Origin of the sequence: Alkalihalobacillus deserti (assembly GCF_020734105.1) — a bacterium.
Classification (GTDB): Bacteria; Bacillota; Bacilli; order Bacillales; family Bacillaceae_D; genus Halalkalibacter; species Halalkalibacter deserti.
In genome coordinates this window covers 346,029-403,699 of the sequence record NZ_JAJAFR010000004.1, presented here as the reverse complement: position 1 = coordinate 403,699, position 57,671 = coordinate 346,029, and the positions used below count along the sequence as shown (strand labels likewise).

The 57,671-nt window shown below is 36.9% G+C and carries 58 protein-coding genes (2 of these 58 cut by a window edge); 28 read left to right on the top strand and 30 right to left on the bottom strand.

What is annotated here, in order from left to right; all coding sequences use genetic code 11:
- From LDX58_RS10835 to LDX58_RS10815, 5 genes are all read left to right on the top strand, one after another.
- Positions 1-313, top strand: the 3' portion of a protein-coding gene (locus LDX58_RS10835; RefSeq protein WP_227936850.1) for a CYTH domain-containing protein. 278 nt of this gene lie to the left of the window's left edge; only the last 313 of its 591 coding nucleotides appear in the window; its start codon lies off the left edge, out of view; the stop codon is at positions 311-313.
- Positions 314-391: 78 nt separating this feature from the next.
- Positions 392-1,063 carry a lytic transglycosylase domain-containing protein gene (locus LDX58_RS10830; protein ID WP_265416632.1) on the top strand — a complete coding sequence of 224 codons (672 nt, stop codon included), beginning with the start codon at positions 392-394 and terminating at the stop codon, positions 1,061-1,063.
- Between the two features lie 137 nt (positions 1,064-1,200).
- A complete protein-coding gene (locus LDX58_RS10825; protein ID WP_265416631.1) occupies positions 1,201-1,584 on the top strand; it encodes a globin domain-containing protein in 384 nt (127 codons plus the stop codon).
- A gap of 16 nt (positions 1,585-1,600) precedes the next feature.
- Positions 1,601-2,518, top strand: coding sequence for a ClpXP adapter SpxH family protein (locus LDX58_RS10820; RefSeq protein ID WP_227936849.1), 918 nt, complete (start codon positions 1,601-1,603; stop codon positions 2,516-2,518).
- A gap of 89 nt (positions 2,519-2,607) precedes the next feature.
- Complete coding sequence (locus LDX58_RS10815) at positions 2,608-2,784, top strand: hypothetical protein (RefSeq protein ID WP_227936848.1); 177 nt, start codon at positions 2,608-2,610, stop codon at positions 2,782-2,784.
- A 141-nt stretch (positions 2,785-2,925) separates the two neighbouring features.
- Here LDX58_RS10815 and pepF read toward each other — a convergent pair whose 3' ends face one another.
- From pepF to mecA, 4 genes are all read right to left on the bottom strand, one after another.
- The gene (gene pepF, locus LDX58_RS10810; protein WP_227936847.1) at positions 2,926-4,734 is read right to left on the bottom strand and encodes an oligoendopeptidase F; all 1,809 of its coding nucleotides are present in this window, start codon (positions 4,732-4,734) and stop codon (positions 2,926-2,928) included.
- 101 nt (positions 4,735-4,835) lie between these two features.
- On the bottom strand, positions 4,836-6,011 hold the full coding sequence (locus LDX58_RS10805; protein ID WP_227936846.1) for a competence protein CoiA: 1,176 nt from the start codon (positions 6,009-6,011) through the stop codon (positions 4,836-4,838).
- 129 nt (positions 6,012-6,140) lie between these two features.
- Positions 6,141-7,652: a cardiolipin synthase gene (gene cls / locus LDX58_RS10800; RefSeq protein WP_227936845.1), complete on the bottom strand. Its 1,512-nt coding sequence runs from the start codon at positions 7,650-7,652 to the stop codon at positions 6,141-6,143.
- A 141-nt stretch (positions 7,653-7,793) separates the two neighbouring features.
- Entirely contained in the window at positions 7,794-8,441 is a 648-nt protein-coding gene (gene mecA / locus LDX58_RS10795; protein ID WP_227936844.1) for an adaptor protein MecA, read from the bottom strand.
- Between the two features lie 436 nt (positions 8,442-8,877).
- Here mecA and LDX58_RS10790 point away from each other — a divergent pair, with 436 nt between their 5' ends.
- Positions 8,878-9,543: a TerC family protein gene (locus tag LDX58_RS10790; RefSeq protein ID WP_227936843.1), complete on the top strand. Its 666-nt coding sequence runs from the start codon at positions 8,878-8,880 to the stop codon at positions 9,541-9,543.
- Positions 9,544-9,764: 221 nt separating this feature from the next.
- On the opposite strand, the gene spxA is transcribed toward LDX58_RS10790, so the two are convergent.
- The gene (gene spxA, locus LDX58_RS10785) at positions 9,765-10,160 is read right to left on the bottom strand and encodes a transcriptional regulator SpxA (RefSeq protein WP_035664923.1); all 396 of its coding nucleotides are present in this window, start codon (positions 10,158-10,160) and stop codon (positions 9,765-9,767) included.
- 353 nt (positions 10,161-10,513) lie between these two features.
- Between spxA and LDX58_RS10780 the strand changes: the two genes are divergently transcribed.
- The gene (locus LDX58_RS10780; RefSeq protein WP_227936842.1) at positions 10,514-11,722 is read left to right on the top strand and encodes an efflux RND transporter periplasmic adaptor subunit; all 1,209 of its coding nucleotides are present in this window, start codon (positions 10,514-10,516) and stop codon (positions 11,720-11,722) included.
- 6 nt (positions 11,723-11,728) lie between these two features.
- Entirely contained in the window at positions 11,729-14,791 is a 3,063-nt protein-coding gene (locus tag LDX58_RS10775) for an efflux RND transporter permease subunit (protein ID WP_227936841.1), read from the top strand.
- Between the two features lie 60 nt (positions 14,792-14,851).
- Here LDX58_RS10775 and LDX58_RS25925 read toward each other — a convergent pair whose 3' ends face one another.
- The 5 genes from LDX58_RS25925 to trhA all read right to left on the bottom strand — a co-directional run bounded on the left by LDX58_RS25925 (position 14,852) and on the right by trhA (position 18,072).
- Complete coding sequence (locus LDX58_RS25925; RefSeq protein WP_265416630.1) at positions 14,852-14,986, bottom strand: hypothetical protein; 135 nt, start codon at positions 14,984-14,986, stop codon at positions 14,852-14,854.
- A gap of 36 nt (positions 14,987-15,022) precedes the next feature.
- On the bottom strand, positions 15,023-15,586 hold the full coding sequence (locus LDX58_RS10770) for a GNAT family N-acetyltransferase (RefSeq protein ID WP_227936840.1): 564 nt from the start codon (positions 15,584-15,586) through the stop codon (positions 15,023-15,025).
- Positions 15,587-15,823: 237 nt separating this feature from the next.
- A complete protein-coding gene (locus tag LDX58_RS10765) occupies positions 15,824-17,020 on the bottom strand; it encodes a putative glycoside hydrolase (RefSeq protein WP_227936839.1) in 1,197 nt (398 codons plus the stop codon).
- 49 nt (positions 17,021-17,069) lie between these two features.
- Positions 17,070-17,300: a MerR family transcriptional regulator gene (locus LDX58_RS10760; RefSeq protein WP_227936838.1), complete on the bottom strand. Its 231-nt coding sequence runs from the start codon at positions 17,298-17,300 to the stop codon at positions 17,070-17,072.
- Between the two features lie 124 nt (positions 17,301-17,424).
- Complete coding sequence (gene trhA, locus LDX58_RS10755; RefSeq protein WP_227936837.1) at positions 17,425-18,072, bottom strand: PAQR family membrane homeostasis protein TrhA; 648 nt, start codon at positions 18,070-18,072, stop codon at positions 17,425-17,427.
- A gap of 170 nt (positions 18,073-18,242) precedes the next feature.
- Here trhA and LDX58_RS10750 point away from each other — a divergent pair, with 170 nt between their 5' ends.
- Together LDX58_RS10750 and LDX58_RS10745 are read left to right on the top strand one after the other, a co-directional pair.
- Positions 18,243-18,779 (top strand): HD domain-containing protein, encoded by a 537-nt coding sequence (locus LDX58_RS10750; RefSeq protein ID WP_227936836.1) that lies wholly within the window; start codon positions 18,243-18,245, stop codon positions 18,777-18,779.
- Positions 18,780-19,108: 329 nt separating this feature from the next.
- Complete coding sequence (locus LDX58_RS10745; protein ID WP_227936835.1) at positions 19,109-20,092, top strand: sodium:calcium antiporter; 984 nt, start codon at positions 19,109-19,111, stop codon at positions 20,090-20,092.
- A 239-nt stretch (positions 20,093-20,331) separates the two neighbouring features.
- Here the strand turns inward: LDX58_RS10745 and LDX58_RS10740 are convergent, their stop codons facing one another.
- On the bottom strand, positions 20,332-20,895 hold the full coding sequence (locus tag LDX58_RS10740) for a TlpA disulfide reductase family protein (protein ID WP_227936834.1): 564 nt from the start codon (positions 20,893-20,895) through the stop codon (positions 20,332-20,334).
- Positions 20,896-21,184: 289 nt separating this feature from the next.
- On the opposite strand from LDX58_RS10740, the gene LDX58_RS10735 reads away from it, so the two are divergent.
- The gene (locus LDX58_RS10735) at positions 21,185-21,358 is read left to right on the top strand and encodes a hypothetical protein (RefSeq protein ID WP_227936833.1); all 174 of its coding nucleotides are present in this window, start codon (positions 21,185-21,187) and stop codon (positions 21,356-21,358) included.
- A gap of 420 nt (positions 21,359-21,778) precedes the next feature.
- Here LDX58_RS10735 and LDX58_RS10730 read toward each other — a convergent pair whose 3' ends face one another.
- Positions 21,779-22,657 carry a diacylglycerol/lipid kinase family protein gene (locus LDX58_RS10730; RefSeq protein WP_227936832.1) on the bottom strand — a complete coding sequence of 293 codons (879 nt, stop codon included), beginning with the start codon at positions 22,655-22,657 and terminating at the stop codon, positions 21,779-21,781.
- A gap of 164 nt (positions 22,658-22,821) precedes the next feature.
- Between LDX58_RS10730 and LDX58_RS10725 the strand changes: the two genes are divergently transcribed.
- Together LDX58_RS10725 and LDX58_RS10720 are read left to right on the top strand one after the other, a co-directional pair.
- Positions 22,822-24,060, top strand: a complete 1,239-nt coding sequence (locus LDX58_RS10725) for a zinc-dependent alcohol dehydrogenase (RefSeq protein ID WP_227936831.1) — start codon at positions 22,822-22,824, stop codon at positions 24,058-24,060.
- 2 nt (positions 24,061-24,062) lie between these two features.
- The gene (locus tag LDX58_RS10720) at positions 24,063-25,154 is read left to right on the top strand and encodes a class II aldolase/adducin family protein (protein WP_227936830.1); all 1,092 of its coding nucleotides are present in this window, start codon (positions 24,063-24,065) and stop codon (positions 25,152-25,154) included.
- Positions 25,155-25,464: 310 nt separating this feature from the next.
- On the opposite strand, the gene LDX58_RS10715 is transcribed toward LDX58_RS10720, so the two are convergent.
- Complete coding sequence (locus LDX58_RS10715; RefSeq protein ID WP_227936829.1) at positions 25,465-26,583, bottom strand: MGDG synthase family glycosyltransferase; 1,119 nt, start codon at positions 26,581-26,583, stop codon at positions 25,465-25,467.
- Between the two features lie 184 nt (positions 26,584-26,767).
- On the opposite strand from LDX58_RS10715, the gene trpS reads away from it, so the two are divergent.
- Entirely contained in the window at positions 26,768-27,760 is a 993-nt protein-coding gene (gene trpS / locus LDX58_RS10710; RefSeq protein ID WP_227936828.1) for a tryptophan--tRNA ligase, read from the top strand.
- 408 nt (positions 27,761-28,168) lie between these two features.
- On the opposite strand, the gene LDX58_RS10705 is transcribed toward trpS, so the two are convergent.
- From LDX58_RS10705 to LDX58_RS10695, 3 genes are all read right to left on the bottom strand, one after another.
- A complete protein-coding gene (locus tag LDX58_RS10705) occupies positions 28,169-28,912 on the bottom strand; it encodes a YjbA family protein (RefSeq protein ID WP_227936827.1) in 744 nt (247 codons plus the stop codon).
- A 97-nt stretch (positions 28,913-29,009) separates the two neighbouring features.
- Positions 29,010-29,228 (bottom strand): YuzI family membrane protein, encoded by a 219-nt coding sequence (locus LDX58_RS10700; protein ID WP_227936826.1) that lies wholly within the window; start codon positions 29,226-29,228, stop codon positions 29,010-29,012.
- A gap of 40 nt (positions 29,229-29,268) precedes the next feature.
- Positions 29,269-30,099, bottom strand: coding sequence for a DUF2268 domain-containing putative Zn-dependent protease (locus LDX58_RS10695; protein WP_227936825.1), 831 nt, complete (start codon positions 30,097-30,099; stop codon positions 29,269-29,271).
- A gap of 257 nt (positions 30,100-30,356) precedes the next feature.
- Between LDX58_RS10695 and LDX58_RS10690 the strand changes: the two genes are divergently transcribed.
- The 7 genes from LDX58_RS10690 to LDX58_RS10660 are packed head-to-tail and all read left to right on the top strand — an operon-like array spanning position 30,357 to position 32,761.
- Positions 30,357-30,578, top strand: a complete 222-nt coding sequence (locus LDX58_RS10690; RefSeq protein WP_227936824.1) for a spore germination protein — start codon at positions 30,357-30,359, stop codon at positions 30,576-30,578.
- 13 nt (positions 30,579-30,591) lie between these two features.
- Positions 30,592-30,807: a spore germination protein GerPB gene (locus tag LDX58_RS10685; RefSeq protein WP_227936823.1), complete on the top strand. Its 216-nt coding sequence runs from the start codon at positions 30,592-30,594 to the stop codon at positions 30,805-30,807.
- 35 nt (positions 30,808-30,842) lie between these two features.
- Positions 30,843-31,469: a spore germination protein GerPC gene (gene gerPC / locus LDX58_RS10680; RefSeq protein ID WP_227936822.1), complete on the top strand. Its 627-nt coding sequence runs from the start codon at positions 30,843-30,845 to the stop codon at positions 31,467-31,469.
- 1 nt (position 31,470) lies between these two features.
- Complete coding sequence (locus tag LDX58_RS10675; RefSeq protein WP_227936821.1) at positions 31,471-31,647, top strand: spore germination protein GerPD; 177 nt, start codon at positions 31,471-31,473, stop codon at positions 31,645-31,647.
- A 14-nt stretch (positions 31,648-31,661) separates the two neighbouring features.
- Positions 31,662-32,036, top strand: coding sequence for a spore germination protein GerPE (locus LDX58_RS10670; RefSeq protein ID WP_227936820.1), 375 nt, complete (start codon positions 31,662-31,664; stop codon positions 32,034-32,036).
- Between the two features lie 56 nt (positions 32,037-32,092).
- A complete protein-coding gene (locus tag LDX58_RS10665; protein WP_227936819.1) occupies positions 32,093-32,311 on the top strand; it encodes a spore germination protein in 219 nt (72 codons plus the stop codon).
- A 24-nt stretch (positions 32,312-32,335) separates the two neighbouring features.
- Positions 32,336-32,761, top strand: a complete 426-nt coding sequence (locus LDX58_RS10660) for an Hsp20/alpha crystallin family protein (protein ID WP_227936818.1) — start codon at positions 32,336-32,338, stop codon at positions 32,759-32,761.
- A gap of 8 nt (positions 32,762-32,769) precedes the next feature.
- Here the strand turns inward: LDX58_RS10660 and LDX58_RS10655 are convergent, their stop codons facing one another.
- Positions 32,770-34,953 (bottom strand): DNA topoisomerase III, encoded by a 2,184-nt coding sequence (locus tag LDX58_RS10655; protein ID WP_227936817.1) that lies wholly within the window; start codon positions 34,951-34,953, stop codon positions 32,770-32,772.
- 161 nt (positions 34,954-35,114) lie between these two features.
- On the opposite strand from LDX58_RS10655, the gene coaA reads away from it, so the two are divergent.
- On the top strand, positions 35,115-36,068 hold the full coding sequence (gene coaA / locus LDX58_RS10650) for a type I pantothenate kinase (RefSeq protein WP_227936816.1): 954 nt from the start codon (positions 35,115-35,117) through the stop codon (positions 36,066-36,068).
- Between the two features lie 601 nt (positions 36,069-36,669).
- Positions 36,670-37,257: a cell wall hydrolase gene (locus LDX58_RS10645; protein WP_227936815.1), complete on the top strand. Its 588-nt coding sequence runs from the start codon at positions 36,670-36,672 to the stop codon at positions 37,255-37,257.
- Positions 37,258-37,289: 32 nt separating this feature from the next.
- Here the strand turns inward: LDX58_RS10645 and LDX58_RS10640 are convergent, their stop codons facing one another.
- Positions 37,290-37,784, bottom strand: coding sequence for a GNAT family N-acetyltransferase (locus tag LDX58_RS10640; RefSeq protein ID WP_227936814.1), 495 nt, complete (start codon positions 37,782-37,784; stop codon positions 37,290-37,292).
- Between the two features lie 119 nt (positions 37,785-37,903).
- Between LDX58_RS10640 and LDX58_RS10635 the strand changes: the two genes are divergently transcribed.
- Positions 37,904-38,554, top strand: a complete 651-nt coding sequence (locus LDX58_RS10635; protein ID WP_227936813.1) for a hypothetical protein — start codon at positions 37,904-37,906, stop codon at positions 38,552-38,554.
- Between the two features lie 131 nt (positions 38,555-38,685).
- Complete coding sequence (locus LDX58_RS10630; RefSeq protein ID WP_227936812.1) at positions 38,686-41,190, top strand: CBS domain-containing protein; 2,505 nt, start codon at positions 38,686-38,688, stop codon at positions 41,188-41,190.
- A 39-nt stretch (positions 41,191-41,229) separates the two neighbouring features.
- Here LDX58_RS10630 and LDX58_RS10625 read toward each other — a convergent pair whose 3' ends face one another.
- Positions 41,230-42,510 (bottom strand): acetyl-CoA hydrolase/transferase family protein, encoded by a 1,281-nt coding sequence (locus LDX58_RS10625; RefSeq protein WP_227936811.1) that lies wholly within the window; start codon positions 42,508-42,510, stop codon positions 41,230-41,232.
- A gap of 205 nt (positions 42,511-42,715) precedes the next feature.
- Here LDX58_RS10625 and LDX58_RS10620 point away from each other — a divergent pair, with 205 nt between their 5' ends.
- Entirely contained in the window at positions 42,716-43,726 is a 1,011-nt protein-coding gene (locus LDX58_RS10620) for an LCP family protein (RefSeq protein WP_227936810.1), read from the top strand.
- A 56-nt stretch (positions 43,727-43,782) separates the two neighbouring features.
- Here LDX58_RS10620 and fabF read toward each other — a convergent pair whose 3' ends face one another.
- Together fabF and LDX58_RS10610 are read right to left on the bottom strand one after the other, a co-directional pair.
- The gene (gene fabF, locus LDX58_RS10615) at positions 43,783-45,024 is read right to left on the bottom strand and encodes a beta-ketoacyl-ACP synthase II (RefSeq protein ID WP_227936809.1); all 1,242 of its coding nucleotides are present in this window, start codon (positions 45,022-45,024) and stop codon (positions 43,783-43,785) included.
- A gap of 54 nt (positions 45,025-45,078) precedes the next feature.
- On the bottom strand, positions 45,079-46,017 hold the full coding sequence (locus LDX58_RS10610) for a beta-ketoacyl-ACP synthase III (RefSeq protein ID WP_227936808.1): 939 nt from the start codon (positions 46,015-46,017) through the stop codon (positions 45,079-45,081).
- Positions 46,018-46,202: 185 nt separating this feature from the next.
- Here LDX58_RS10610 and LDX58_RS10605 point away from each other — a divergent pair, with 185 nt between their 5' ends.
- On the top strand, positions 46,203-46,535 hold the full coding sequence (locus LDX58_RS10605) for a hypothetical protein (protein WP_227936807.1): 333 nt from the start codon (positions 46,203-46,205) through the stop codon (positions 46,533-46,535).
- A 142-nt stretch (positions 46,536-46,677) separates the two neighbouring features.
- On the opposite strand, the gene LDX58_RS10600 is transcribed toward LDX58_RS10605, so the two are convergent.
- The 3 genes from LDX58_RS10600 to LDX58_RS10590 all read right to left on the bottom strand — a co-directional run bounded on the left by LDX58_RS10600 (position 46,678) and on the right by LDX58_RS10590 (position 48,399).
- Entirely contained in the window at positions 46,678-46,998 is a 321-nt protein-coding gene (locus tag LDX58_RS10600; protein WP_227936806.1) for a hypothetical protein, read from the bottom strand.
- A 180-nt stretch (positions 46,999-47,178) separates the two neighbouring features.
- Positions 47,179-47,352, bottom strand: a complete 174-nt coding sequence (locus tag LDX58_RS10595; protein WP_227936883.1) for a ComZ family protein — start codon at positions 47,350-47,352, stop codon at positions 47,179-47,181.
- Between the two features lie 84 nt (positions 47,353-47,436).
- The gene (locus LDX58_RS10590) at positions 47,437-48,399 is read right to left on the bottom strand and encodes a BMP family ABC transporter substrate-binding protein (protein ID WP_227936805.1); all 963 of its coding nucleotides are present in this window, start codon (positions 48,397-48,399) and stop codon (positions 47,437-47,439) included.
- Between the two features lie 249 nt (positions 48,400-48,648).
- Here LDX58_RS10590 and LDX58_RS10585 point away from each other — a divergent pair, with 249 nt between their 5' ends.
- Positions 48,649-50,241 carry a peptide chain release factor 3 gene (locus LDX58_RS10585; protein ID WP_227936804.1) on the top strand — a complete coding sequence of 531 codons (1,593 nt, stop codon included), beginning with the start codon at positions 48,649-48,651 and terminating at the stop codon, positions 50,239-50,241.
- A 388-nt stretch (positions 50,242-50,629) separates the two neighbouring features.
- On the opposite strand, the gene LDX58_RS10580 is transcribed toward LDX58_RS10585, so the two are convergent.
- The 6 genes from LDX58_RS10580 to LDX58_RS10555 form a co-directional block, all read right to left on the bottom strand.
- Positions 50,630-51,526: an NAD-dependent epimerase/dehydratase family protein gene (locus LDX58_RS10580; RefSeq protein WP_227936803.1), complete on the bottom strand. Its 897-nt coding sequence runs from the start codon at positions 51,524-51,526 to the stop codon at positions 50,630-50,632.
- A 246-nt stretch (positions 51,527-51,772) separates the two neighbouring features.
- Entirely contained in the window at positions 51,773-52,516 is a 744-nt protein-coding gene (locus LDX58_RS10575) for an alpha/beta hydrolase (RefSeq protein WP_227936802.1), read from the bottom strand.
- Between the two features lie 234 nt (positions 52,517-52,750).
- Entirely contained in the window at positions 52,751-52,942 is a 192-nt protein-coding gene (locus tag LDX58_RS10570; RefSeq protein ID WP_227936801.1) for a YjzC family protein, read from the bottom strand.
- 62 nt (positions 52,943-53,004) lie between these two features.
- Positions 53,005-53,967: an ornithine carbamoyltransferase gene (gene argF, locus LDX58_RS10565; protein WP_372459150.1), complete on the bottom strand. Its 963-nt coding sequence runs from the start codon at positions 53,965-53,967 to the stop codon at positions 53,005-53,007.
- A 5-nt stretch (positions 53,968-53,972) separates the two neighbouring features.
- On the bottom strand, positions 53,973-57,125 hold the full coding sequence (carB, locus tag LDX58_RS10560; protein WP_227936799.1) for a carbamoyl-phosphate synthase (glutamine-hydrolyzing) large subunit: 3,153 nt from the start codon (positions 57,123-57,125) through the stop codon (positions 53,973-53,975).
- Positions 57,118-57,671: the 3' portion of a carbamoyl phosphate synthase small subunit gene (locus tag LDX58_RS10555; RefSeq protein ID WP_227936798.1), read on the bottom strand. The gene runs 526 nt beyond the window's last position; only the last 554 of its 1,080 coding nucleotides appear in the window; its start codon lies beyond the right edge, outside the window; it ends in the stop codon at positions 57,118-57,120. Before LDX58_RS10555 ends, carB begins: the two co-directional genes overlap by 8 nt.

The window sequence follows — 57,671 nt, the reverse complement described above, 5'->3', positions numbered from 1 at the left end:
AGGGAAACTCCCGGATGGACAAGTGATGAATCAACTCATTCAACTTGAAATACCCGTTGACCAACTTAAGTTTCAAGGCACCTTAACAACAAGTCGAATTGAATTTGAATATGAGGGTGGCATTCTTTGTTTTGATAAAAGCAGTTATTTTGACCAAGTTGACTATGAGATTGAATATGAAGGTAAATCAGAGGAACATGCTAATTCTACACTTTCGATGATACTCTCCAACTATCAACTTAGCCCACTTGCTACTGAAAACAAAGTCAGGCGTTTTTTTAATTTGAAGAATCAAAAACAAAGTGAGAAATAAAGAAATCATCAACAACCAATTGTCCAGTTAACAATCATTTGCTATGATAGACTTAGATATAATAATCGAGGTGTAATTATGGATCTATCCTTCCTTCAACAGATAAATCGCTTTCAATCCTTTCAGGGCTTATCTTCATCTAAGTCACAACAACCGACTATGGTTGAGTCAATATTTTCTCAATTCCTTGAAGAACAATTGAGCCGCTTTCAAAAAACAACAGCCCCATCAAGAAACATGGACTTATTCCTTGATCCAACTTTAAAAAGTCGATTAGATCAAGTGATCGCTTCATCTATTAATCAAATCGATACTCTAAAAACAGTTAAGCAAGCGGATTCTACTTGGACTGATACTTTATCCGATCGTGAAACTCGCTTCCAGCCATTTATTGAATCTGCTGCTAAAAAATACAATATAGATGCGAAGCTTATTCACGCAGTAATTAAGCATGAATCAAACTTCAATCCTAATGCTAAAAGCCATGCGGGTGCAATTGGGCTCATGCAGCTCATGCCTGCTACTGCTAGAGGTCTAAACGTTCAAAACATTTATCATCCTGGACAAAACATAGACGGGGGAGCAAAATATCTCAGACAAATGCTTGATCGTTATAACGGTGATGTTCGCCTAGCGTTAGCTGCTTATAATGCAGGTCCTGGGAATGTTGACCGTCACGGCGGAATTCCTCCCTTTAAAGAAACACAAGCCTATGTTCCAAAAGTTTATAGTTCTTATATGAATGCGTAAATCAAGAAACTGCCTCCTCTATCATAGAAGAAGGCAGTTTCTTTTTTTATGTTGGTAATCCTCAATCAGGAAATTTGCTGAACAGACTTCATATTGCTACAATATGATAAAGAGTTCCAACACAGAGGAGAATGACTATGACAAATATAAATCAAACACCTTATGAGGCTTTAGGTGGAGAAGCAGTCCTCTCTTTATTAGTCGATACATTCTACGAGAAGGTATCAGTACACGCTGATCTTGCTCATCTATTTCCAGATGATTTAACCGAAACGGCCCGAAAGCAAAAACAATTTTTAACTCAATTTCTTGGTGGTCCTACTATATATAGTGATGAACATGGACACCCGATGCTCAGAGCACGTCACATGCCATTTGTCATTACACCTGTTCAAGCAGAAGCATGGCTTGGCTGTATGAAAAAGGCAATGGATGAGATCAATATTCAAGGACCAATTCGTGATTATATGATTGAACGTCTAACTATGACCGCGCATCACATGGTAAATCAATCATCGTAGAAAGGAGAAACGACCATTGAACCAGAAAGATACTCCTTCAACTTGCGACAATCAACTTGGCGTTTGTGGTCTAGATCCAGAGCAACCATTTAATAAACGTCATAAACCCATTGAATTATACACATTTATTGATCCACTTTGTGCTGACTGTTGGGCATTTGAACCAATGCTAAAAAAACTACAAGTAGAATATGGCAGTTATTTTCGCATTCGTACCCTTGTTGCTGGACGTTTACAAGCTTGGAATGTATGTAAGAATACAACAAAAGGCTTAACGGCTAAAAAGCAGGTGATCGCTTCAGTTTGGGAAGAAAGTGCTACGAAAACAGGGATGTCTTGTGATGGGGACGTATTGCTAGAACATGAGTGGCACTCTCCTTATTTAGCTTCAGTAGCAATTAAAGCAGCGGAATTGCAAGGTCCCCAACTCGGTGCACGATTTTTGCGAAAAATGAGGGAAGCATTGTTTTTAAATAAACAAAACATCACGGAGCAGAATGTCATAATCGATTGTGCAGAAAAGGCTGGTTTAGATGTAACAGAATTTAAAAACGATCTTTCTTCTAAAACAGCCTCTAAAGCCCTTCAACATGATATTAAGACAACGAACGAAATGGGTGTCGACATCGTACCAACCTTTGTCTTTTTTAATGCCAATGTTGAAGACGATGGAATCAAAGTAACAGGGCATTATCCTTATCACGTTTATGTTCAAATTATTGAAGACATGCTTGGCTTTAAACCTACGCCTGCCAAACCATCTACTTTAGAAGAATTTTTAATACGTTTTGAATTAGTTGCAACCATTGAAGTATCAGTCGTCTTTAACATTTCAGAGGAAGAAGCTGAAAAACGTTTAAAAGCTTTGATGCTCCAACAAAAAGTAGAATCAGTACCTGTTAAGTACGGAATTTTTTGGCGCTATTTAAAATAATTCAGGTAGTCCCTACTTGAGCCTTCTAACATGAAACAAGTCATCATAGATTATATTATCTAGATGACTTGTGTTAGGAGGCTTTTTTAATGATTCGATTTATCATCATCATTGGAATACTTTTAACAATAATTAGTTATTATTTCTACATTTTATCGTTAATGAGCCTTTTTCCACTTTGGATATCGATCCCCTTTTTAATCGGCTCTATCGCTTTTACTCTCTCTCCTCTTGCTGCTCAAAAGCGATTTAAAGGCTTTCGTTAAGAAAAGACAACTCCACCGTTTTTCTTAGAATTCTCCTATAAGCCGTGCAACTCGAACTAACTTCTCACACCGCTTTGATCTTAATTCTTAAACTCTACTTATCCTTTGAAAAAGGTGACCAGTCAGGTCACCTTTTTCACATTAACTGGTTTCTTCTAGTAATCGTTCCATTTCAATCAACGTTTTTTCGAATATAGCTAATGCTTGTTCAATTGGCGCAGACGATGTCATATCAACACCAGCACGCTTCAATACCTCTATTGGATAATCGGAACTTCCCGATTTCAAGAAATCTAAATAACGAGTAACTGCACTTTCTCCTTCTTCAAGTACCTGTTTAGACAAAGCTGCTGCCGCACTATAACCAGTAGCATATTGGAATACATAGAAATTATAATAGAAATGAGGGATTCTTGCCCATTCCAAACCAATCTCCTCGTCAATGACTAAATCTTCTCCGAAATACTTCACATTTAAATCATAATAGGTCTTTGTCAATAACTCTGGCGTCAACGCCTCACCACTCGCTGCCTTTTCATGAATCTGTTGTTCGAACTCTGCAAACATCGTTTGGCGAAAGACCGTCCCTCTAAAACCTTCTAAGAAATGATTAAGCAAATAAAGCTTTTCCTTAGAATTATTCGTATTCTTAACCATATAATCATTTAATAGCGCTTCATTCAAAGTCGAGGCTACTTCCGCTACAAAAATGGTATAATCCCCATAAAGATACGGTTGGTGTTTACGCGTATAATAGCTATGTAGGCTATGACCAAACTCATGGGCAAGAGTAAATAGATTATTCACATTGTCTTGCCAATTCATTAAAATATAAGGCATGGTCCCATAAGAACCAGATGAATAAGCGCCACTTCGTTTACCAACATTTTCTTCAACATCTACCCAGCGTTTTTCAAATCCTTCTTTTAATGTAGAAACATATTCTTTACCTAGAGGGGCAACTCCCTTTGTTACAAGCTCTTTTCCCTTCTCATATGCAATCTCCATTTTTACATCTTTAACCAATGGCGTGTAAAGATCATACATATGCAATTCCTCTACACCCAATACCTTTTTACGCAATCGAACGTAACGATGAAGCAGTTCTAAGCGGTTATTCACGGTTTCAACCAACTGGTCATAAACAACTTCTGGAATATGATTGTTACTTAAAGCGGCTTCTCTAGCCGATTTGTATTTACGCACCTTCGCATAAAATAAATCCCTTTTAACCTGACCACTTAGCGTAGAAGCAAATGTATTTTTATACTTATCATACGTGCTGTAAACTGCTTTGAATGCTTCTTCACGAACTCTTCGATCACCACTTTCTAGCAATCGTATAAAACGACCATGTGTGATCTCAACCTCTTCTCCATCCTCATCTTTAACAGTTGGAAATTTTAAATCAGCATTATTTAACATTCCAAATGTATTACTAGGACTACTCATTACTTCACTCGCTTGAGCCAAAATCGATTCTTCCTTTTCAGATAACACATGAGCTCTTTGCTCATTTAATTCTGCAAACATTTGTTTATAAACCTTCAAGCCCTCATATTCACTCATAAAACGCTCAATTTTAGATTCATCTATGGAGAGCAATTCTGGAATAATGAAAGAAGCCACTTGCCCTGCTTGAGAAGCAAGACTCGCCGCTCGGTCATGTAATCCTTGATAATAAGAATTGGTCGTATCTTGATCATAACGCATATGAGCATACGTATACACTCTTCCTAGCTTTTCTGCTATCTCATTTTGTTTTTCAAGCGCAACAAAGAGTGTTACAGCTGACTCCGCTAGTGTTCCTTTACAGGCTTCTAAATAAGGGAGAATGATCTGGACTTCTTTGAATTCCTTTTCCCATTCTTCATTGCTAGTAAAAATAGCCTCAAGATCCCATGTTTTTTCAACAGGCACCTCTTCACGTTTTTGTAATGTTTTTGACAATACACTTGCACCTCCAAATTAAATCAAGGGTAACCCTTCTACCTATATATTCGTTTTTTAACCACTTATTCCTTTATTGTACCCTCCTCTATTGCTTGAATTCATGACCGAAGCTTTATTGATTGGTCTAGTTGCATAGCTTCTTCTACATTTGTTGGAATCATCGGATTTCTTATTCTCTTAAACATCCCTTGGTTTGACTCTACTTTTTCTAAATATCCAATCCGAGTAAGAAAATGAAGAAAGCCATCTATTGCTTTCGTCCAAGGTTCAGACGTTTGTCTAAGCATAAGCCATCTTTTTTCAATATATGGAAACAGACATTGAGTTACAATCTGTCTAGAGAAAGGTCGATTTAGTGGTTGATGTTGTAAACATTCAAAAAGAAGGAGAAGTTGCCAATAGTAAGGAGATGATGAAATGAGGTAATGGTAAGCGGTCGGCCAACCCGTTTCAATTGGGAAAAGACTTGGTGGTACACCATTCTTGTAGAGAATCTCTCTAATAGTTCTTTCCATTTTTGCAGGATAGGGAGAAGAGTTTTTATAGCGCCAATTCTTTCTAACAATAATCCATTTTTCAAACATCTTACTTTTAGTGTGTATGTTGGGTTGTACAATAGAGTTAATAGATGTTTTAAGAAGGGGGGTCTCATGATAAAAAGCCAAAAACTTAGTAGAAGAATATGGAGTAATTTGATGTAGTTGTGCAAAGCGGTTTTGTTCTGGACAAAAATAGGTAAGATGAAAAAAGTGGTTCTTACTCGTTTGAGTACATAACCATTCGTAGGATTTAAGGGTAAAGGTATGTGGTCCATAGCGTTTTAACCTGTTCCCACCGAGAATCCAAATAGGGATAATACCAATTTGATTATAGCCTTGAGTACGTTTTTCTAAGAGAGTCGTTTCAATAGGGGAGCATTGATATTCTAGTGCGTAGAGAGTGTGATTGAAGCGAAATAAGAGGTCCGGACGTTGCCTTATTATTGGTAGATAGCATTCTAATGCGACTTCAACTTGTTGTGATTTCAACCACTGATAGAGAAGTTTTTTACCCTTTAAGTGATAGAGACTTTCATTTTCACTAGATTCGACACACGCTACATGAGGCTGATGAGCAAAATGCCAAAGTCTCGCTGTACCAAGTTTTAGTTGAACAGTCGCTCTACAAGCTGGACAATAAAATTGTCTTTTTTTACGAAGCTCCTTCAATTCATCCAGTCGCCAATCATCCACTAAAGAGATTACTGTACCATCTTTAAATTTTGCAATAAACACAAATCCACCTCCATTTAAGCTATTCTCCTATTATATTTCGCCTTCCAATACCAGAATTCCTTCTCAATTTATGAAAACATTTTAAGAGAACGATAAAGCCACTACCGTTGCAGAGAATGGGGTAGTGACCTACAACAATGGCGACAATAACCTTGATGTTGATTCAATAATGCGATGAAAAATAGATCGATTTTTAAATAACTGATAACTTAGTTGATTGGAATGTTCTAGATCATAAACATAGTCACTAACCAGAGTCATCACGCTTTTCGTACGATAAAGGAATGCATTCACCTCAAAGTTCAAATGAAAACTACGCATGTCCATATTAGATGTTCCAATTGATGCGATTTCATGATCGACAATTATTAGTTTACTATGCATGAAGCCACGATTGTACTCATATACCTTAACTCCTGCTTCTAATAATTCAGGAAAATAAGAGCGTGACGCGTGAAAAACGATGTGCTTATCTGGGCGATTAGGAACAAGTAAACGCACATCAATTCCACTTAATGCAGCAATCTTTAAGGCACTTAATATATCATCATCGGGTATAAAGTATGGACTAGCTATCCAAATCGATTTCTTTGCTGATGTAATCATGGAAAAGAAAAGTTTTTTATTTATTTCCCAGCGGGTATCCGGCCCACTTGCAATCATCTGCACACCACCATCAGCATGAACTGATTTAAGTGTAGGTGTGAGGTAGGTTGGGTTTAAAATTGTTTCACCTGTTTGATAGAACCAATCTCGTAAGAAAATCAATTGCAAGGTGCTAACTCCTTCTCCTCTAACAAATAAATGAGTATCTCGCCAATTACCATAATAAGAATGTCTGCCTAAATATTCGTCACCAATGTTTAAACCACCAACGAATCCTATAACACCATCAATGACAATAATTTTCCGGTGATTTCTATAGTTGAATTTATGATTAAGAAAAGGAAGTTTCACCTGTGCGAATGCTACCATTTCAACATCTGCCTGTTTTAATTCTTGAATATATGATTTGGACAATCTCCAACTACCAACTGCATCGTATAGAAAACGGACTTCAATTCCAGCCTTGGCCTTCTCAATCAAAATGTCTTTAACCTCTTGACCAAGCTCATCATCACGAACAATATAATACTCAAGGTGAATATGGTGTTCCGCTAACTTCAAAGCCTGTAAGATATGAGCAAAGGTTTCTTTTCCATCAGTAAGCACTTTCGTTTCCGTTGAAAAAGAAACTGGATTATTGCCAAGGCGATGGGCTAATCGAAAAAGTAATTGTTGATGTCCACCCATTTTTTTCATTTGATCTTCGTTTAATTGTCTATGTCCTGCTATTTTTTGAAAGGCTCGTTCATCGTGAATCGCTTTTTTCGAAAAAGAACGGTTTTTCCTATAGTTTTGACCAAACAGTAAATAAAAGAAGAATCCAAGTAACGGAAAAGCAGCTAAGACTAATAACCAAGTTAACGTCTTGGTTGGATGACGATTCTCAAAGAAGATCACAACAGCAATAAACAAAACCGATAATGAGAAGGCCACACTCAGTGCTCCTACAACCCAACCTTCTAGGTACCCCCTTGTCATATAAAGAAATGCCAAAAGAAAGGCCAAAAACACCATAATATTCAACTGATTTCTCATTATACTCTCCCGCTCAATTAATATTTTCTATTTACTTCGCTACCTAAAAAAAGGGGGTGATCCTTAAAAAAGATCCCCCCCTCCCATAATTTAAAATAAACAAACGAGATCGACCATGTTCATCGCCCATTAGATTCTCTTTTATTTTGAAAATGACTCTCGAATAACCGGTAAGGCATTTTCTTTCACAATCTCTTTACCATATTCCTTCATACGATATATCGAAATATCTGATTCATAACCATATTCAAGCATTTGACTTAACATATCATCCTGCTCGTCTTCGTTATAACGCTCATCGTTAAAGAGTACATGCAAGTAATAGGTCCCCTCAAAATGATACAATTCGTTATATAAATCAGCAATAATGAAATTGTGGCTCAGTGAGATAACATCTTCAAAGTCTTTAAATCCAATAACAATTTCAAGATGGTCATTCGTAGGATCTAATTCGTCTTCCTCGTTTCCAGCCATCAGGTCAACAAGGTTTGACTCTCCTGAATCTTTGTCCGACACCGGTATTTCTAGTTTTACACTCCCATCTGAAACTTGACCCCTTGTAACAACAATCTCTAGCCCTTTATCTAACGCATGAATTTGAATCCATAAAGGTCCATCTAACTCAAATTCATCATCTTTATCATTTGCTTCGTTCATCATTTCGAAGAAGAGCTCTTCTCCACGCTCACGATTGTACCAAATTTCATCCCGATCAAAGCCTCTATCCTCAATATCTGTATACGTAATATAAAACTTAATGGTCGTATCATTGACGCGTTCAATATCCATTTTCGCTCTCCCTCCTAATCAGTAATGGTCGGTTCAACTAAATTGTGATGAGGTATATAGCTAACCCCCTTCAAGTCCTTAGTAAGGATAACGTTGCACACAGCTAACTCCTTAAATACTATTTCGTTATTTGTGTTTAATTACCTTCCTAACTTATAAGAATCTTGTGGGCAACTTCATTTCCTCATCAGCATAAGATGCTTACTCTTATTTTATGATAAATTCACCGAAATTGGAAATCTAAAAACTGGATTATATCATATTTTTTAAAAAACATTGTTTCTCGTCATATTTTCATTACCGAAACCATATTGTTTGTAATAGGGTCAGACAAGCTCCATACAAGTAATTAGCGAGTGTTACTGATAAATGTATGAGGTGTTAATGATCATTATGAAAGAAATAATGTTGATGAGCCAAAGGATGATGCTAAATTATGGAAACTGATTTTTTTATCTCTCTTTTAACTATTATTGGTATTGATATAATCTTAGGAGGTGACAACGCCATCGTTGTTGCGCTCGCCTGTAGAAATTTGCCAAAAGAAATTCGTAATCGTGCAATTGTCCTTGGCATTGGATTAGCTTTGATAACAAGAATGTCTTTAACAGTCGTTGCCGTACAACTATTAGAAATTCCTTTCCTCCTAGCTATAAGTGGATCTCTTTTAGTCTATATTGCCTACAGTCTATTATCTGATCAAACTAATAATCGTGATATCGAAGGAGGAACAAATCTTTGGAGTGCCATCAAGTCTATTCTAATCGCAGACTTGGTCATGGGTTTTGATAATGTCATTGCTGTAGCAGGAGCGGCCCATGGTGATCATTTATTAGTAATGATCGGTCTACTCGTTTCAGTTCCTATCATCATTTGGGGTAGTAAATTAATTTTAACCGTATTTGACCGTTTTCCTATTATTGTTTACTTAGGAGCCGGCATCCTTGCCTATACAGCTAGTCGCATGATAACTCATGAGGAAATGCTATCTCCTTTATTTAGTCAGCATCCTCTCTTCACGTTTGCCTTTAAGATTGTGATTATAATAGGCGTCATTCTTACTGGCGCTCTTCGTATGAAGTATACAAAGGTCATTAAATGATTATTAAGATTAGAAAAACCGCCCTTTTAAACCCTGGTTGCCTATTCACGATGGCAATGGCTTCTCTCGCTGCGCGCCCTTTATGAGAAGAACGCTTATAAAGGCCTTAAAAGATTGCAGCGGTTCCGCTCATTGCATAGAGTTATTTCCAAAAGGAAAAACCCCCTTTTGGAAATAACTCTACAAAAAACCCTTCTACTTTAGATGTAGAAGGGTTTTTATTAATTAACTAAGCGTTGAGCTTCCTGTAATTGGAACGTTCGTACTTTCCTTGGTAGGAAACGACGAATTTCTGCATCGTTATATCCAACTTGCAAACGTTTTTCATCAAAAATAATGGGACGGCGTAGCAAACCAGGGTTCTCGCTTATAATCTTAAATAAAGTTTGTAATGGTAATGCCTCTAACTCTACGTCTAATTCTTGAAAAACTTTAGAACGAGTTGAAATAATTTCATCCGTTCCATCCTCAGTCATTCTAACTACCTCTTTTACTTCTTCAATAGTTAGTGGAGATGCGAAGATATTTCGTTCTTCAAAGGGAATATTATGTTCTTCTAGCCACGCTTTCGCTTTTCGGCAAGATGTACAGCTAGGTGATGTTAACAAAGTAACCATATAACGGACCTCTCCTTTCAAGTTTGAGATCTTAATGTCATTCACACATTTTATTATACTCCGTTGTTTAAGTTTTGTATATACAAAACACCACTATACTTATACATACATTAAACAAAGAAAATTAAGTTATACAATAATAATGTAATACCCTTTACATGACATTATAAACCTATTATACAAAAAAAACATTTCTAAACAAATATGTTTATTTAGTCATTTTAAACTATTCTCTTTTTAGACTCATACTTGTCACATGATTGTCACATTTTATAAAGAGTGAGTTTTTTTTCAATATATTATCAAGCAAGTTTGTGTTATTTAAATTACCTATTACTAGGAGCTGAGCTTATTTGAAAAAATGGTTATTCACTATGTTCATTCTTTTTTCTATTACAGCTTGTGTCACTGACGATATCACAAGTGATCAAGTTGAACGCCAACGTCTCCTTGTTGAAGTAGAAAAAATAAGTCAAAATTCGATTAATCAAGTCCTTGAACTATCAGGGCATTTATTGCCACGAAATCAAGTACCCCTAATAACGACTTTGCCACTTGAAGTCAAGGAGGTTCATGTTAAGGTGGGGCAGGCAATAAAATTTGGTGAATTACTGCTCACACTTGATGATACCGAAGCTCTTAGACAATTAAACCAAGCTCAAAATATAGTAGCTCAACTAAAGCAAAGTCTAGCTCATGCAAGGGAGATAAATCGTTCGATCGAAAAAAATCACAGTAACTTACAAGAATTACAACAGGAATTACAAAACTCCATTAACCGTTCACGTGCACTCATTGATGACTTGAACCGAGAAGAGCTTGAAGATTCTCTTGTTGACCTATTACAAACATCGCTCGAGGTCTCCCTGAATCAAGCGGAATTAGTACAAGCAACTAGTTCAGTAAGTTTTACTCCGATTAATACGATGGAACTTGAAGTACAAATCCAAAATGCCGAACTTGCCGTTCAACAAGCAGAAGAAATGGTTCGCTCTTCAAAAGTTACAGCACCTATATCTGGAGTTATTTCACAGTTAGATGTAACAGTCGGTCAAACTGCCTTACCTAGCCAACCTTTAGCAATCATTTCTAATTTGGCGGAAATAGACGCAACGTTTTCGGTTAATAGCTTTCAAGTGACCAAACTTTCTCCTGGTTTACGAGTAACCCTTTCAATTCCAGGAATAAATGACATTCAAACAGGGACCATTTCTAGCATCTCCCCTGTCACTAATCCACAGTCAAATACATTCTCAGTCCTAGTCCCATTGAACAATGAATCCCTAAATATGAAAGGCGGAATGAGAACAAATGCTGTTATTGATTTAAAAACGATTAATGAAACGTTAGTTGTTCCTGCCAATGCCCTATTATACGAAAATGGTGAACCCTATGTTTTTGTCGTAACAAATAATACGGTAAGAAGACAAGCATTAGAGCTTGGTACAAGAGAAGGAGATTTGATTGAAGTGGTTTCTGGTGTTGAAAAGGATGACCAAGTTGTCACCACTGGTAAGGAACGATTAACAGATGGTGCTGAAATTACGATTCGAAATGAGTGAACATCAATGAATTTAGCAAAATTCTCCGTATTACGGCCAGTAGCGATGTCAATGGTTATCGTCCTTTTACTTATTTTAGGAACAGTTTCATTAAAAAATCTTCCTGTTGATTTGTTTCCCGAACTAAATTTTCCTGTCGTAGCAGTTACTGCTTCTTATGATGGGGCTGGTCCAGAAGAAATTGAGCAGCTGATTACCCGTCCAATTGAAGAAATGATGGCAAGCATCCCAAACGTTGAATCTGTTTCATCTACATCTAGAACTGGCGGAGCTTTAATCCTTGTTTCCTTTGATTGGGGAACAAATCTAGATTTCGCTACACTGACCATGCGGGAGCGAATTGACCAAATTCGTGAAACATTACCAGCTGGAGTTTCTGTACCTCAAGTGATGCGTTTTGACCCAAGTATGCTTCCCATTACTCAGCTAGCTGTAACAGAGCCAAGGTCAAATATCGCAGAAACAAAAAAATTAATTGAAAATGAGATTCAACCAAGACTTGATTCAATTGATGGAGTGGCGGCTGTTCAGATTGAAGGAGGAACAACTCAAGAAATTCGCCTTAATGTTGACCCCGAGAAACTTGCTAATTATGGACTGAGTTTAACGGACTTACAACAAGTTATTGGAAGTGAAAATCTTAATATACCGAGTGGGCAAATCCAAGATGCTAATCAAAGTTTACCCATTCGAGTTACCGGAGAATTCAGTTCCGTCTATGATCTTGAAATTTTACCCGTGACCACTCAAGAAGGTTTAATCCCACTTGGAGAAATGGTTACAATTGTTGAATCAACAGCTCCTATTTCACAGCAAAGCTATTTAAATGGAAAACCTACTGTCGGCTTATCGGTACTGAAAGCTTCAGGAACTAATACAGTAACCGTTGCAAGAAATATCAAAAAGGAAATACAAGAGTTAAAAACCCTTCTACCGGAAGGAGTAGAAATTCAAGCGATTTTCGATCAAAGTCGTTTTATTGAACAATCGATACGTGCTGTCACCTGGAACATTGTTATTGGTGGTGTTTTAGCAGCTTTTATCTTATATATCTTTCTAAGGAATATTAGAAGTACCCTTATTATCGGGCTCTCTATTCCTATTTCGATTATTACTACGTTTCTTTTCCTTTATTTCTATGGAGAAACATTAAATATTTTAACGCTTGGTGGCCTTGCCTTAGGTGTTGGAATGATGGTCGATAATGCGATCGTAATTCTTGAGAATATATATCGTAAAAGGCAATTAAGAGAAGGAAAAAAAGAAGCATCTATAAATGGGACAAATGAAATTGGCGGAGCGATCGTTGCTTCAACTTTAACAACGGTTGTTGTCTTTCTCCCCATTGTGTTTGTAGAAGGATTAGCAGCTCAATTATTTAAACCGCTCGCCATTACAGTTGCCTTTTCATTGCTCGCTTCTTTAATTACAGCGCTTATTATTGTGCCTTTGCTATCATCAACTTTCATGAACATCAATGATGATGCATCCGCTTTTCAACGAGGCTTTGATCGAACTAGGGCTCTATATGAACGGATATTGAAAACCGCATTAGCGAAGCCCAAAACGATTCTTTATTCAACATTCACACTTCTAGTAGCTGCCCTCTGTTGCATCCCTTTTCTAGGAACAGAATTTCTCCCAGCCCAAGATCAGAGCTTTATTAGTGTAGATGTTAGGATGCCAGTAGGTACTTCTTTAGAAGCTACCTATGAAACAGCAAAAGAGATTGATGAACAACTTGAACCTCTCCCTGAGATTGATCTATCCTTTGTCACGGTAGGAGGAACTGATAATTTCACGATTGGAGCAGGATCTCAAGAGAATAGAGCTTCTTACAGTATATTACTTAAGGATGTAACTGAGAGAAATCGAACTGACCTTGTCATCGCCGAAGATATTCGCAAACGGCTTCAAGTCATTCCAAACGCAGATATCTCTGTCTCAGCTAGTGATACTGGCTTTTCTGATAGTCCCGTATCCATTACCGTTAAAGGTCCAGAGCTACAAACATTAAGGAGAGTTACAGATGATATTATAACAAGTATCTCTGGGATAGACGGCGTGCGAGAACCTTCTTCCAACTACACCGAAGGAAATCCTGAAGTAACCGTTGTTGTAAATCGACAGACAGCTGCAACATATGGAGTCAGCAGTGTTCAAATTGCCAACACAATAGGAAATGCAACACGGGGAGTGGTTGCTACTCGACTAGCTCGAAATGGAGAAGAGATTGATGTTCGATTACAAGTCGAGGATCGCTTTACGGCTTCTGTCGACAAATTAAAACAGCTTTTAATTGATACTCCTACTGGAGAAAGAATACCGCTAGACGTTGTTGCAACTATTGAACGCGGACAAGGTCCTAACTCTATTCGAAGAGCTGATCGTTTACGTGAAGTAACCGTAAGAGCCGATATATTAAATCGAGATTTAGGTAGTGTTATTGCAGATATTGAGACAAGACTAAAAGAAGAAATACGTCCAACTCTACCAAGTGGTTACCGCATTTCATTTGGCGGCCAAAATGAGCAAATGAATGATGCCTTTTTCAAATTAGGAGGGGCTATTGCCTTAGCTATTATTCTCGTTTACATGGTTATGGCAGGCCGTTTTGAATCCTTTTTCTATCCAATTATCATTATGTTTTCTGTACCGGTTACAGCCATAGGGATTATTGCAGGTCTGCTTTTAACAAACCAACCTGTTGGCGTTGGTTCACTTATTGGGATTTTGATTTTAACAGGGATTGTGGTAAATAACGCAATTGTTCTCGTTGATTACATTAATACACTAAAGAATAAGGGGTTAACTACTTATGATGCTATTATCGAAGCAGGTCCAACTAGATTAAGACCGATCTTAATGACCGCCTTAACGACCATATTAGGATTAATTCCTCTTACTTTAGGATTCGGAGAAGGAACAGAAGTTCAACAGCCGATGGCCATTGTTATCGTTTTCGGTCTATCCGTTTCCACTTTTATAACATTAATCCTCATACCTGTTATTTATGATTTAACAGACAAGAAAAAAAGAAAAAAACGAGATAATCAACTTGAGTATTAGAAAATCCTGTCTCACGGTTTGAATGTGAGACAGGATTTTTCTATTTCATTTTCAGTTTATTTAAGCAGTTGTTCGACGCGACGATTGTGGCATAGGACTTTGTTTTGTTCGCTTTTTCCAGTCTTGTACATTTTTCTTTAAAAAGTCTTTTAACATTTCTCTTTTTTTCTTACGCTTTATGTCCTTACGTTTCAAACGAATCACCTCATTATTTAATGAACGATTCAATCCCTACACAGTCGCTTGGTCCTTTTTTTCTTCATAAGTGAGTACATCATCAACATCTTCATAAGACTCACCATAAAGTTCTTTATCTTTATACGTGTGAATATTCTCATAAGTGTGCTTCATTTTTTCATAGATGCTTTTTTCCGGTTCATCAGTTGGTGACCAAAATAGAATTTCTAATTCATTTACTTCATTCGTCGCAAGCGAGCGTCTTCTGTATCCAATTGACTGTGCATGCTTGAAGCCTTCTCGACTATAAAAGCGCTGTCGCTTCTTTGTATCTGTGTCTTCATAATCCACTGGCTCAACTTCAAGAATGATTGGCTTTTGTTTTTGTTTTAATTGATTTAACAATTTTTTCCCCAGCCCTTGGCCTCTTGCGTCCTTTGAGACATACAGATAATCGACAAAGACGAAATCGTCAGTTTCTACATACATCATAACATGATTTTGGTCTTCATCTTTATGGTAAATATCCGCTTTTTCTTTTAGTAGCAATTCAATATGTTCTTTCGACTTCATCTCTTCTATCGGAAAGTATTTATTTAGCTTCTCATACCAATTCATTCTTTGACCTCCATCAATCATTCTACTCCTAGTATACTCCTTCTTCTTAAAAGGATAAACTGCCTCAATCAAGTATTTAAATGGGAAGCGCTTCTTTTTACCTATCTTTTCTAGTTTATGCAAAGATCTCATACAATTACACAGCTATCCTCTAGATTGGGTGCTTTCTTTACTTTTACAGTTCATAAAAGGCTAAATCTATATTTAGATTTAGCCTTTACTAATTTTCTCTTTTTATCAAGGCTTATAAGTAACACCTTCTGTATAACGATTTGACGCATTCCAAAGCAAGAACTCGTTTATTCCTTCTTCATTTAGAGCTCTGATTTGAGCCTCTACTTCTTTTGAACCGTAGCTCTTATAATTTCCAGAACCAAGCCATGCTGCCGTGAAATCCTGAATCCATGGACGTGATATTGGTGGGTTCTTTAAAGAGCTTAACACCTCGTTTTCCACTTTTGCATATGCTTTAGTTAGTTCATAAGGGTATAAATCTGGCTTATCAATACCAAAATAAGGTGTCCAATGACTTGGATAAATCATTGAGGAAATCACATCTACATTTTCTGAGATCTTAGTGAAATTTTGGCCAATACCTGGAGCTTCCTTGATCGTAGCTGCATAACCAAAAATATCAACAGATACGTCTACATCATATGAAGATAACTGTGCCTTTGCATAAGCAACAAAATCTGCAACAGCTGTAACTCTTTTCTGGACATTATCTTCGCCATCAGCATATTCTCCAACTTTATATTCAAGTACATCGTCACGTCGCTCAAATCCTTCTGGGAAACGGACATAGTCAAATTGAATTTCCTTAAAACCCATTTTTGCAGCTTTTTCGGCAATTGCAATATTATAATCCCAGACTTCTTTTAAAAAAGGGTTAACAAATGCTTCTCCCCTCCCGTTTTTCCATACTTTTCCATTATCTTTAAAAGACCACTCTGGCTTCTTTTCAGCTAAAACACTATCTTTAAAAACAACGATACGAGCAATTGGATAAATTTCATTCTCTTCTAATGTTTTCATTAGCTTCTCAGGATCTCCAATAAACTTTTTAGAAATATCATAAAATGGAGAATCCTCTTCCGGACGATAAGTCAAATATCCATGGTCATCTTTTATATCGATAACCATTGCATTTAAATCAGTTGAATTTAACAATTCAAGCAAGTAGTTAAATCGTTGCCCTCCTGCAGAATTCCCGGTAACATACACTCCACGCACTCCATCTTCCGGATATTCAAAAGTGTAACCAGTATCATACACAAACCGTATTAAAGTCTCAGGTAACTCAAGTTGCTTCTTCGTCACAATCTTTTTTTGATGCTCTTTTGCTTTGATTGACTCTGTCTGTTCTGCTTGTACAGAATAAGGCCCAACTAAGCCAAAAATACAAAGCATGAGCACAAAAACCATTTTCCCCATCTGATCACAACCTTTTCTTGGTTTTGTGTTCATACCTTTATTCTATGTATTAATCTTCGTCTTTAGCATCCCAATCTTCAGGAATCGGTTCCTCTGCTTCCAGAGCTAATTGTTTACGTTTTAAATCAAGCTGTTCCTTATGCCAGAGAAATTGTTGCTGATTTAACAAGTGGTTTTCTCCATCAAAAATGGGTTTCACATGTCCTAAATGAATTTGCTGTAAAATATACTCTTCAGATAAATCCAAATATTTAGCTAATTGTTTAACCGTAACATACATATAGTCCCCCCCTCTCAAATTATACCTTCTTTAAACTTTAGTTGTCATTCTTACCAAAGTACCGATTCAATTAGGAAATAATAGTAATAGAGCCAGTGAACAACTCTTTGTTCACTGGCTCTTTTTAAGCAATTGGTAACACATAAAGCAAAATTAAAAAGAAATGGAAAATGGATCCAGCTAAAACAAACAGATGCCATATAGCATGATGAAACTTGAACCCGCGCCATACATAAAAAACCGTTCCAACGGTGTAACAAATTCCTCCAATAAATAACAGCGCTACTCCCATCGATGGAAGCGTTTCGACAAGAGGCTTCATCGCAAAAATAGCAAGCCATCCCATCACTATATAAAAAACCGTAGACAAAAATAGAAATTTCTTCACAAAAAAAATTTTAAAGATAATCCCAATTGTGGCGATTCCCCAAACAATTCCAAATAATGTCCAGCCAAGTGCTCCTTGAACAACAATAAATAAAAGGGGTGTATAACTTCCAGCAATAAACAAATAGATCGAGGAATGATCAAATATCTCAAATAGATCTTTTGCCTTTCCTTTTGGTAGCGCATGAACCATGGTAGATGAAAAATAAAGTAAAAGCATGGTTACCCCATAAATGGAAAAACTTACGATATGCCAAACAGAACCATGAACACTTGCAAAAACAACTAATAATACGAGTGCAGCTATACTTAGCAATACACCGATACCGTGAGTAATAGCATTGGCTATCTCTTCACTTTTAGAAAATGTATGTGTCGTTGCCATGTTTAACCCCTTTCAAATCCTTGCTTCATATTATACACCTATTATTGTTTACATTTCCACCCTTTTTATCATTTAGATATTGCATTACATATTGAAAATCTATATAATAGTTTAAATATACTTTTTTATCACATGTAATTTAACATCATAGACAAAGGGGGAATGTTACTATGAGACATGTTACGTTAGTTCAATTGTTTGATCACCCAATCACTCAAAAATATGTGAAGCGTTCTGGCATGGCCCATGCAGTTGCTTGTGCTTACCATGCATTTCGCTTAGCAAAAAAACATCAAGTTGATCCAGACCGTGCCACAAAGGCTGCGTTCCTTCATGACATCGGTCATTATACATGGTATCGAGATGGGCAATGGGATTACGACTTATATAAAGAAAATGATATACACGCAATTAAAGGGTCTGAACGTGCCCATAAGCTATTAATAAGACTTGGCGAACATCCTCGGACAGCTAAAGAAATAGCTTTAGCTATTCTCCTTCACACTGATTCATATTTACCTGAAGGTTATCTTCAACTTAATCCATTGCAACATGTAGTTGCTTTAGCAGATGAGTTAGACGAAGAGCCAGGTGGAGACCATCATTATCGAACACTCTCTGACGATCGTGCAAGAAGAATGTTAGCAAGGCTTGATCGCAAAATTGAAACCTTCCTCATACAAGATCAAATAAAACACTCCATGTAATGATCCGCAAAAATGACTCGTAAAAATTCTAATCAAATAATTATTCGTTAGAATCTTACGAGTCCTCAATCATTTACTGATTGACTGGTTAAAAAACTCATGCTAAAGTTAAACAACCATAACAATTTTATAACCTAAAAAGGGGAGTAGCGACCTTTGGTCAATGAGTCGTCATGACAGTGATAATAATCGCTCGGTTCATTGAGCTTTGAATGAAAAATTAATTTTTTCTTCAAAGTACGCAAGACCTTTTTATGAGAGTCTGTGTTTCAGGGTAGACTTTCATAAAAAGGTCTTTTTTTGTTATTTATTCATAGGGGGAATGATTCATGGTTTTTTTAGGCTTTATCGTAGCAGCGATCATCACCGTTTTAGCTGCCATCAAGTTGTCTACATATGCAGATGCAATCGGTGAAAAAACATCTCTTGGTGGAATGATGGTTGGAACGATTTTTCTTGCAGGAGCCACTTCTCTTCCAGAAGTAACAACCAGTATATCTGCTATTGTCCTTGATAGTCCAGATATTGCCGTCGGGAATGTCTTTGGAAGTAATATGTTTAATTTATTAATTATCGCTAGTTTTGATCTGTATTTCCGCAAACAACAAATTTTTAAAAATGCGGAACGTGCTCATCTATATACGGCTAGCGTAGGACTTTTACTTGCCGTTGTTGCACTCCTTGCTCTCTCACTAAAAATCGATTACTCATTCTTAGGAATAGGCGTCGATATCTGGATCTTAATGTCTGTCTACATCCTAGGGATATGGCTCATTTCTAGTTTATCGAAAAAACACCCTCAAGAAGCTGTAGTTGAACCAGAAGAATACAATATGTCTGCAATTTCTTTAAAACGTGCTGTTATCGGTTTTGCTATCGCTGCAATCATTATAATGGGGGCAGGAACGCTTTTAACTATTACTGGTGACCAAATTGCTGTTATCACTGGCCTAGGAGCTAGTTTTGTCGGTAGTTTTCTTATTGCAGCAACGACCTCATTACCTGAAGCGGTATCGGTCCTTGTTGCACTTCAACTCAAAAATTATAATTTAGCTATTGGCTCTATTTTAGGAAGTAACTTGTTTAATATCTTAATTTTAGGTGCGTCTGATTTATTCTATCAAAAGGGCTCCATTATTGCAGCAGTCTCTGATGTTCATCAAATTACAGCTGCCGCAGTCGGCATTTTATCCATCGTTATCCTTTATGCTCTTATTAGAAAACCACGAGAATCGAGTATTCGATACGCTTTGCCATCGGTTGTTCTTGTGATCTTATACTTTATTTCATCTTTTTTAATCTTTATCCAATAAGCGTAGTAAACGGGTTGAAAAGAAGGAGAAAAGATCAATAATGTAAAGTAGCAGATCATACAACAAAAAGCGCATTGGGTTGAACCAATGCGCTTCTTATATTTTATGTTAATTTCATAAATTAACTACCTCATGAATTCTTAATGTTAGACATGAGAGCCCATAGTACGCACATTTTTTTGCAGTAAAACCTTCTAAATGTGCTTAGACCACGAATCTGTTACTCCAGTAGTAATTTTTTAGTCTCTAAATAGCACAAGGTCTTCCATTAATTCGAACGACAAACCACCATTGACTCGTTGGACTATCATCCCCTGCTCATCTATTATTACAGTCGTAGGTATTCCGATAATTTGATATTTCTTCATGATCTCTCCATCTAGATCTAATAAAGGATCGAATGTAGCACGATAATGTTGAAGGAATGGACGGATCTCCTTTTTGCTTCTTTCTTGGCTAGTCATATTAACGGCTAAGAATACAGCTCCTTTCTCTTTTAATTTCTTTTCCATCTCTACAATGACCGGCATCTCTTCTTGGCAAGGATGACACCATGTAGCAAAGAAATTAATGACAACAGGTTGACCAAGATAATCTTCTAAACTAACCACATCACCATTTAATGTTGTAAGTTCAATTGACAACGCTTCTTGCCCAACCTGGACTCCTTGTTGAATAGAAGCGGACACAGCTTCTTCTACTTGTTGATACACACTTTCCGATTGACTATACATAAAGCCAACACCACATAAAAGAAGAATAAGAAAGCTACGATAAAACGCTTGGTTCTTTTTCTTTTTCATAAAACATGCCTCTTTTCGTTCATATTTAAGAATGTTTGATATAATGTAACAATGTGTTACTTAGGCCATTGCTTTGAGATTAAAGAAAAAGGTGAAAAGCACACCTAAGCACTGGCTCCGCACGCTGCTCGCTTCCCCTGAGAAAACCACTCAGGACAAGCTTAAAACCTTGCAGCGGCTTCGCTCATTGCTTCGATATTAAAGAAAAAGGTGAAAGGCACACCTTTTTCTTTAATCTCTATAACGTATGTCCAAATTGGTTAAATCATGCGAAACGAGGGGGATTACTTTGTCCAAAATTCAAATTTCTCAACTCATAGCGATCCTAGTTCTAGTGATCTTCGTGTTCTTCTCTTATCAAAATGAATCTACTGCAACATGGCTTTTCTATCTACTTGCACTTATTAATATTGGTCTTTGGATTCTCAGACTTTTCGAACGAAGACGAAAAGAGAAACGTTAAAAAAAGAAGGAAGTGAGCTCCGTTACTTCCTTCTTTTTTAATGTCAACTCGCATGAAACTATCCACATTTGTACATATTATCTGTACAATAACTTCTACTATGAAGCTGGAGGGTTAATTATGAAAAAACATCTCAGTAAAATCAAAACCTTTTCCTACCAATTTTTCAATCTTCTCTTTATTTTAGAGTATGAAGACCTTCATAAAGAACCTAGACTAGAAAAAAAAACCTCAGATTCTCAGTCCATCTTGAATAAATCATAATTTAAGAAAACGACGCGTAGCGTGTGGTGCTCTTCTTCGAGTACGCTTTCCTACTTGGTTGAAATCCATCCTAATATTCACTCAAAGTTTTATACTTTCCTATTTATTAAAAAAGTCTGCCCTTTTTATACACACATTTGGTCAGACTTTTTATTTTTATGAAATAACATGAAAAGCATTCTTATTTATGGTAACAGTAGTTGGAGTTTGGCCCATCATTTCTCCGTCTGCTGTCACATACAAAGGCTCATTACTTTCTACTTCTACCTGCTCCACTTGCACATAGTCCACTCCTTTCATTGAAACATGTTTGCCTGTGAAAACAGCAGCCAGAATAAATAATAATCTCCATTTAGGAAGACTATGTATGATACAAATATCGATTTTCCCATCATTACTTTTTGCATTAGGACAAATTTTCATCCCCCCACCGTAGTAAGGGTGATTCGCTATTGCAATTAACCACACCTTTTCAAAAATACGTTCTTTTCCATTTAATAAAAGTCTAGTATATGTGGGTTTATAGTTGATTAGCACCTTAAATATAATAAAAAAGTATGCAAGCCCACCTAACCATTTTTTGAGCTTCAACTCATTCGCTTCTTTTGCCACTTTCCCATCAAATCCAATCCCGACAACGGTCATGCAATGTCTGTCCCCTACTTTTAGTAAATCAATTTTTTGCTGACCTTTTTGCAGAATCCTTTCGATTTCTTGTTGATAATTTTTCGTTATCCCTCTTGCTCTTGCAAAATCATTTCCCGAACCCGTTGGAATAACAGTGAACGGAACCACGGAACCCAATAATTCATTGATAATTTCATGAATGGTTCCGTCACCACCAAGAGCAACGACGCCATCCACTTGGTTCGTTGCATTCTTTATTGTTGAAATATACTCGAGCACTTCTATTTTATTTTTTGAAAGTAAAACGGTATATCGAACATCTTTTTCTATGAGAATTTTTTCTATTTCGCTCCATATTTTCGTAGAACGTCCATTTCCTGACGTCTTATTCACAATAAAATAATACATAAAATGAACTCACCCCTTTTTCGCTGTATTTTTCCCTTTTTCATTCTCAATATACAAAGATAATAATGTCAAGGAAAAGGAAAAATATGAATAATCTTCGTTTATTTGCACAAATTACTAGTAATTGCGTTTGTATTTAAATATGTATGAGGGAGGTGATATATGTGAATGCATTACAATTTAATTTCAATATTCCTAAGTATATATTTACAAAAACAATCGGTCGTTGGATCCCCTCCATACATTGGCATCCGCGTTTTTCATGCTTAAGTTGGAAAGACACTGAAGAACCGTCTTTACCTAATGAGGATTGGATTAAAATAAAAGTCAAATATGGTGGCATATGTGGAAGTGATATGAATTTACTCTTTCTTCATGATAGTCCAACGACATCACCATACGTATCATTTCCATTTACAATCGGACACGAAGCTGTTGGAGAAATTTCAGAACTAGGTCAACAGGTTCAAAATCATAAAATAGGTCAACGCGTAGTGGTCAATCCTGTTTTATCATGTGAAAGTAGAGGTTTAGAGCCTTGTCCCGCTTGCGTTCGAGGTGATGAAAGTTTATGTCAACAAAAAACAAAAGGTGCAATAGAGTCTGGGCTTCTCATTGGAGCTTGTCGTGATACCGGTGGAAGCTGGAGTCCTTACTTAGTTGCTCATAAAAGCCAAGTGCTCACGTTACCAGATGAAGTAAATGACTTAAATGGAGTATTGGTCGAACCATTTAGCTGTGCCTTACATGCTGTGTTACGCAACCCTCCTAAGGATGGAGATAACATCCTTGTCATAGGTGCTGGGGTGATTGGGTTATCTGTTGTGACCGCTATCAAAGCACTTGGCTATTCGTGTAACGTCACGATTTTAGTAAAACACCCATTCCAAGGCGAGATGGCTAAAACACTTGGTGCCGATGAAGTGATTTATCTCGACAAGAACTATGTAAAGTCTACTGCCAATGCATTAGGGGCCGAAATATTAAACCCATTATTTGGACCAGAAGTGATTCAAGGTGGTGCAAACATCGTTTATGAATGTGTCGGAAAGAAACAGAGTGTAACAGATGCTCTTCGCTTTACAGAAAGTGGAGGCAAAGTTGTCATTCTAGGTTTAGCTAGCATTATGAAGAAAATAGACTGGACAACAGTTTGGTTAAACGAATTAACCGTTAAAGGTTGTTTTGCTTATAGTACAAATATTTTTGAAGGAAATAAATGGAATACCCTTCAAATTGCCATTGAATTGATGAGTAGAGGCAAAGTCGATCTTTCTCCTCTTATTACACATCAATACCCTCTAAATGAATATCAGGTAGCTTTCAATACTATTACAAAAAGAAGCCGTAAAAATGCATTGAAAGTTATCTTCAACCATGATCAAACTACTGTTGGAGGCTAACAATGAAAAATTTCACACTGAGCTCAGATCCGTCTAGTTCGTTCTTACAATGGATGTCACAAAGTTTAGTAGCTACATTTTCAGAAAATGGATTTTCTTACACAGAAAATCATACGGATCCATTACAGTTGGTTTTTCACTTCGTCACGGACGAAGATATTAAACCGTTTCGTCGCAAGGCACAAGCCACTTTTGTTGTTGGCGTTTTAGAAAGTAGTGGAAAACCTTACGATCTTTTTACAGAGGTGTATCCTTTTCTTATCCGCTCCTTAGCCAATCATTTTATGTATATTAATCATCGAGCAGGGAAAACAGATGTTCATTTTCTCACACCAGAACAAGGCTGTTACTCCATTAGTTATCAAGAAGGTGACGATGCACAGGGGTTTTTCGATAAAATTTACAAACGCCTTGAGCCCCTGACTTGTTCGCGACTTGTCATTGACAATCATTTTTCTGAGGACTTACCACCCACGCTATGGGAAGGTGATCATATTACAAGTGAACTAAGTAAATCAGGGAAAAAGTTAGATGAGATGAACTTACTTCCTGCTCCCTTTCCTTTAGATAAATATTTAAATGACAGAGATATGCGTCATCTCAAAAAGTTATATGGCCTCGGTGGATTAAGTTATGGAAATTTAAGTGCACGATCTGATGAAGATCATTTCTGGATGAGTGCAAGTGGGATTAATAAAGCTGATATGAAAGAAATCGGTCGAGATATTCTTTATATTAAGGGCTATAACGATGACAATAATTTAATGGAAGTAAGTATTCCACCAAATGTAACCCCAAAAAGAGCGTCTGTTGACGCCATTGAACATTGGATGATCTATAAAGAGCATCCTACCGTAGGGGCCATTGTTCATATTCATGCTTGGATGGATGGTATTAAAGCAACCGAAATTAACTACCCTTGTGGTACCTATGAACTTGCTGAAACCGTTGCAACCCTTATTAGAGACTCCGACAACCCATCCGAAGCAATCATTGGCTTAAAAAATCATGGTCTAACTATTACTGGACCTTCTTTAGAAAACATCTTTAGTAGGATAGAAGGAAAAGTTCAACGACAAGTACCCATGTCATAACGATAGTAACCTTAAAGGGATGACTCTTATTTTAGAGTAACGGTTACGAAAAAGACGGAGACGTAAATCACAATGATTTTCGTCTTTTTGTCTTTGTATCAATAATTGTTGTACTCAAAAAGCAGTAAACTGTCTTTCAATGCGTTAGTAAATTCAACAATTAATTTAAACAGTTAGGTTAGCTTTAGTTGAAAAAGATCAAAAATAAGTATAAGCACATTGGCGGGTATCCAATGCGCTTTTTTTGCTATTTTTTTCGAACAAAGCAGAATGATCTGTTATTGAATCCTCTAAACCAACTCTAGATCAATTATAATATTTGTTTCTTTGTGCTTTCTAATTTCTTTATGAGATAAGCAATATGTTTAGCTGCATTCGGTTTCTTTAATATTCTAGCATTATTGACTAATCCCTGATAGTACTCTTCATTAAACAAAAGTTTCTCCAATAAAGACCTTACATCTTCGAGAAGTTCCGCTTTTACAGCGGTACCAAATTCCATTAAAAAATCTGCATTATCCTCTTCATGGCCTGGAACAGGTTGATAAATCAAAATCGGTGTCTCACATGCTAACGCTTCTGCCATTGTTAGCCCACCCGCTTTAGATAAAAGGACATCACTCGCCCTCAAGTAATCCGTAAAGTGGTCTGTATAGGAAATAACATGAACTCGATGTTTACTAGGAAAAGCCTTAATCTGATCATCAAGATCTTTATTGGTTCCTGTCATACATAAAACCTGTATGCGACAATCTAATTGTTCAATCGATCTCAGAATATCCACATATTTCCCTAACCCTAACCCTCCACCAGTAATTAAAACGGTTTTCTCATCGGGTTGTAATTTAAGATCATTTCTAATTTTCCATCTTGGAATATCAACATCAGGTATCGCTTTGATTGGAATCCCTGTGTAAAACATCTGATTCAAAGGAATATTATTTTCATTTGCAAACTGATCAATATGTGGCGATGCTGTAAAATACCCATCGATTTCAGGTCTCGCATAAGCTGGATGTAAATATAAATCTGTAATAACCGTATACAATGGAATGTTCAAGTGTTTCTTTTTCTTTAATTTAGCCAAAAAAGCTGTAACAAAAGGATGAGTTGAGATCATAATGTTTGTTCGTTGTTTATTTATAATGGAATTTAATTTCTCACAAAAGAATGTTCCTAACTGGTCCATAATTAAAAACCATGAGTACTCTTCACTATATCTATATAGTCGCCCCCAAAGGCGTGGAGTTTTTTCAATCATCTTTAAATAAAATTCCAAAAATGTTTTATGCAGAAATGGATGGATGGACTGAAAAGTATCCACAATATGAACGGTTTCTCCTTGAAGTTCCAATTGTTCCTTTAGCGCCTTCGAAGCTTCGTTATGACCATTTCCAATTGATGCGGAAAAGATAGTAATCTGACTCATAAGCGAACCTCACTTTCTTCACATTGCAGTCATTCGTTCAATATGATTAAAGTTAGTTTTCACTTTATCTTTAATAACATTCATGAAAAAATTTGGATCTAATCCCTCATGTCATGCCTATGTTTTTCTTCTACAATCTGCTATGATTTGATGTATATGAGAGTTGAGGAAGGATGAAGGAATTGTGAAAACTGTATTTTCAGGTATACAACCAAGTGGTACGTTAACACTTGGAAATTATTTAGGGGCAATGAAGCATTTTGTAGATATGCAAAACGATTATAACTGTTATTTCTGTATTGTTGACCAGCATGCTATAACAGTTCCGCAAGATCGCTTGAAATTGCGTGAAAATATCCGTAGCTTAGCTGCCTTATATTTAGCGGTTGGAATTAATCAGGATAAGGCTACATTATTTATTCAATCAGAAGTCCCAGCACACGCTCAACTTGGTTGGTTGATGCAGTGTGTCTCCTATATTGGCGAACTTGAGCGTATGACACAATTTAAAGATAAGTCTGATGGCAAAGAAGCTGTTTCTTCTGCTCTGCTTACATACCCACCACTTATGGCTGCTGATATCTTATTGTATAAAACGGATATTGTTCCAGTTGGGGAAGATCAAAAACAGCATCTAGAACTAACTCGAGATCTTGCTGAACGTTTTAATAAGAAATATAATGATATTTTCACCATTCCAGAGGTAAAGATTCCTAAGGTTGGAGCGCGGATCATGTCACTAAATGACCCAACTAAAAAAATGAGTAAGTCCAACCCAAATCCAAAGAGCTACATCTCGATGTTGGATGACGCCGCAACGATTACAAAAAAAATTAAGAGTGCCGTAACAGATACAGAAGGTACTATACGTTTTGATCGAGATGAAAAACCAGCTGTCTCAAATTTACTTTCTATTTATTCTCTTTGCTCAGGTGAGTCAATTGAAGCAATTGAAGCGAAGTATGAAGGGAAAGGTTATGGAGATTTTAAAAGTGAACTTGCTGATGTCGTAGTAGGAACACTGCGTCCCATTCAAGAACGTTACTATCAATTACTTCAGTCCGACGAACTTGATCAAATTCTAGATCACGGTGCTGAAAAAGCCAACCATGTAGCATCACGAATGATCACAAAAGCTGAAAATGCAATGGGACTTGGTCGGAAGAAACGTAAATAAAAAAACGTCATGAGTCAAACACAGGCTCATGACATTTTTTGTAATTTCCAGGCATGAGTATTTCCATTTTGAGCACTCGTCCTATCAATAAAAAGGACGAGAAGTACACTCGTCCTTTTTATTTTTAATACCCACTATTTTTTTTCATGATCTTTCCAACGAAGAATGAAAGACCAAGTGTTCCAACTAGTAATACTACTGTTAAGATCTGCATTACTAAATAGGCAAAATTATCCATAAAGTCCCCTCCCTCATTCTAAAGAGGCTACTGAAAAAGTCCAATTTTCACTTTTTTTAGTAGCCAACTACTTCACTTATTATAGGAGAGTTCACAATCGTTGTAAATGGATGATAAATTGGAACTTGTGCTTTTTCTTCATGAACCGCTTTGTTTTCACAAACCGTTCATTATTTAACACTTGCTCCATGCTCGAGCTCCCATAACTTCTCAAAGAAAGCTTGTCCTCTAACCATGGCTTCACAAAGTTGAAGGTGTTTATCTGTCCATCCTTCACGTATTTCATTGTATAGTTGCTCCCAAGCTTCATCTCTTCCAAGCATTTGGATCCTCATATAATCACTTGGACACCATTCTGTGTACCAATAACGTACTTCAGCATCTGTACCTGAAGAATACAATTGGTCTAGAGCCATATACAACAATTGTTTTAATTGACGTTCTTTTCTTGTTAATCCACGAAGATCATCTGGACTGGGTGAAAGAATGTGATATTCCTTTTCTTTTTCTGCTGTTAATTCAAATTGATTAAATTGACTTTGTTTTAATTGTTCGTAAACCATTTGCTCTTGTCTTGGTGTTAGGCGACTTTTTCGAATAGGTGTTTTATACCCCATCGTATCAATCGCAATAATTCTTTCTCCATCTGTTGCTATAAAGCAATAATCTAACTGAATTCGTGACATGTTTTTACGTAAGTAACTTTGTTGATGAACTTCAGCCAGTAGATCATCTGGTAAATCTGATAGGTTATTTTCAATATAATGAAAAAGTTCTGCACTAACAACCACGAGTACCGCTTGATCTAATACTTCGATTCTGTCGTCACTTCTCCACTCATGAAAATCACACACATTGTACCCATTCTCTTCACCTTCAAACCAATTGACCCATACGTCCCGGATATGGACCATAAAAGACCCCCCTTACCGTAAAATCATTTTGTATCCTCAGTATAGGCAAGGGACAACCAGTTTATTCCACAGTCTCATAATTCATTCCAGATTATCTTTATTTTTTCCTTTTTTGCTTTTTTGATGGAAACATCATTGCGCCAACAATCATCATAACACCAATGATGAATACATAAAACTCAACGCTCCTCACTATAAAGTGAAGGTACATCGAAAATTGATATCCCGTGATCAGCAAATTTAAATACGCTAACATGCTTATTCCACCAACGACAGCGAAAATAAAACCACAAAAAACAAAAAACAATCGTATCATGTGCTATCACACCAAACGAACCTCATCCAATATGCCCTCCCTAACGATTAAAATTGGATCGTTCCAAAATGACTTCGGCTGATATGTGCATTAGATGATTAGTTGTTTCCGTTTGGCTCACAGCCGAATTCACTATTCTATACCCTGCATAGTAACCTAACCATAAAGGTATTCCGTTTACCTCACTTCCATAAAGAAAAGGAATATGACTTTTACGACCTTTTAATTCTAAGTTTGGTTTAAGCCAGCGATCGTACCACTCTTTTTTCCACCTGTCATCATAGCGTGAAGTCCAAGTTGCACAAGCAGAAGCTCCAATTTCCTCTTCTACAGCCTTCTCAGCAAGACCTTCCATCACCATTGATTCAAGGAGAATCATCTCGTCCTCAGATTGTTTTGTTGCTGCTAAACGACAAACATGGTGATATTCGTGTGTAATGAGTGCCAGAAGGTCTTCTGTTGTGGTGTGAGATCGAATAAATAAAAGAATACCTTTTTCTATTGTTAATCCAGTTTTGGCCCCTAGTTCTTCTTCTAAAAGTTGATTTTGATCTGTTAATGGCAAGATGTAGATTTTCACATCCGGCCCATTCCACTTTTTCTTCAATTTATTAAATTGCTTCTGAACAATTAACCAAGGTACCTTCTCTTTCCATTTCTCATACTCTATATCAATTGATTGTTCAGGATGGAATAATCCCATTTGTAATAAATATTGATGAAGCCCAAGTATATCAGTGGTCTCAAAAAGATCCCTTAATGGTTGGATAATGACATCACGTTGGCAATCCACTTTTTCTTGTATCGTTTTAACTTTATTCCACTTATAGTTATAGGCATCTAGCCATTTATCTGTGCGAACAACCCCCATGAATGACACCTCCTTACTATTACTATATGAAGAGGATGTCTATAATGAACCAACTTCTATCTTTTTTCGTTCAATTTAATCTGATTCGAGTTCATTCTTTATTAACTGGAATAAAACAGTGCGATTGCGGGGGTTTTTTGGCTATTACATATTTTTAATATTGGAAGACTCCCTTTTCCTTTCTCAATTTCATATGAACATTTGTCACGGTTTTACATATTCTAGTTAGTAGCTATTAATAAGAAAAGGATGGTTTTATGCCTGCTATTGTAGGAGCCGTAAAAGTAAATAGTATTGGAAATAGTGGGGTTTTTAACATTGGTGACGTCTATACAATGTCACCACAAAGTAGTGCAAAAACTTTTGCAGGAGCTGGTTCATTTAATACGGGTGATTATTTGAGAGTACGAAACGACCATAGTTCAACAAATACCTATGATAAAGATGTTGCTGACTCAAATATTCAATCCGTCACCTAAAAAGGAGGCTAGTATGAATTTCCATATTAATCAAAGCATAACGATACACAACTTAAGGGTAGATGGGATAACAAACTCTTCTGTATTACAGATTGGTAGTGCCGGAATGATTAAATCATTATCGAATCTATACAATACAGGTGGATATACCGAACCAGCCCCGGAAGTAGGGGAGTACGAACCAAGACCTCCACTAGTTCCTCTTGCTCCCCCTACAGGTCCAACATAAAATTTTATTGAAGACAGTTAGAAGGAGGAGATTTTATGTATTATAACAATTCTGATCTGACTCAAAATCTCCAGCAAATTTATAGTTATCTAAATTCTCAACATGAACGAATTAACTACTTAGAGACATTGATTCAACAGCTTCAAAATGAAATAAATTCACTAAATAAGAACCCAACTTCAAATATCGAAAGAATTGAATATAAGTTTGACCAATTAAAAGTGGAGAGGTTAGAAGGAACGTTAAATATCGGGATTACTCCGCAAAACGGTGAGAATTCAATTGACGATTTTGCAGTAAACCAACATGAATTAAACGTTCCCCCTGCAGCTGAACAACAATCAAATCTATTTGAAAATGTGAAGCGTCACATCCATAATTATTTGAACGGAGAATGCTATCAAGTGTTCAACTCAATTGAACAACAAAATAATTACTTCTTAGATTCTCATTATCGTCAATATATTATTCAAGATATTAGAGGACAAATTGATCATCGTATCCACTATTACCTCAGTCAGTTTAATCAAGATACCAACCATGTAGATCAAGGTAACATCGAACAATTTGAAGCGTTGACGATCAACAAAGTAAAAGAAGATATTCATAAAACGTATGATGAATTTATTAAACATTTGCCAAAAAAGGAGTCTGATTCTTAAAATGAATTTTTCAGTCGTAAATAAAAACGTATGTGTAGACAATGTACGAATAGTAGGTGTTGCGAGTTCATCCGTTTTTATTGTAGGAGATACAGATACAATCACTTTGTCTTCTGTCTTTGATACACCGCCTGAATCGCTAATTATTGGTCCATTTGTCCCACTTGCCCCTGAATAAAGGAGGGAATTACTTTGTACAACCGAACTTCTATTGTTAAAGATATTCATGTTAGAAGTGTAGCGAGCAGCTCGATTTTTGAAATTGGTGATTCAACACATATTACACCTCGCTCCCGAGCTTTAGCTGTTCAACGCCAAGTTGAACTCTTTTACGGCGATGAAGGTGACTTTAATCAATATCCAATATTTAATAAGCCGATACCTCAACCCCTGGTTAATGAACAAGTCACCTTTACTAGATACAATGTTTCTCCTTTTATTAAAGTAAATCATATTGACATTCTTGGTGCTGCAGCATCTTCAGTTTTGCATATTGGCTCAACTAAAACCATTGACTCTGAATCTAGAGTGAAACATATAAGACAATTATTAGAAGACGAAAAGTAACTATTTCAGGTTTTTCGAATACAGTAAAGTAATTCTGAAATGAAAAGGGTGTTCATATGCCTTCTATAGTTGCTGGACCGTTCAAAGTGAATTCTAATGGAGGAGTCATGAATTTTGGTGATGCGTTAAATATTTCTCCAAAAAGTACATCTAAAGCTGTCTCTGGATCAGGCGGGGGAAATTCTGGAGATTTTATCATTACAAATAATGGCTTTAACATTAATAATGTCGTTGATCCTGATGTCCTTGATCAAAATCAAGGTGGAAATGCTTAAAACAATATAAAGTGGTGACTAACTATGGAATTTCACTCAAACGAATGGAAAAAACCATTTAAAAGTATATTTGAGGATGAATTTTGGGGAAAGTTCAATAATTATTTTAGTGAGGTAGGAAACGAACCTAGGGTAAATATCTATGAATCTAGGAATGAATTACTTTGTACTGTTTTTTTACCGGGAATAGAGTCAGTTGACGACATTCGTTTAAACATCCACGACAATGTGTTAGAAGTCAGTGGTGTGCTTAACCTCGATTTTAGTGGGTTCAGCTTGATTCATGAGGAACAACACCAAGGAGCCTTTAAACGAGCGATTGAATTACCATTTTCTGTTCGTAAGGATAAAGTCGAAGCTTCATATAAACGAGGGATTTTAGCTGTTCATTTATTTCGATTATTTTCGAGCAAGAATAGTCAAACGATTTTAATAAAAGACGAGGAATAAAGATCAGTCTATGGCGACTGATCTTTATTCCTCTCCTGTTCATACTGAAAAATTAGTTTCTTTAATTCTTGATTCCAAACAAGTCTAGCTTGAAACGTTTTATCATCTTTTACAAATCCTTGTATGAGTTCTGAACGACCATTCATTAGTAATTGTTTCACATCTTTTTGTCTGATTTTTTTCTTTAATATAGTTTTAGATATTGTAAAGCGACAATTGTTCGTATTGTACTGGCTACACCCATAAAATGTTCCTCTGTCTAAGACTGCTCCTCCACAAATTGGACATTTCCCCACTGAAGTAGCTATGCGTTTTCCTTTTTTGGGTTTCTTTTGCATCGACGAAATATCAAAATTAGAAAAGTCCCAAGACCGTACTTGATTTTCTGCTTCCTGCAATATATGATTGACAAGTTTCTTTGTTTGATCCATAAATACTGTATGTGACGCTTCTCCTTTACCGATCTCTCTTAGACGCTGCTCCCATTTTGCTGTCATTTCTGCCGAAGTCAAAAGACTTGAACCTAATGCTTCAATTAATAAACGACCTTTTTCTGTCGGATATACCGTGTTCTTGGTTACAACCATATATCCTCTATCTTTTAGTATGTTGATTATCCCAGCCCTTGTTGCTTCAGTCCCGAGTCCTTGAGATTCCATTAGAACCTTCTCTAGCTCTGTATCTGTTATTTGTCTTCCGGCCGTTTTCATAACATTTATTAGCTGTCCTTCGGTATAACGCTTTGGTGGCTGAGTAATGGACTCTTTTGTTTTGATATTTGCTACTAAACCTTGTTCTCCTGATTCCAAACTGGGTAAGAATTTTTCTTCTTTTTCTGACTTTTTATCCGAATAAATAATTTTTCTCCAACCAACCTGTTTAATCATTTTCCCCTTGGATTGAAATGTAGCTCGTTGATCAACTAACGTCTCAACCTTTGTTGTTGAAATAATGGCATCTTCCTCGTGTGCTGCCATTAGAGAACGTACGACTAAAACATATATATTTTTTTCTTCAGTCGATAGCTTTTCTAAATTAGGAATTTGTTCCGTTGGAATAATTGCATAGTGATCCGTCACTTTTTTTTCATTCACAAAACGCTGGTTTCCAATAAGTGATGTTATAGAAAGTGGAAAAAACGAAGCAAATTCCGGTTTAGTCGATAATGCCTTTAAAATGGTTGGGAAGGTGATGGCTTCTCCTTTTGTTACGAAAGGAGAATCAGTCCTTGGGTAGGAAATATATCCCTTTACATATAGTTTCTGCGCTATATCTAACGTCAGCTTTGGAGAATACTTAAATCGTTGATTCGCTGTTGTTTGCAGGCTTGAAAGAGTAGGCAAAAAAGGCGGTTTATAACGTTTTTCCTCAACCTTTACATCTACGATCGATGCAGGTTTCCCTTCACAAAAACCGGCGATCTTACTAGCCATTTCAGCAGAATCTAATCGCGTTTCGCCTTCTTTATGCCAAGTTCCCTCATATTTTTTTCCTTCTATACTGAACTTTCCAATTACTTCCCAAAAAGGAACTGGTTTAAAGGTTTCAATTTCTTTTTCTCTTTTAACAATTAAAGCTAGAGTTGGAGTCTGGACTCTCCCCGTTGAAAAAACGTCATGAATCCCTTTTTGTTGTAGCAGTAACGTATAGGCTCTTGATGCATTCATCCCGACAAGCCAATCCGCACAAGCTCTGCTCAAAGCCTCAAAGTACAATGGCCGTGTATCTTCTTCTGATCGTAAAGATTTAAATCCCTCTTCAACAGCTGCTTGCGTTAAGGAAGATAACCATAAACGTTTCAATGGCTTTTGAACACGACATTGGTTAAGTATGAGCCGGACAATTAACTCCCCCTCACGTCCAGCATCCCCAGCCATTATAATCTCAGTGACACTAGATTGAACCACTAATTTTTTTATCACTTGAAATTGTTTGGCTTTACCTTTAGAAATTTGATGCTGAAATTGCTCAGGTAATATCGGTAACGTTTCTAACTTCCATGCCTTCCACTTTTGATCATACATTTCAGGAGGGATCAACTCACATAAATGACCAATTGCCCAGGTCACATATGCACCATTTGGAAATTGAGAAGTCTCTTTTATTTCGATGTAACCCGTTCTTTTTATGGACGGAAAGGGAGCGGCTAATTTCACTCCTTGGTCTGGCTTTTCTGCAATAATTACTTTCATAGCCTTCTGTTCCTTTCCAATCTTTTTTTATTAATGAAACCTTTTTATTCAAGCTCTATTATAACTTATTCTAGATTTAGTTAGGGAAAAATACCACATCCTATTAAATAAATGGTACTATACAATAAAGAAAAATTCTTCCCGAAAAAAAGGAGAAAACTATGGCTACTTTAAACAAGTCTGTCCCATTATCAGCCTACACACCATTTACCCGTGCTGAATGGTCTAAACTTTCTAAAACAACAAATAACATGTTATCTGCAACTGAACGTGCTCAGTTAGGCAGTATTAATGAAGCCATCTCAGCCGAAGAAGTATCTGATATCTACTTACCTTTATCTCAATTACTTTATATGCATATGACTAAATCGGTCCAATTACATGAAAATGTAAATCACTTTTTACAAAAAAAGACCAAAAAGGTCCCCTTTGTTATCGGTGTTGCTGGAAGTGTTTCAGTCGGAAAAAGTACAACAGCCAGACTGATTCAAGCACTTTGCTCAAGGTGGCCCAATAACCCTAAAGTTGATCTTATTACAACCGATGGATTTTTGTACCCTAATGCTATTCTCGAGGAAAGAGGATTAATGAAGCGTAAAGGTTTCCCTGAAAGTTATGATATTGGACGTTTAATTCGATTCCTATATGAATTAAAATCTGGTCGCGCTTACATTGAAGCACCTATGTATTCGCATTTAACTTATGATATTTTAGGAGATCAAGTCCAGAAGATTATTGAACCCGATGTGGTTATTGTTGAGGGGATTAATGTCCTTCAAGTAAATAAAAAAGATCGAAGAATTCCACAAGTGTTTGTTTCTGATTTTTTTGATTTCTCCATTTATGTCGATGCCGATGAGGAAGACATCCTGTCTTGGTATATTGAGAGGTTCAAATTGTTGCGTAATACTGCCTTTCAACAACCAAAGTCATTTTTCCACCGTTATCGCCATCTATCTGATGCAGAGGCTTTTGATTTTGCTAAAGACATTTGGTCAACCATCAATGGGGTAAATTTAGAAAAGAACATCCGGCCAACTCGTCATCGTGCTGATTTAATCCTTAAAAAAGGTGCAGGCCACAAAGTAAGAGAAGTTCATTTGAAAAAAATGTAAAGTCAAACTGAACGTTTTATTTCTGAGACTTTTGCTGAGGCATTGCATTTTAGAGGAGTGAGACCCCATTCCTCCTCTATTCTTAACAGAAATCATCAAGATTTATTAATTGACCAATAAACGACTAATCACCTTATGAATAAACCCCTGTAAAAACAAATACACACACCGAACTCCTTTAAAAGACGTCATTTTTTACATTTTTCATGTTTAGCATATGTTAAATCAAAGAACAAGTGCGTTGTTTTCCATACAGTTTATGGCGATAAATAATTGTCCTCTCTTCTCCACCCCAATCATTTCTATGTCCCAACAACCTTTAAGACATTGAATACTAGTTAATTATAACAAGATTATAAAGCAAACAAACCATGTGGATTCTATTATATTATACTCAAATTCCTTGTTTACTTCTCGTCAGATTACACAAGTTAAGAGATTTCTCCATAGTTTGTTACAGAACTGTAAAGAATCAGGTTGATGCTTACTCTACCTAACAATCAAAAATCTCTAAACATGAGATGGTAAAAGTTGGTCACGTTTCTCTCTCGGTTTTTATGATAGTTTTATAGAGTCAGATTTTCCGAGGAGGATTTAACTTATGAAAAAATTTATCATTACATTATGTGCAACGGCTTCTCTTCTTTTTATTGGAGCTAATGAGACAAATGCTCAAAATCACACACATACAGTTGTATCTGGAGACACATTTTACAAATTAGGACAACAATACGGAGTAGCAGCTGCTGCTATTCAGAAGGCTAACAAAAAATCATCAACTACTATTTTTGTTGGAGAAAGATTAATCATTCCTGCATCTGTTTCTGCAGCGGAAAAAAATTTACTAGCTCGGCTCGTGCTTGCTGAGGCTGAAGGTGAACCTTACGCTGGTAAAGTCGCTGTAGCAACGGTTGTATTAAATCGAGTAGCTCACCGTGATTTTCCTAACACGGTCAGCGGAGTTATTAATGAGGTTGCGTCTGGCTATTACGCATTCTCTCCTGTAAAAGACGGTCGTATTAACCGTGCAGCAGACTCTGAATCGATTCGAGCTGTCGAAGAAGCATTGGCTTTCCGTGGACAAGGATCGGGTTCACTCTTCTTCTATAATCCTCGAATTGCGACTAATCATTGGAATGCTTCAAGAACGGAAACTATTCGTATCGGTAATCATGTGTTTGCAAAATAATGAACCAGAGACTGCCAATGGGGCAGTCTCTTTTAATATAACAGCTTCACCATATACTCCTCGTCAATATAGACGTTTTCAAGCTTCAACGCTCTCTTCTCATATCCGTACGACTCAAAACCTAATGATTGATAAAGCTGTTTTGCCCTTTCATTGTTAGCAGCTACGATCAAGTTTACCTGTTCAATACCTTCTTTAAGAGCCATTTCCATTGCATGACGAAGTAGTTTCTTTGCTACTCCTTTTCCCCTAGCCTCTTTTCTAACATAAACACTCCCAAGATCTGCTTTATGTCTCGTTTTTAAGAAGTTTGATCGAGTTACATTTACGATCCCAACAAGACTTTTCTTTTCATCAAACATCCCATAATAATTTATCGCGGTTAATTGAGATTCAAAAAAAGAAATCGGTTTGTCTACTTCTTCCTCATAACTAGCTGCAAACGCTTCTGGCACCTTTTCTAAAGCTAGCAGTCTTATTTCTCGAAACGATTGTGCATGTTCTTTTTCAAGCTTTTGCATATACATAACTTACATCCTTTCTTAATCGGGAAACTTGTTTATTTTTATCATTTACTTTAATAAAAGGAACTTCTTACTCTCACGTAGAATAATTCTAATAGACACAGATGAAGGGTTTGATAAAGATGACTCGGATCTCTAAAACAGCCAAAGTAAAAGCAGAACGATTGCAATCATCATACGTGGGTCGAATGAATGAAGCTAATGGCATCAATAAAATCGAACAGGTTCAGCGAATTGAGGATTTGAAAAATTCAACGAATCACCCTTCGGAACATCAGTTGCTTTCTTATGAACGATATTATCACACCGTAAAAGAAGCAAATAAAGAATTTAAACATTATTACAACAATGAAAAAGACTTGTATGAAGCGATTTTAAATTTAGATGAACAGGGGAAGAAGCTATTTAGTCAGTTAGATGAATTCGTTCATAAATATAATAGAGCACTTATTTCTCTGCAAAACTTTGATAAACTTGTAGGTACTGAACATGTAACAAAAATTCATGATCTGTACGTATCTTTTTCTGAAGCCTTTTATTCAATTGGCATTAAGAAAAATAGTAATCATACTTTAAGCTTCAATCCCCATCTTGTGCAAGAAGCAATCAATAGCTCAAATAGTTTTGTATCAGAGCTTATTTACCGTTTTAAAGATGCGGTAGTAGAACAATATCAAGCTTTAAACAAAGTGAAAAGCGAAGCTAACCAACACACTCGATATGATTCACAATCTTTAGAAATAAAGGGCTTAATTGTCGAAGAAGAAGGGTAAAACTCGAAGCCACTTTAAAAGGTAATAAACAACCTTTTAAGCGACCTCTAAAACTCTTCTTTTTTTTGCTTATCATTAAATAAAAGAATTTGTTACACTTAAAGAAAGTAATGGAAAAGAGGAATAAATAGATGGAAGTTATAGTCTCACATATCAATCTTGATTTCGATGGGTTAGCTTGTTTACTTGCTGCTCAAAAACTCCATCCTAACGCAAAAGTAGCTTTAACAGATAAGCAACATCCAACAGTTAAATCCTTTCTTGCTATATACCGAGATCAATTAGCATTCTCTTCGTATGAAGAGATCAATTGGGGAAAACTAGAAACTCTTATTCTTGTTGATGTTGCATCAATTAAACGAACTGGTATCCCTTTGCCCTCTCTCGGTGCTGATGTTCAAACGATTGTCTATGATCATCATTCACCAAAAGAAGGAGATCTAACAACAGGAATAAGATATATTGAAAAATACGGGGCAGCGATCACACTTCTTTTCGATCACTTAATGGAAATGGAGCTATCGATAAGTCCATTCGAAGCAACGCTTTTTGGTTTAGGTCTATACACAGATACCGGAAACTTCACGTTCCCACAAACTACTGCTAGAGATCTATATGTTGCTTCTCTACTTATAGACTTACATATGGACGTTACATTAATTGATCGATTCCAAGAGCAAGTGTTAACAGCTGATGAAAAACAATTGCTACACGTGCTTTTAACCAACGGAGAAGAACAGCTAGTCAATGGCATTACCATCTTCATCTCCTCTTATGAGCAAGCAACCTATATCGGAGGCCTCGCTACAATCACCAAAAAAATAATGGAGTCCACTGGTGTTGATGCTGTAATCTCAATCGTTAAAATGAAAAATCATGTGTATGTGGTAGGGAGATCGAGTTCAGAAAGAGTGGATTTCCGTTCCGTTATGGAAAGTCTCGGTGGTGGTGGCCATAGTCAAGCAGCATCGGCAACGGTAAAAAAGACAGAGTTAGATTATGTAAAAAGGATCGTTCAAACATCTCTTTACCAAATGATAAGAAAAGCGATAACCGCAGCAGACATCATGTCATCTCCTGTAAAATCTGTCTCACCTGATGATTCCATTGACTCTGTACTTGAACAAATGTATCAGTATGGACATACGGGCTTTCCTGTTTTAAACGAGCATAATGAACTTATAGGTGTTATTTCGAGACGTGATGTTGATAAAGCTACCCACCATGGCCTTGGGCATGCACCTGTAAAAGGATACATGTCTACTCAATTGGTCGTCTTAGATCCCACCACCTCTTTAGAAGCTATACAAGAAACGATGATGAAGCATAATATAGGACGTATCCCCATTGTGAATAACGAGAAAAAAGTAGTAGGAATTCTCTCAAGAACGAATGTCATTGAGCAGTTACATAAACAAACTAACTTCAGTGTAGAACCTGTACTTCAAATGATAAAGAAGCAATTGTCACCTGATATTTATAAACTCCTTCTGACAATAGGGACAATTGCTGATGAGCAACAAATGACTGTTTATTTAATCGGAGGCGTCGTAAGAGATTTCCTGCTCGAGCGTCCAAATGAAGATATAGATATCGTCGTTGAGGGCGATGGCATTTCATTTGCACAATTACTTGCCGGTCATTTAGGTGGAGACGTTAAAACTCACGAAAAATTCGGTACAGCTACTTGGACAACTCCAACTGGTTTAAAGCTTGATATTGTCACTTGTAGGACTGAATATTACAATTCTCCTGCTACATTACCTGTTGTAAGACCTTCAAATCTTAGAGAAGATTTACGAAGACGCGATTTTACGATTAATGCCATGGCACTACAAATCAACAAGAGTCACTTTGGTACCCTAATTGATTTTTTTCAAGGAAAAGAAGATATTAAAAAGAAAAAAATTCGCATCCTTCATACACTTAGCTTCATAGAAGATCCAACTCGAATTATTCGAGCCGTTCGTTTTGCGATTCGGTTTAATTATAAACTGGCCAAGCAAACCTATGACTTAGCGATTGATGCTTGCCCCATGTTAAAACAAGTAAGTTCAACTAGATTTCTACATGAAATGGAATTATTGATAAAAGAAAACTCAATCGCACCTGGGATTAAGAATCTTGAGGACATTGGAGTTTGGGATTCTCTTTTCGGCTTTAAGGTTAATGAGCATATGATGACTGCGATTAAGAGGCTTGAGTCGTATCGATTTCAAGACCCCTTTACTTATCTTGTCGCTTTATTGTTTCAACAGAAAAACTGGAAACATCAAGTAAAACGATATTCAATTACGACAAAGCAACAACAACTTGTGAAGCAACTAGAAGAAATGACAGCCATTTTGTTTGATTCAAACGTTTTGTTTAGTGATATTCATCTAAAATATGCTAGTTATAAAGAAGAAAACATACTCCTTTATGCTTTGCTAACTAATAATAAGAAATTAGAACAATATATCCAAAAACGGCATACGTTTAAACCATTATTAACCGGAGAAGACTTAATTGAACAAGGTATCAAACCAGGTCCCAAGTTCTCAGAAATTCTTTACCAATTGACCTGTTTGCAACTTGATCAAAGAATCACAACAAAAAAAGAAGCCATATTCTGGCTTTTGCAAACACATCTATAAGAATGAGAGGACCGTTTGTTATGAAACGGTCCTTTTTATTTATAAGCCCATCGCTTTAGCTTGTTCACGAAGCTCATCTCTGAACTTCGGATGAGCAATACTAATTAAGGCTTCTGCTCGTTCCCGGACAGTCTTTCCTCTTAATTTAGCTACTCCATATTCAGTAACAATGTAATCTACATCATTTTTAGAAGTAGATGTGACAGACCCTTTAGCTAAAGTCGGGACGATTTTAGAAATTGTTCCTTCTTTTGCGGTAGAGTGCAAACAAATGATTCCTTTACCATTTGATGACATTCGAGCGCCTATGCCAAAATCCCCTTGTCCCCCTGTTGAAGAATAAAACCTTCCTCCAACCGACTCAGAATTACATTGTCCTAAGAAGTCTACTTCTATAGTGGCGTTAATCGTAACCAACTGATCTATTTGCGAGATGAAACAACTTGCATTGGTTTGATTAACCGGGTACATTTGAACTTGCTCATTTTTATTAATAAAGTCATATAACCTCTTCGTACCAAAAGCGAATGTCGCTGTCAAACTTCCCGGGTGTAATGGGTTTTTTGCATTCGTCACAACCCCTGCATCAAATAAATCAACAACTTTATCAGGGATCATCTCAGTAAATATCGTTAGATCACGGTGGCTGGTTAAATAATTCATAATTGCATTTGGAATTGCACCAAAGCCAATTTGTAGAACATCTCCATTATTAATCATTGATGCTACCTTTTTACCGATCATTTCATCTTCTTGTCTTAAAGGAATTTCTGGCGTTTCAGGAAGCTTTTGGTGGTTTTCAAAAAAAACATCCACATCTGAAATGTGAATTTGGTTTTCACCATACGTATAAGGCATAAACTCATTTACCTCAAGGATAATTTTTTTTGCATAAGGTAATAATGTGGAGATATAATCACAATTCGTTCCAAGCGAAAAAAAGCCTTTTCTATTCATCCGTGATACCGTTGCCATTAGAACAAGGTTCTGTGATATTTCTTGTAAAATAACAGGTAAATCTGAAAAGTGATTCGGTAATAAATCAACTTCTTTATCGTAAAAAGCTCTGCGCTCATCTTTATTTAAAAACATCGAGATAATTTTTACTTTTTCCGGTGCTACTTCTACTACTGGATGCAACGATAACATCTGAAATAGCCTGTTCCCTTTAAGATCTTGGTGGCTTGGTAATGCATTAATTAATGCTGCTGGTTCTCCTACAGCAAGTGGAACGACAATATCTTCATTAGGCTCTATCCATAACACCGCCTCTAACGCATTTGAAACCTGCTTTTCTTTATATGCTAATTGAAAATCCATCTCATTCCTCCTATTCGAAGAAGCTAGTTTATCAAAATGGAAAAAAACGTCGATCCATTCATTATTATTTTCATTCATGAAATCGTACTCTCTAACGAATAATAATACTATGAATTCAAGTTCGTTTCCATGTATTCTTTGTCAAATATAGTGTTCTACACAGGACCAACCTATATTCAGAGCGGGAACGTAAGGAGGGCTCCATATGTCTACCCGAAAACAAGAAAAAAGGAAAAAAAGATGGGCACATATAAAAAAAGCTGTTACAGCCTTATTAATTGTTGTTCCACTTCTGCTGCTAACAATAGGAGGTTATATATATCTGCAATATGAAGCAGGTAAAACGATCTCAGAAAAACAAATAATACAGTCGCGCGAAATGCCGTTAAGTCCGAAAAAACATTCTCCTAAAAAATTATTATCTACGAAAGAGCCTGAAAACAATGAACCCATCAATGTTTTGTTAGTCGGAGTCGATAAATCAAACGTTGGGTTAGCTCGAACTGACACTATCATGGTTGCACAATACAATCCATTAAATGGTGACAGTAAAATCGCTTCTATTATGCGGGATTCATACGTAGAAATTCCTGGACGATCTAATAATAAAATAAATGCAGCCTTTGCATTTGGAGGAGTGGAATTGCTTCAAGAGACCATTGAACACAATTTCGGTTTAGATATCCATTACTATGCATTAGTAAATTTTAATGGCTTCATCCAATTAGTCGATACCATCGCTCCAAATGGGCTTACCATCACCATCGAAGACCGAATGTATGATCCAAGTAACTCCATTAATTTTCAGCCAGGAGAATACGTAATAGACGGAGAAGACACGCTAAGTTATGTACGTTTCCGTAAAGATCGAGAAAATGATTTTGGTCGCGTTCGCCGGCAACAAGAAGTTCTAACTTTGCTTACGAATGAGCTTTTCACCATATCTGGAATCAGTAAAATTCCGAAATTGACCGGAATGATTGAGCCCCACCTTGACACCAATATTCACACAACTAAATTGCTTAGTCTAGGGCGTGACGTAGTCCTTAACCCAATTGATGAGATAAGAACACTTCGTATACCAATAGAGGGCAGTTTTGAAGATGCTTATTATCAACATGCAGGTTCTGTTTTACAGATGGATTTGAAAAAAAATCTTGAAGCGGTAAATCAGTTTTTTGCTAAGCAGTCTGATAAAAGAAAAAAGAGTAAATGAAAAAAATAGCTGCCTCCATTGATATTAAAAAATAATCAATGGAGGCAGCTTGTTTATTAATTTAAATACTCTTTAAAAACAAGAGTAGCGTTATGTCCGCCAAATCCAAGTGAATTACTTACAGCAGCTCGTACTCGTTGCTTGCGTGCTTCATTTGGAACATAATCAAGATCACACTCTGGATCAGGTGTCTCATAATTAATTGTTGGAGGAATCATGCCCTCTTGAATCGCCTTAACGGAAAAGATCGCTTCTACAGCACCAGCTGCCCCTAAAAGATGCCCTGTCATCGATTTTGTTGAACTCACTGCCATTTTATAAGCATGTTCGCCAAATACAGTTTTAGCAGCCATTGTCTCAAATTTATCATTATACGGCGTACTTGTACCATGTGCGTTTAAGTAATCTATTTCTGCTGGTTCTAGACCAGCATCATCGATTGCTTGCTTCATTGCTCTTGCTCCACCTTCTCCTTCAGGTGCAGGAGCTGTTAAATGATGAGCATCTCCAGTGGCCCCGTAACCAACGATCTCAGCATAAATAGTTGCTCCACGCTTAACAGCAGATTCTAAGCTTTCAATAATCAAAATTCCAGCTCCCTCACCCATAACAAACCCATCTCGATTTGCATCAAACGGACGTGAAGCTGTTGTTGGATCTTCACTTGTTGAAACAGCTTTAGCTGAACAGAATCCTGCTACTGCCATATTCGTAATAGGTGCCTCAGAGCCACCAGTAATCATAATATCAGCATCACCACGTTGAATAACTTTGAAAGCATCTCCAATTGAATTTGTCCCAGACGCACAAGCTGTTACGGTGCATGAATTAATTCCTTTCGCTCCCGTAATAATTGAAACTTGTCCAGAAGCCATATCAGGAATCATCATTGGCACAAAAAATGGACTTACACGACGATGTCCTTTTTCAAGAAATTGACGAAAGTTTTGCTCATACGTTTCCATACCACCGATTCCAGATCCAATCCAGACCCCGACTCTAGGTGCAATATCTTCCGTTATTTCTAGATTTGCATCTTTTAATGCCATTAAAGAAGCTGCTACAGCAAATTGTGTGAATCTGTCCATTTTTCTTGCTTCCTTCTTATCAACGAAAGCACCCGGATCAAAATCACGAATCTCAGCTGCAACTTTCATCGGAAACTCACTAGCTGGTACTCTTGTTAGAGGACCAACTCCAGATTTCCCTTCGATCAGGTTTTTCCAAGTTGTTGCAACATCAAGACCTAAAGGAGTTACAGCTCCCATTCCTGTTATTACGACACGTTTTTTTTCCACGAATGTTCTCTCCTTCTCGTTCATCTATCTTCTTATCCTGCCCTAATTACATTTTTACTTGCCCCATCTAATCGCAACAGAGCCCCAAACAAGTCCTGCTCCAAAACCAACTAATACAAGAACATCTCCGTCCTTAATCTTACCACTTTGTAACTCATCCACCATAGCCATTGGAATTGATGCAGAAGATGTATTCCCGTACTTATGAACCGTTTTCGACATTTTTTCAATTGGAAGATCTAGACGTTGTCTAGCCGCTTCCATAATTCTTATATTTGCTTGGTGGGGCACAAGAAAGTCGCATTCTTCTTTTGTTAATCCTGCTTTTTCAAGAACCTTTAAAGCCGAGTCGCCCATTTGACGCACAGCAAATTTAAACACTTCACGACCATTCATTTCTAAAAATGACCCTTGTTTGTTAATATGCATCGCGCCTGAACCATCAGCGCCTAATTCAAAGGCCAATATACCTTTGTCTTCGGAAACAGGTCCAAGAATCGCAGCACCAGCACCATCTCCAAACAATACAGCTGTATTACGGTCTTCGAAATTAGTAATTTTAGATAATTTTTCTACACCAACGACAAGAATATGTTTGTAAGCGCCATTTTCAATAAATTGTTGCCCTGTAGCCAATCCATAAATAAACCCCGCACATGCAGCGCTAATATCCATTGCAGCTGCTTTTGTTGCACCGAGACGATGTTGAATTAATGACGACACACTTGGAAATGGCATATCAGGAGTAACCGTCGCAACTAAAATTAAATCTAGCTCCTCTGCTGAGAGTTCGGCATGCTCCAAAGCATTTTTAGCAGCAATATAAGCCATATCTGAACTGTCGACATCTTGAGGAGCAAACCTTCTTTCCTCTATTCCAGTTCTCGTTCTAATCCACTCATCATTTGTATCTACTTTTTTTTCTAAATCAGCATTTGTAACGAGCTCTTCTCCAATATAGCTACCCATGCCAATGATTCCCGCTTTTGTCATTTTTTAGTTCCCCTTTCGCGATTAAAAAACACGATTGTTTGGGTTTATATTAGTACCTGATACTAATTTTAACTCATCTTTCAATCTCTGTCTATATTTTATCCTTGTAAATAGGCCTTAGTCTTTACACAGAAAAAGAGAACAACCCGTATAATATTATGGAGAACAGAATAGGAGGGAAAAATATGAGTAATGAACAGAAACCCCAACCACAAAGAGACTTTTTTTCAGATTTTATGTTCGGTCGACCCCCGATGCCACCAGAACAAGAAGAAAAAGATACGGATGACACAGAATCAAAATTGAAACCCGAAGATCCGCAATCTTCTGAAGAAAACCAATCTCCAGACAATAAGCAACCAGATCAGCTCGAAAGTATTTTTGCACTTGTCCAATCACTTGGTCCATTCATTGATAAATTAGCACCATTAGCTGGGGCTGTCTCTTCCTACTTTAGTCAAAATAAAATAGATAGTACGAATAAAACTAGTTCAAAAAACAAAAACGCTAACGATTAATGTTAGCGTTCTGAGCGAAGCCGCTGCAAGGTTTTGAGCTTCCTCTTAGTGGTTTTCTAAGAGGAGCGAGCAGCGAGTGAAGCCATTGCAACTAATTAGACAAAAAGATACTTTCGTTATTAAGATGTGCCTTGTCTAAGAATCAATCTTCCTTTTGTAACTCTTCCATTAAATCATTAAAAAAACCATCAAGCTGTTGCTTAAATTTAAGTTCCTCTTCTGTTTTAGGATTCATTTCTTTTACTTCACTATAAGTTTGTAAAAATCCCTCTAAGTCACCTGTACGGATTTGCGCAAGACTATAAGAAGCAAAAAGTCGGATATGTGGGGCCTGACTTTGTCTCATTAACTGTATAAAAGGTTGCAATTTTTTAATAGCTTCTTCATCACGCTTTTCTTTCACAAGCTGAAAGCCTTCTTTCATTTCCTGTGCAAAAACTTTTAACTTCTCTGTTTTTTCCATCTAATCTCCTCCTCTAAGTTATCAACAGGGTAACTAACGTCAATCGCTATTTTCAGAGATATCTATAACAGACTTAACTCATAGACTCAATTTAGGTGGCTTAAAAAGTTGGAAACCATGTCAAAAACAAAAGCTCGGTCCGAATTGATTCGGTCGAGCTACTATGTATTTTTATTTAATTTACTCTTGATTACTATCATTTTTCCCTAACTCATACGCTTCGTTCATGACATTAAGTAAAAGTTCTAACATCGGTTGTAGGTCTTCCATGTTTAATTCAATCCCTTTATCATCAAGGAACTTTTTCCCATCTGGGAGATGCTTCATAGCAATTTGCATAAATTTCATATTCATTTCAGGATTATTCACAATTATCCTCCTCATTCTCTGATCTTTCCTCATTACCATACTATGACAAGTCACTTAAAAGCAAGTACGTTATAAAATAGGTTCCGTTGGCAATTCGCCAGTCTCCGTATAAATCTGAACAGCCTCTTCTATTTGTAATTTAATTTCTTCTGGGACCTTTGAACTGAAGGTCCCTAAACTGATAACCCCATCTGCAAAATCAAACTTTAGATTACCCATTTCTAATTCCTGCCTATAATAGAGTCTTACAATTAATTCATATAATTCATCTACATGCTGGACTGTACTTGTTAAGACTGTTGTTTCCCCTAAATCGGATTGATCACCAACAAAACCAATGGCGTATAATCCCTCTTTTTTGGTTTCTTTAATTACTTGAACGTGATAGCCATCTCCTGCAGGATAAAACACATCTACGCCAGTTTCTTTTAACTCTTCAAAGTATTTTAAAGCTCGTTCACTATCAGCCCATTCTTCTACAAAGTTGACATGAACATTTAAAGAATCGCCATAAAGAGCAGCTCCCGCTTCAAAGCCTTCGATTTCAGGTTGCCAAGGGAATGCTGCGATAACTCCTACATGTCCCGTCTCAGACATGGCCGCTGCAATCATTCCGGCAAAATAACCCATTGCGTAGCTATCAAAATGAATACTTGTTACATTCTTTCCTTCCACGTCTCCATTAAAACTTACGAAATGGACTTCTGGATAATTCGGAGCGATTTCTGTGAATAGGTCTGCAAAAAATTTCCCGTGTCCAAAAATAAGATTAACATTATCATCAGAAACAAATTCTTCCACTGCCTTTGAAACCTTTAACTCTGTATTCATATCTTCCTTAAACGTAACTTCGACATTAAGATTGGAATGAATATTTAATAAGCCTTTATAGCCTTTGCTGTTCCAACCTTGATCGTCTATCGTATCTTCTAGTAACAGGCCAACTCTATTTGCAGAGCTTGTATTTACATCGGCACAACCAATCATCAGTAAAACTGGTAACAATAATAGAATTAATCGTTGAATATACATGTTGACACTCTCCCTATATGTTTGCACCTAGTATTATAAAACATTTTCCCGACAATTTACCCTTAATTTATATTTTTTCACATTATTCTTGTCCTTTTATTCGTTAATCGTATGTTGTTTCCTCTATAACTTGCTTTTTATCATCAACTTGTAATATGATTGTAATCTTTTTTGAAAGAAGGTGAAACATCTCGGCAACACTGATATAATGAACCGAGACAATCTGAAGTAAAAGTGAGGACCAAACATATGGATTATAAACATGCCGTTCAATCGCGCCGTACATTTGCGATTATCTCCCATCCAGATGCGGGGAAAACAACATTAACTGAGAAACTGCTTTTATTCGGAGGTGCCATTCGAGAAGCAGGATCGGTAAAAGGAAAGAAAACGTCCAAACACGCAATGAGTGATTGGATGGAGATCGAAAAACAACGTGGAATTTCTGTTACTAGTTCTGTTCTTGAATTTGAATATGACGGATATCATGTTAATATTCTTGATACTCCTGGGCATGAAGATTTTAGTGAAGACACTTACCGAACTCTGACTGCAGCCGATTCAGCTGCGATGTTAATCGATGCTGCCAAAGGGGTAGAAGCGCAAACAAAGAAGTTATTTAAAGTTTGTAAGATGCGAGGAATTCCGATCTTTACGTTTATGAACAAATTAGATCGGCAAGGACGAGATCCTTTTGAATTAATGGAAGAACTTGAAAATCTATTAGGAATCCGCTCATATCCTATGGGTTGGCCTATAGGTATGGGACAATCCTTTTCTGGCGTATATGATCGCCATAACAAAAGATTAGAATTGTACAACCCGGAAAACCCAAAGGAAATTGATGTGATTCAACTTGAAGGGCCTGATGATCCTAAACTAGATGAAGCAATCAATGATGAAAGTCTTGTCGCTCAATTTAGAGAGGAGCTTGAATTACTAGATGTTGCTGGAGATGACTTTGATGCAGAGTTAATTGCCAGTGGTCAACTAACACCGATCTTTTTCGGGAGTGCTATTTCTAGTTTTGGTGTACAAACGTTTCTAGAGCATTATCTAAATCTCTCTCCTTCTCCTACACCTAGAGAAAGTTCTAAAGGGATCATTGAACCATTAACTCATACAGCCTTTTCGGGGTTCATCTTTAAAATTCAAGCGAATATGAATCCAGCACATCGGGATCGTATTGCCTTTTTAAGAATTACGTCTGGTAAGTTTGAACGTGGAATGAGTGTTAAGCATGTTCGAATTGGAAAAAACCTAAAACTTTCACAACCAACTCAATTTTTAGCACAAAGTCGAAGCATCATAGATGAAGCTTATGCAGGTGACATCATCGGATTATTTGATCCAGGTACTTTCAGAATTGGAGATACTTTAGTTGAAGGAGAGGGGTTTGAATTTGACGAGATGCCTCATTTCTCACCTGAATTCTTTAGTGCGATTACCGTTAAAGAAGCATTAAAGCATAAATCATTTGAAAAGGGACTTCAGCAATTAACAGAGGAAGGCGCAATTCAGCTGTTTAAAACGTATAACCGCTTTTCTGAACAGCAGATTGTTGGTGTGGTTGGTGTCCTTCAATTTGAAGTATTAGAATACCGTTTAAAACACGAGTATCATGTTGACATTCAATTAGAACGCTTGCCCTACTCATTTGCTCGTTGGGTAGCTGGACCACAAGAAGCAATGGATGCCTTCAAAAAATCTCAACGTAACTTGGCGACCGATCGAGACGGCCGAATTGTTGTGTTATTTGAAAATGAATTTCAGATGCGTACGGCTATTGAGAAATATCCTGAAATGAAATTTTATGAGAATTCATTTATTCGTGAAATTTAATAGATTCAGACGTAATACAGCAGCTTTTTATTAAACAACTTTTATCAAAGCAGTCAGTTGGGAAAAATCCTAACTGACTTTTTTGTGACTTTAAAATCATGAATCCAATTTATAATGGCATTCATAATGTGTTTAACGTCCTCGCCAACAGAAAAGAGTGTGAGATACCGCTAATGTATCCACACTCTTTTCATATGAACTAGCTAGTTCCTTCTAGATTTCCTTCGATAAAAAAATTCAGCTATCCCTCCGAGAATCAGGGCAATAATGACACTTATTCCCTCACTAAAAAATAGGACTCCATAAAAGAAACTATATGAGAGAATCATTACCAAGGCAAATATTAAAATCCCGATTACGATCTGCTTACTCTGCACCGGTTCACTTCCTATCGCAAACTTCTTTGTTGGTGCCATTGTGTCACATGTTCCTTTTGTTTGGCAAGACCTTTCTCTAATGTAAATTTCGGCTTAAATCCAAGAATGTCTAGCGCTTTATCTGGAGCCATAGCAGTCTTAATTGGATTTTTTTTGATTGTACCCTCATAATCTAAAAGTTCTAATCCTTTATACCATGCGTCTTCTTGACCCGAAGTGAGCTGAATAATTTCGTTTGAAACATTTTTAATTCCAGCTAAATAAAAAGCTTCAACACAATCTTCAACATATAACGCATCTAATGTTGAACGATCCTGATCCGGGTTCCGTTCACCTGTTATAATTTGTTGGTAAGTCATATCTGTTCGTTGCCATGGTCCATATATGGTCGGTAAACGAAGAATCATATACGATAATTTCCGCTCACCACACTCTTTTTGAATGAGTCTCTCACTTGCCAATTTCGTAATCCCATATGGTGTCGTTGGATTAGCTGGTGTTCTTTCGGTTATTTTCCCTGGACGTTCCCCGTAGACTTCAACGGTGGAAGCATAAATGAACTTTGTATGAGTAGGAAGATATTTCAATATCTTTTTTGTTATATCAACGTTATTTTCAATAACCTTTTGAAGTTTTTTCCACTTACTATCATTTGAAGTTGAAGCCGCTAAATGATAAACAACATCAACTCCTTTTAAAAGATCTTTAAAGTTAACTTGTTCTAGGTTTTGGTCAATCAATGACACTAGATCATTACGCCCTATTCTCATCCACTTTTCTTCTCGTTCTTCTTTTTTCTCAACGGGCGTCTCATCAATTATAACAACTTCTATCCCTTCAGCTATTAGCTTTTGTACCAAATGAAATCCAATGAATCCCAATCCTCCTGTAACAAGTGCCTTTTTCATATGAATCTCCTTTCATAAAACCTTGTGACATTGCTTCGATTTTGTTCAAATAGGAAAATCGCCTTTTTGTTTATTTACTTGCAATGGCTTCACTCGCTGCTCGCTTCCTCTTAAAAAACCGTTAAGAGGAAGCTTAAAAACATGCAGCGGTTTCGCTCATTGCTTCGATTTTGTTCAAAAAGGAAAATCGCCTTTTTGAACAAAATCTATGTAAAAAGCCTCCTCTTATGGTATTGCAGAGAAAGGCTATAATTGTTGCTCATATTTCTTATAAAATGGAAATACGGATTGTGCTGCTTTATAAAACGATTTATCGTTAGCATGTATTCTTAAATTCACAAAGATTCCTTCATCAGCTAATTTTTTTTGAAAAGGTCGACTTTGTAGTGACAAAGGAAAGCGTTTTTCTTGCATATGGCAATGAATAGATAAAGGGGGGATCTGTTTGCTTACAACCTCTGGAGTAATCGACTTAATCCAATTTAAGTCAATTTCTCCTTTGCTTTTTTGATATGATTCCTCTAACTCTTTGAGAAACCTCTTAAAATACAACTTATTCTCCTGCTCTTGCTGGTAGAACTCGTTTATAGAAAAACACGGATTAACAAAATAACATGATCGGATCCGATTTGAAAACTCATTCATCCATCTAATAGCCAATAGTGCGCCTGTTCCTTCAGCAAACAGATGAATTTTACTATTTAATATTTCTTGTTTTAAAACAAGATGATATAACTGTTCTAGTAAACGAAACGCTTTGTAACTTCCCCAATGTCGATTAAACAAGGAGGAGGCAATTACTGTATAGCCTCTACTCAACAGGTTCTGTAAAAGTAAATTCCTCTCAGGATGGTGTTCCCAGTCACTCGTATCCTCCTCAACTACCATCGCATTATCTCCAAGTAAAAAAACAGCAAAACCATTAGGACGTTCTGGAAGATAGATGACGTTCCACTGTTCTTCAATGCGAATATAACGTGCATGTACCATTGTTTTACGTCTCTCCCATCATGTTTTCTCCTTTGTTAAACGATATCTTTTTCTTTACTACGTTATGCACAATGAATTAAAAATGGAAGTCAAAAGAGTGAGGGAGGAGAGTTTAATTTTTAAATTATTCAAACATCACATTTTATGCTTTCACCTCTCAAATGCTTTTGCCCCATTAAATAACCCCTCTGTTCTCTTATAATATAAGAGAACAGAGGGGTTAGGCTAGGGGAACTATTGTCCTCCTCTTTTTTTATGTTTCGGCGTCCATTTACGATTATGGTTTTGAGTGTCTGGAAATGTATCTCCAGCTTCCATCTTTAATGCTTTAGGATCTTGTACCATATCCCCTGTCTCACCAATTTCTACGTAAATTCCATTGTTTGGCGCTTTCTGACCGGGTTCAAACATTCGACTTTGTCCCATATTATCCCTCCTTCCATAATTAGATTGCCCAGAAGCTATCCAATCATGAACAGGAGGTTTAATTAATTACTTAGTAACGCTAATAAAATGGCTTTTTGCGCATGAAGACGATTTTCAGCTTGATCATAAACAACAGATCGATTTCCATCGATCACTTCTGCTGTTACTTCTTCACCACGGTGGGCTGGCAAGCAATGTAAGAAAATAAAATCTTCCTTTGCCAATAAAGTTAATTCGTCATTCACTTGGTAGTCAAAAAATTGTTTTAAACGTTGTTCTTGTTCTTGCTCAAAGCCCATGCTTGCCCATACATCTGTATAAATGACATCTACATCTGTAACTGCAGCTTTTGGGTCGTGAGTTTGAACAATTTTCGCCCCCGTCTCCTCCGCTGCTTTTTGCGCTTTCTCGAAAATTTCTGCATTTACTTCGTAGCCTTCTGGTGTTGCAATGGTCATATCCATACCAACCTTTGCACTTGCAACAAGTAATGAGTGAGCGACATTATTCCCATCGCCTACATACGCTATCTTTCGACCTTTTAAAGAGCCTTTATGTTCAAGAATTGTTAGTAAATCAGCCATTGCCTGACATGGATGATAATTATCTGTTAAGGCATTAATCACTGGTACGCTTGCATGTAGCGCTAGGTCTTCAACAAGCTCATGTGAATTCGTACGAATCATAATCGCATCCACATATCTTGAAAGTGCGTTAGCCGTATCTTTTACTGGTTCACCGCGACCAATTTGCATATCTTTTGGGCTTAAGAATAGAGCATGCCCACCTAATTGGGTCATTCCAACTTCAAAAGAAACACGAGTTCTTGTCGACGCATTTTCAAAAATCATTCCTAATGATTGGCCTTTTAAAGCTTCACTATAAGCCGCTTTATTGTTTTTTATTTCTAATGCATTCTCAAGCAACTTACTAATTTCTTTTGGTGTATAGTCAAGCAGCGTGAGAAAATCACGTCCGTAAAAGGTTTGATCTTTTGTTTCTATTGTTGCTTTCACATTCAACACGTCCTTTATTTAATAAGTTCCTTTTCTTTTGACCACCAATCTTGAATGGCATGATACTCAACATCGGTCACCGCTAGTGCTTGGAGCATAACTTGTAAAGTCGTTAATTCTGAAATAACAGAACAACGCTGTCTTAACGCTTCCTGGCGTTTTTCTGTTCCATCCTTTGTTCCAAGTTTAGGTAAGCTGATCAAAGCAATCGCTTCTTCAGTTTGAATCCAACCTTCAAAATCATTTTTCACTAATTCAAATCCAAGATCTTGTAATTGCTCAGAGTATGGGGTGAAAAACTTCTCGTTTTCTTTTGCAATGTCTATAAAGATGGACCCTGTTCTCTGCGTGAAAAATTTAGGTTTTGATTGCTGAGACCAAACAAATGCCTTGAGAAACGCTTGATCAAGATTGGTACTCATACTCATCAATTCCCCAGTTGATTTCATCTCTGCTTCTAGGATCGGGTCTAATCCGGCAAGCTTCTGATAAGAAAACACAGGTGCTTTTACAGTATAAAAATCAGGTTCTGGTAAGATGATTTCGCTTAGGTTGAGTTCGGACAAAGTTGAACCTAATAATAACCGAACAGTATAATCAATTAATGAACGATTCGAGATCTTGCTAAAGATCGGAACAGTTCTTGAGGCACGCGGATTAATTTCAATGACATATAAGTGACCTTCAAATAAAACGAATTGGATATTAAAGATTCCTTTGAAATCCATTCCTTTTGCAATTCGCTCTGTATATGAATAAACAAGGTTCTTAACATTCTCTGAAATGGTATAAGGCGGTGTAACAGCGATACTATCACCCGAGTGGACACCTGCACGTTCTACGTGCTCAAACATGCCAGCAATACACACTTTTTCTCCGTCCGTTAAAGCATCTACTTCTAATTCAATGCCTGGATAATACGCATCAATTAAAATAGGATATGCCACTTGATGTTCTTCATCAGCTAGATACGAAACAAATTCTTTTTCTGATTGGAAAAGCATCATTCCTTGGCCACCAATTACGTAAGAAGGACGAATCAAAACGGGGTAACCAACTTCTGAAGCCCTTTTCAATGCATCCTGCTCACTGACTGCTGTTACACCAGGGATATGAGGAACATCGACTTGCTTCATAAATGAATAGAATCTCCCACGATCCTCTAATTGATCAATCGTGTCAAGATTCGTTCCATAAAGCTTCACTCCTGCTTTTTCTAATCCTTCAACTAGAGAAATGGCAGTTTGACCCCCAAGTTGGACAATGACTCCTTCAACTTGTTCTAATTCAATGACATTTAAGACATCTTCTACTGTCAAAGGTTCGAAATACAAACGATCTGCCGTGGCATAATCTGTACTAACTGTTTCTGGATTGTTGTTCATCATGATCGCTTCGTACCCAAGACGATGAAGACTTTGGATCCCTTGAACCGAGCAATAATCAAACTCAATCCCTTGCCCAATCCGAATAGGACCAGAACCTAATAATAAGATTTTCTTTTTACCTGATTGCGGTATCGTATCATGCTCTCCAGACCAACTAGAGTAAAAATAGGCGGTTGATGCCTTGAATTCACCAGCGCAAGTATCGACCATTTTATAAGAAGGAACAATGTTTAAATGCATCCGCTTTTCCCTGACAACACTTTCCTCTACATTCCATACATGTGCTAACCATTGATCGGAAAATCCTGCTTTTTTCACTTTATAAAGAAAAGCTTTATCGGCTTTTTCAAAGCTTAAATTTTTAATTTCCTTTTCTAAATCGATTAACCGCTCAAAAGATTGTAAAAAGAATTCCGTAATCTCCGTTACTTGATGCAACTCTTTTCGCGAGACTCCTCTTCTCATCAACTCTAATAAAACAAAGAATCGACGATCATCAGGATGTTTAACTAGATGCCAAAGTTGCTCAGTTGACTTATTGGTGACAGCTGGCAATGTTAACCCCACTGTTTTTAATTCAAGCGAACGAACCGCTTTTTGAATACCAGCTTCTAGATTACGTTCAATTGCCATTACTTCCCCTGTTGCTTTCATCTGTGTACCAAGACTTCGTTCTGCATGAACAAATTTATCAAATGGCCAACGTGGGAATTTCACTACAACATAATCAAGTGCAGGTTCAAAGCTCGCATACGTATGTCCTGTTACTGGGTTGACTAGTTCATGCAAATTATACCCGATGCTAACCTTTGCTGCCATTCTCGCAATTGGATATCCCGTCGCTTTAGAAGCAAGTGCGGACGAACGGCTTACACGTGGATTTACTTCAATTAAATAATACTGCTTACTATTTGGATCCAAAGCGAATTGAATATTACATCCGCCTACAATACCTAAAGCACGAATAATTTTAACTGAGCAAGTTCTAAGCATTTGATATTCAACATCTGTTAGTGTTTGTGAAGGAGCAACAACAATCGAATCACCAGTATGAATCCCTACTGGATCAATATTTTCCATATTACAAATGGTAATACATGTATCATTGCTATCACGCATCACTTCATATTCGACTTCTTTAAACCCAGCAATGCTTTTTTCAATTAAACATTGACTGATTGGACTAAGCGAAAGTCCTCCCTTAATAATTTCCTTAAGTTCACTTTCATTTGAGGCAATCCCTCCACCCGCTCCTCCAAGTGTATAAGCAGGACGAACAATAATTGGATAGCCAACTTCATTTGCAAAATCAAGAGCTGCCTTACTTGTTGTTACGATTTCACTGTCTGGTACTGGTTCATTTAACTCTTGCATCAGGGCACGAAACGCTTCACGGTCCTCACCTTTTTTAATCGAATCTATAGGAGTACCAAGTAAATTGACATTATATTTTTTAAGAATCCCAAAGTCATTCAGATCCATTGCTAAATTTAAACCGGTCTGTCCTCCTAGAGTGGCTAGAATTCCATCTGGCTTTTCTTTTTGGATGATCGCTTCCACACTTTCTACCGTTAATGGTTCAAAGTAGACACGATCGGCACAGGATTCATCTGTCATAACGGTTGCTGGATTGTTATTAATTAAGATAACCTCAATACCTTCTTCTTTTAAAGCTAAACAGGCTTGAGTTCCTGCATAATCAAATTCTGCTGCCTGCCCGATCACAATCGGTCCTGATCCGATGACAAGCACTTTCTTTAGGTCTTGTTGTTTAGGCATACGCTTTCTCTCTCCCTTTATTACCTAGCATTTCTATGAATGTATAGAAGAGCTGTTCGCTGTCAGATGGTCCAGGATGAGCTTCTGGATGAAATTGAACGGTAAATACCGGATATTCTTTATGCATCAATCCTTCGATCGATCGATCATTAATATTAATAAATTTCGCCACAAACCCGGTTCCACCTAATGAACGCTCATTAACTACATAACTATGATTTTGAGACGTCATATACACTTTGTTCGTTGTAAGGTCCATCACTGGTTGATTAGCTCCACGGTGACCAAACGTTAATTTCTCCGTATCCGCTCCAAAAGCAAGTGCTAACAACTGATGACCTAAACAAATTCCCATCGTAGGATAAGTCTCTGCGACTTTTTTAATTGTTGGCAATACATCTTGTAGTTGCTTTGGATTCCCTGGTCCATTTGAATAAAGTACACCAGCTGGGTTAAGCTGTTCAATCGTAGCAAACGGGGTATTATAAGGAACGATCGTCACCTTACTACCTAACTGCAATAAAGAATCTAAAATTGATTTCTTAT

Excerpts from the sequence above, each read along its gene's own strand:
- LDX58_RS10830 (WP_265416632.1), top strand. The coding sequence starts at position 392 with ATGGATCTATCCTTCCTTCAACAGATAAATCGCTTTCAATCCTTTCAG.
- LDX58_RS10825 (WP_265416631.1), top strand. The coding sequence starts at position 1,201 with ATGACAAATATAAATCAAACACCTTATGAGGCTTTAGGTGGAGAAGCA.
- LDX58_RS10815 (WP_227936848.1), top strand. The coding sequence starts at position 2,608 with ATGATTCGATTTATCATCATCATTGGAATACTTTTAACAATAATTAGT.
- cls (WP_227936845.1), bottom strand. The coding sequence starts at position 7,652 with ATGAGAAATCAGTTGAATATTATGGTGTTTTTGGCCTTTCTTTTGGCA.
- mecA (WP_227936844.1), bottom strand. The coding sequence starts at position 8,441 with ATGGATATTGAACGCGTCAATGATACGACCATTAAGTTTTATATTACG.
- LDX58_RS10790 (WP_227936843.1), top strand. The coding sequence starts at position 8,878 with ATGGAAACTGATTTTTTTATCTCTCTTTTAACTATTATTGGTATTGAT.
- spxA (WP_035664923.1), bottom strand. The coding sequence starts at position 10,160 with ATGGTTACTTTGTTAACATCACCTAGCTGTACATCTTGCCGAAAAGCG.
- LDX58_RS10775 (WP_227936841.1), top strand. The coding sequence starts at position 11,729 with ATGAATTTAGCAAAATTCTCCGTATTACGGCCAGTAGCGATGTCAATG.
- LDX58_RS10770 (WP_227936840.1), bottom strand. The coding sequence starts at position 15,586 with ATGAATTGGTATGAGAAGCTAAATAAATACTTTCCGATAGAAGAGATG.
- LDX58_RS10765 (WP_227936839.1), bottom strand. The coding sequence starts at position 17,020 with ATGGGGAAAATGGTTTTTGTGCTCATGCTTTGTATTTTTGGCTTAGTT.
- LDX58_RS10760 (WP_227936838.1), bottom strand. The coding sequence starts at position 17,300 with ATGTATGTTACGGTTAAACAATTAGCTAAATATTTGGATTTATCTGAA.
- trhA (WP_227936837.1), bottom strand. The coding sequence starts at position 18,072 with ATGGCAACGACACATACATTTTCTAAAAGTGAAGAGATAGCCAATGCT.
- LDX58_RS10750 (WP_227936836.1), top strand. The coding sequence starts at position 18,243 with ATGAGACATGTTACGTTAGTTCAATTGTTTGATCACCCAATCACTCAA.
- LDX58_RS10745 (WP_227936835.1), top strand. The coding sequence starts at position 19,109 with ATGGTTTTTTTAGGCTTTATCGTAGCAGCGATCATCACCGTTTTAGCT.
- LDX58_RS10740 (WP_227936834.1), bottom strand. The coding sequence starts at position 20,895 with ATGAAAAAGAAAAAGAACCAAGCGTTTTATCGTAGCTTTCTTATTCTT.
- LDX58_RS10730 (WP_227936832.1), bottom strand. The coding sequence starts at position 22,657 with ATGTATTATTTTATTGTGAATAAGACGTCAGGAAATGGACGTTCTACG.
- LDX58_RS10720 (WP_227936830.1), top strand. The coding sequence starts at position 24,063 with ATGAAAAATTTCACACTGAGCTCAGATCCGTCTAGTTCGTTCTTACAA.
- LDX58_RS10715 (WP_227936829.1), bottom strand. The coding sequence starts at position 26,583 with ATGAGTCAGATTACTATCTTTTCCGCATCAATTGGAAATGGTCATAAC.
- LDX58_RS10705 (WP_227936827.1), bottom strand. The coding sequence starts at position 28,912 with ATGGTCCATATCCGGGACGTATGGGTCAATTGGTTTGAAGGTGAAGAG.
- LDX58_RS10700 (WP_227936826.1), bottom strand. The coding sequence starts at position 29,228 with ATGATACGATTGTTTTTTGTTTTTTGTGGTTTTATTTTCGCTGTCGTT.
- LDX58_RS10695 (WP_227936825.1), bottom strand. The coding sequence starts at position 30,099 with ATGGGGGTTGTTCGCACAGATAAATGGCTAGATGCCTATAACTATAAG.
- LDX58_RS10690 (WP_227936824.1), top strand. The coding sequence starts at position 30,357 with ATGCCTGCTATTGTAGGAGCCGTAAAAGTAAATAGTATTGGAAATAGT.
- LDX58_RS10685 (WP_227936823.1), top strand. The coding sequence starts at position 30,592 with ATGAATTTCCATATTAATCAAAGCATAACGATACACAACTTAAGGGTA.
- gerPC (WP_227936822.1), top strand. The coding sequence starts at position 30,843 with ATGTATTATAACAATTCTGATCTGACTCAAAATCTCCAGCAAATTTAT.
- LDX58_RS10675 (WP_227936821.1), top strand. The coding sequence starts at position 31,471 with ATGAATTTTTCAGTCGTAAATAAAAACGTATGTGTAGACAATGTACGA.
- LDX58_RS10665 (WP_227936819.1), top strand. The coding sequence starts at position 32,093 with ATGCCTTCTATAGTTGCTGGACCGTTCAAAGTGAATTCTAATGGAGGA.
- LDX58_RS10660 (WP_227936818.1), top strand. The coding sequence starts at position 32,336 with ATGGAATTTCACTCAAACGAATGGAAAAAACCATTTAAAAGTATATTT.
- LDX58_RS10655 (WP_227936817.1), bottom strand. The coding sequence starts at position 34,953 with ATGAAAGTAATTATTGCAGAAAAGCCAGACCAAGGAGTGAAATTAGCC.
- coaA (WP_227936816.1), top strand. The coding sequence starts at position 35,115 with ATGGCTACTTTAAACAAGTCTGTCCCATTATCAGCCTACACACCATTT.
- LDX58_RS10645 (WP_227936815.1), top strand. The coding sequence starts at position 36,670 with ATGAAAAAATTTATCATTACATTATGTGCAACGGCTTCTCTTCTTTTT.
- LDX58_RS10640 (WP_227936814.1), bottom strand. The coding sequence starts at position 37,784 with ATGTATATGCAAAAGCTTGAAAAAGAACATGCACAATCGTTTCGAGAA.
- LDX58_RS10635 (WP_227936813.1), top strand. The coding sequence starts at position 37,904 with ATGACTCGGATCTCTAAAACAGCCAAAGTAAAAGCAGAACGATTGCAA.
- LDX58_RS10630 (WP_227936812.1), top strand. The coding sequence starts at position 38,686 with ATGGAAGTTATAGTCTCACATATCAATCTTGATTTCGATGGGTTAGCT.
- LDX58_RS10625 (WP_227936811.1), bottom strand. The coding sequence starts at position 42,510 with ATGGATTTTCAATTAGCATATAAAGAAAAGCAGGTTTCAAATGCGTTA.
- LDX58_RS10620 (WP_227936810.1), top strand. The coding sequence starts at position 42,716 with ATGTCTACCCGAAAACAAGAAAAAAGGAAAAAAAGATGGGCACATATA.
- LDX58_RS10610 (WP_227936808.1), bottom strand. The coding sequence starts at position 46,017 with ATGACAAAAGCGGGAATCATTGGCATGGGTAGCTATATTGGAGAAGAG.
- LDX58_RS10605 (WP_227936807.1), top strand. The coding sequence starts at position 46,203 with ATGAGTAATGAACAGAAACCCCAACCACAAAGAGACTTTTTTTCAGAT.
- LDX58_RS10600 (WP_227936806.1), bottom strand. The coding sequence starts at position 46,998 with ATGGAAAAAACAGAGAAGTTAAAAGTTTTTGCACAGGAAATGAAAGAA.
- LDX58_RS10595 (WP_227936883.1), bottom strand. The coding sequence starts at position 47,352 with ATGAATATGAAATTTATGCAAATTGCTATGAAGCATCTCCCAGATGGG.
- LDX58_RS10590 (WP_227936805.1), bottom strand. The coding sequence starts at position 48,399 with ATGTATATTCAACGATTAATTCTATTATTGTTACCAGTTTTACTGATG.
- LDX58_RS10585 (WP_227936804.1), top strand. The coding sequence starts at position 48,649 with ATGGATTATAAACATGCCGTTCAATCGCGCCGTACATTTGCGATTATC.
- LDX58_RS10580 (WP_227936803.1), bottom strand. The coding sequence starts at position 51,526 with ATGAAAAAGGCACTTGTTACAGGAGGATTGGGATTCATTGGATTTCAT.
- LDX58_RS10575 (WP_227936802.1), bottom strand. The coding sequence starts at position 52,516 with ATGGTACATGCACGTTATATTCGCATTGAAGAACAGTGGAACGTCATC.
- LDX58_RS10570 (WP_227936801.1), bottom strand. The coding sequence starts at position 52,942 with ATGGGACAAAGTCGAATGTTTGAACCCGGTCAGAAAGCGCCAAACAAT.
- carB (WP_227936799.1), bottom strand. The coding sequence starts at position 57,125 with ATGCCTAAACAACAAGACCTAAAGAAAGTGCTTGTCATCGGATCAGGA.